General features: G+C 37.4%; 43 protein-coding genes, 13 tRNA genes, 2 pseudogenes and 1 other annotated feature. Of the genes and pseudogenes, 17 read left to right on the top strand and 41 right to left on the bottom strand.

The annotated features are described in order from the left end of the window. Positions 1-507: 507 nt before the first annotated feature. The 4 genes from HF876_RS13690 to HF876_RS13705 form a co-directional block, all read right to left on the bottom strand. Complete coding sequence (locus tag HF876_RS13690) at positions 508-1,290, bottom strand: enoyl-CoA hydratase (RefSeq protein WP_169360622.1); 783 nt, start codon at positions 1,288-1,290, stop codon at positions 508-510. 116 nt (positions 1,291-1,406) lie between these two features. Further along, complete coding sequence (locus HF876_RS13695; RefSeq protein ID WP_169360623.1) at positions 1,407-1,751, bottom strand: YlbF family regulator; 345 nt, start codon at positions 1,749-1,751, stop codon at positions 1,407-1,409. A gap of 40 nt (positions 1,752-1,791) precedes the next feature. Beyond that, positions 1,792-2,934, bottom strand: coding sequence for a DUF445 domain-containing protein (locus HF876_RS13700; protein WP_169360624.1), 1,143 nt, complete (start codon positions 2,932-2,934; stop codon positions 1,792-1,794). A gap of 65 nt (positions 2,935-2,999) precedes the next feature. Continuing rightward, entirely contained in the window at positions 3,000-3,389 is a 390-nt protein-coding gene (locus HF876_RS13705; RefSeq protein WP_169360625.1) for a ferritin-like domain-containing protein, read from the bottom strand. Positions 3,390-3,462: 73 nt separating this feature from the next. On the opposite strand from HF876_RS13705, the gene HF876_RS13710 reads away from it, so the two are divergent. Beyond that, a complete protein-coding gene (locus HF876_RS13710; protein WP_169360626.1) occupies positions 3,463-3,666 on the top strand; it encodes a YheE family protein in 204 nt (67 codons plus the stop codon). 24 nt (positions 3,667-3,690) lie between these two features. Next, the gene (locus tag HF876_RS13715) at positions 3,691-4,245 is read left to right on the top strand and encodes a lysozyme inhibitor LprI family protein (protein ID WP_169360627.1); all 555 of its coding nucleotides are present in this window, start codon (positions 3,691-3,693) and stop codon (positions 4,243-4,245) included. Positions 4,246-4,378: 133 nt separating this feature from the next. On the opposite strand, the gene HF876_RS13720 is transcribed toward HF876_RS13715, so the two are convergent. Together HF876_RS13720 and HF876_RS13725 are read right to left on the bottom strand one after the other, a co-directional pair. After that, positions 4,379-5,551 carry a M20 metallopeptidase family protein gene (locus HF876_RS13720; RefSeq protein ID WP_169360628.1) on the bottom strand — a complete coding sequence of 391 codons (1,173 nt, stop codon included), beginning with the start codon at positions 5,549-5,551 and terminating at the stop codon, positions 4,379-4,381. 28 nt (positions 5,552-5,579) lie between these two features. Then, positions 5,580-6,998, bottom strand: coding sequence for a YfcC family protein (locus tag HF876_RS13725; protein WP_169360629.1), 1,419 nt, complete (start codon positions 6,996-6,998; stop codon positions 5,580-5,582). Between the two features lie 343 nt (positions 6,999-7,341). Here HF876_RS13725 and HF876_RS13730 point away from each other — a divergent pair, with 343 nt between their 5' ends. After that, complete coding sequence (locus tag HF876_RS13730) at positions 7,342-8,091, top strand: class I SAM-dependent methyltransferase (RefSeq protein WP_169360630.1); 750 nt, start codon at positions 7,342-7,344, stop codon at positions 8,089-8,091. A gap of 43 nt (positions 8,092-8,134) precedes the next feature. Here HF876_RS13730 and HF876_RS13735 read toward each other — a convergent pair whose 3' ends face one another. From HF876_RS13735 to chrA, 5 genes are all read right to left on the bottom strand, one after another. Continuing rightward, positions 8,135-9,391: an MFS transporter gene (locus HF876_RS13735; protein ID WP_169360631.1), complete on the bottom strand. Its 1,257-nt coding sequence runs from the start codon at positions 9,389-9,391 to the stop codon at positions 8,135-8,137. 291 nt (positions 9,392-9,682) lie between these two features. Further along, complete coding sequence (locus tag HF876_RS19275) at positions 9,683-11,140, bottom strand: M1 family aminopeptidase (protein ID WP_169360632.1); 1,458 nt, start codon at positions 11,138-11,140, stop codon at positions 9,683-9,685. Positions 11,141-11,311: 171 nt separating this feature from the next. Continuing rightward, positions 11,312-13,051, bottom strand: a complete 1,740-nt coding sequence (locus tag HF876_RS13745; protein ID WP_169360633.1) for an ABC transporter ATP-binding protein — start codon at positions 13,049-13,051, stop codon at positions 11,312-11,314. Then, complete coding sequence (locus HF876_RS13750; RefSeq protein ID WP_169360634.1) at positions 13,048-14,790, bottom strand: ABC transporter ATP-binding protein; 1,743 nt, start codon at positions 14,788-14,790, stop codon at positions 13,048-13,050. The genes HF876_RS13745 and HF876_RS13750 overlap by 4 nt, the downstream gene beginning before the upstream one ends. Positions 14,791-15,363: 573 nt before the next feature. Next, complete coding sequence (gene chrA / locus HF876_RS13755; protein ID WP_169360661.1) at positions 15,364-16,521, bottom strand: chromate efflux transporter; 1,158 nt, start codon at positions 16,519-16,521, stop codon at positions 15,364-15,366. 214 nt (positions 16,522-16,735) lie between these two features. On the opposite strand from chrA, the gene HF876_RS13760 reads away from it, so the two are divergent. From HF876_RS13760 to HF876_RS13775, 4 genes and pseudogenes are all read left to right on the top strand, one after another. After that, positions 16,736-18,079, top strand: coding sequence for a hemolysin family protein (locus tag HF876_RS13760; protein WP_205964111.1), 1,344 nt, complete (start codon positions 16,736-16,738; stop codon positions 18,077-18,079). Positions 18,080-18,403: 324 nt separating this feature from the next. Next, a pseudogene (locus HF876_RS13765) lies at positions 18,404-18,685 on the top strand (transposase); the annotation flags it as partial. Positions 18,686-18,918: 233 nt separating this feature from the next. Further along, a pseudogene (locus tag HF876_RS13770) lies at positions 18,919-19,742 on the top strand (MBL fold metallo-hydrolase). Between the two features lie 80 nt (positions 19,743-19,822). Next, positions 19,823-20,371: a short-chain dehydrogenase gene (locus tag HF876_RS13775; RefSeq protein ID WP_169360635.1), complete on the top strand. Its 549-nt coding sequence runs from the start codon at positions 19,823-19,825 to the stop codon at positions 20,369-20,371. A gap of 758 nt (positions 20,372-21,129) precedes the next feature. Here the strand turns inward: HF876_RS13775 and HF876_RS13780 are convergent. Beyond that, positions 21,130-21,777, bottom strand: coding sequence for a response regulator (locus HF876_RS13780; protein WP_169360636.1), 648 nt, complete (start codon positions 21,775-21,777; stop codon positions 21,130-21,132). 11 nt (positions 21,778-21,788) lie between these two features. Continuing rightward, entirely contained in the window at positions 21,789-22,901 is a 1,113-nt protein-coding gene (locus HF876_RS13785) for a GAF domain-containing sensor histidine kinase (protein ID WP_169360637.1), read from the bottom strand. A 333-nt stretch (positions 22,902-23,234) separates the two neighbouring features. Between HF876_RS13785 and HF876_RS13790 the strand changes: the two genes are divergently transcribed. Both HF876_RS13790 and HF876_RS13795 read left to right on the top strand, forming a co-directional pair. Next, the gene (locus HF876_RS13790; RefSeq protein WP_169360638.1) at positions 23,235-23,600 is read left to right on the top strand and encodes a DUF5412 family protein; all 366 of its coding nucleotides are present in this window, start codon (positions 23,235-23,237) and stop codon (positions 23,598-23,600) included. 139 nt (positions 23,601-23,739) lie between these two features. Further along, positions 23,740-24,126, top strand: a complete 387-nt coding sequence (locus HF876_RS13795; protein WP_169360639.1) for a hypothetical protein — start codon at positions 23,740-23,742, stop codon at positions 24,124-24,126. Between the two features lie 287 nt (positions 24,127-24,413). Here HF876_RS13795 and HF876_RS13800 read toward each other — a convergent pair whose 3' ends face one another. The 3 genes from HF876_RS13800 to HF876_RS13810 all read right to left on the bottom strand — a co-directional run bounded on the left by HF876_RS13800 (position 24,414) and on the right by HF876_RS13810 (position 28,208). Continuing rightward, positions 24,414-24,701 carry a hypothetical protein gene (locus HF876_RS13800; RefSeq protein WP_169360640.1) on the bottom strand — a complete coding sequence of 96 codons (288 nt, stop codon included), beginning with the start codon at positions 24,699-24,701 and terminating at the stop codon, positions 24,414-24,416. Positions 24,702-24,929: 228 nt separating this feature from the next. Continuing rightward, a complete protein-coding gene (locus HF876_RS13805) occupies positions 24,930-26,648 on the bottom strand; it encodes a phospho-sugar mutase (protein ID WP_169360641.1) in 1,719 nt (572 codons plus the stop codon). A gap of 18 nt (positions 26,649-26,666) precedes the next feature. Further along, complete coding sequence (locus tag HF876_RS13810; RefSeq protein WP_169360642.1) at positions 26,667-28,208, bottom strand: carbon-nitrogen hydrolase family protein; 1,542 nt, start codon at positions 28,206-28,208, stop codon at positions 26,667-26,669. A gap of 130 nt (positions 28,209-28,338) precedes the next feature. Between HF876_RS13810 and HF876_RS13815 the strand changes: the two genes are divergently transcribed. Genes HF876_RS13815 through HF876_RS13830 form a run of 4 tightly spaced genes read left to right on the top strand, consistent with a single transcriptional unit; the run spans position 28,339 to position 30,534 of the window. Next, a complete protein-coding gene (locus HF876_RS13815) occupies positions 28,339-28,764 on the top strand; it encodes a disulfide oxidoreductase (RefSeq protein ID WP_169360643.1) in 426 nt (141 codons plus the stop codon). A 1-nt stretch (position 28,765) separates the two neighbouring features. Continuing rightward, on the top strand, positions 28,766-29,236 hold the full coding sequence (locus HF876_RS13820; protein WP_169360644.1) for a thioredoxin family protein: 471 nt from the start codon (positions 28,766-28,768) through the stop codon (positions 29,234-29,236). Between the two features lie 51 nt (positions 29,237-29,287). Then, positions 29,288-30,136: an RluA family pseudouridine synthase gene (locus HF876_RS13825; RefSeq protein WP_169360645.1), complete on the top strand. Its 849-nt coding sequence runs from the start codon at positions 29,288-29,290 to the stop codon at positions 30,134-30,136. Further along, positions 30,133-30,534, top strand: coding sequence for an HIT family protein (locus tag HF876_RS13830; RefSeq protein WP_169360646.1), 402 nt, complete (start codon positions 30,133-30,135; stop codon positions 30,532-30,534). The genes HF876_RS13825 and HF876_RS13830 overlap by 4 nt, the downstream gene beginning before the upstream one ends. 65 nt (positions 30,535-30,599) lie before the next feature. On the opposite strand, the gene HF876_RS13835 is transcribed toward HF876_RS13830, so the two are convergent. Both HF876_RS13835 and HF876_RS13840 read right to left on the bottom strand, forming a co-directional pair. Further along, complete coding sequence (locus tag HF876_RS13835; protein WP_169360647.1) at positions 30,600-31,019, bottom strand: hypothetical protein; 420 nt, start codon at positions 31,017-31,019, stop codon at positions 30,600-30,602. Positions 31,020-31,050: 31 nt separating this feature from the next. Continuing rightward, positions 31,051-31,749 (bottom strand): DUF2711 family protein, encoded by a 699-nt coding sequence (locus HF876_RS13840; protein WP_169360648.1) that lies wholly within the window; start codon positions 31,747-31,749, stop codon positions 31,051-31,053. A 176-nt stretch (positions 31,750-31,925) separates the two neighbouring features. On the opposite strand from HF876_RS13840, the gene HF876_RS13845 reads away from it, so the two are divergent. After that, complete coding sequence (locus tag HF876_RS13845) at positions 31,926-32,234, top strand: hypothetical protein (RefSeq protein WP_169360649.1); 309 nt, start codon at positions 31,926-31,928, stop codon at positions 32,232-32,234. A gap of 283 nt (positions 32,235-32,517) precedes the next feature. Here HF876_RS13845 and HF876_RS13850 read toward each other — a convergent pair whose 3' ends face one another. From HF876_RS13850 to queG, 4 genes are all read right to left on the bottom strand, one after another. After that, entirely contained in the window at positions 32,518-33,348 is an 831-nt protein-coding gene (locus tag HF876_RS13850) for an aldo/keto reductase (RefSeq protein WP_169360650.1), read from the bottom strand. 83 nt (positions 33,349-33,431) lie between these two features. Further along, positions 33,432-33,614, bottom strand: coding sequence for a hypothetical protein (locus HF876_RS13855; RefSeq protein ID WP_144541921.1), 183 nt, complete (start codon positions 33,612-33,614; stop codon positions 33,432-33,434). Positions 33,615-33,924: 310 nt separating this feature from the next. Beyond that, complete coding sequence (trmL, locus tag HF876_RS13860; protein ID WP_169360651.1) at positions 33,925-34,398, bottom strand: tRNA (uridine(34)/cytosine(34)/5-carboxymethylaminomethyluridine(34)-2'-O)-methyltransferase TrmL; 474 nt, start codon at positions 34,396-34,398, stop codon at positions 33,925-33,927. Between the two features lie 12 nt (positions 34,399-34,410). After that, positions 34,411-35,550 (bottom strand): tRNA epoxyqueuosine(34) reductase QueG, encoded by a 1,140-nt coding sequence (gene queG / locus HF876_RS13865; protein WP_169360652.1) that lies wholly within the window; start codon positions 35,548-35,550, stop codon positions 34,411-34,413. A 57-nt stretch (positions 35,551-35,607) separates the two neighbouring features. Between queG and HF876_RS13870 the strand changes: the two genes are divergently transcribed. Continuing rightward, on the top strand, positions 35,608-36,297 hold the full coding sequence (locus tag HF876_RS13870; protein WP_169360653.1) for a B3/B4 domain-containing protein: 690 nt from the start codon (positions 35,608-35,610) through the stop codon (positions 36,295-36,297). 3 nt (positions 36,298-36,300) lie between these two features. Further along, the gene (locus tag HF876_RS13875; protein WP_169360654.1) at positions 36,301-36,819 is read left to right on the top strand and encodes a hypothetical protein; all 519 of its coding nucleotides are present in this window, start codon (positions 36,301-36,303) and stop codon (positions 36,817-36,819) included. Positions 36,820-37,033: 214 nt separating this feature from the next. Here the strand turns inward: HF876_RS13875 and HF876_RS13880 are convergent, their stop codons facing one another. The 3 genes from HF876_RS13880 to proS form a co-directional block, all read right to left on the bottom strand. Then, positions 37,034-38,356 carry a hypothetical protein gene (locus HF876_RS13880; RefSeq protein ID WP_169360655.1) on the bottom strand — a complete coding sequence of 441 codons (1,323 nt, stop codon included), beginning with the start codon at positions 38,354-38,356 and terminating at the stop codon, positions 37,034-37,036. Then, on the bottom strand, positions 38,337-38,852 hold the full coding sequence (locus tag HF876_RS13885; protein WP_169360656.1) for an RNA polymerase sigma factor: 516 nt from the start codon (positions 38,850-38,852) through the stop codon (positions 38,337-38,339). Before HF876_RS13885 ends, HF876_RS13880 begins: the two co-directional genes overlap by 20 nt. A 125-nt stretch (positions 38,853-38,977) precedes the next feature. Continuing rightward, complete coding sequence (proS, locus tag HF876_RS13890) at positions 38,978-40,417, bottom strand: proline--tRNA ligase (protein WP_169360657.1); 1,440 nt, start codon at positions 40,415-40,417, stop codon at positions 38,978-38,980. Between the two features lie 44 nt (positions 40,418-40,461). After that, positions 40,462-40,680, bottom strand: a binding site (T-box leader). Between the two features lie 133 nt (positions 40,681-40,813). Between proS and HF876_RS13895 the strand changes: the two genes are divergently transcribed. Beyond that, a complete protein-coding gene (locus HF876_RS13895; protein WP_169360658.1) occupies positions 40,814-41,890 on the top strand; it encodes a threonine aldolase family protein in 1,077 nt (358 codons plus the stop codon). Between the two features lie 34 nt (positions 41,891-41,924). Here the strand turns inward: HF876_RS13895 and HF876_RS19170 are convergent, their stop codons facing one another. The 16 genes from HF876_RS19170 to HF876_RS13970 form a co-directional block, all read right to left on the bottom strand. Next, entirely contained in the window at positions 41,925-42,059 is a 135-nt protein-coding gene (locus tag HF876_RS19170; protein WP_277347124.1) for a hypothetical protein, read from the bottom strand. 150 nt (positions 42,060-42,209) lie between these two features. Then, positions 42,210-43,772: an alkaline phosphatase family protein gene (locus tag HF876_RS13900; protein ID WP_169360659.1), complete on the bottom strand. Its 1,563-nt coding sequence runs from the start codon at positions 43,770-43,772 to the stop codon at positions 42,210-42,212. Between the two features lie 132 nt (positions 43,773-43,904). Continuing rightward, entirely contained in the window at positions 43,905-44,375 is a 471-nt protein-coding gene (locus HF876_RS13905) for a potassium channel family protein (RefSeq protein ID WP_169360660.1), read from the bottom strand. Positions 44,376-44,732: 357 nt separating this feature from the next. Further along, positions 44,733-44,814, bottom strand: a tRNA-Leu gene (locus HF876_RS13910). Between the two features lie 31 nt (positions 44,815-44,845). Beyond that, positions 44,846-44,919 (bottom strand) — tRNA-Cys (locus HF876_RS13915). A gap of 6 nt (positions 44,920-44,925) precedes the next feature. Beyond that, positions 44,926-45,000: transfer RNA gene (locus tag HF876_RS13920), tRNA-Gly, on the bottom strand. A gap of 6 nt (positions 45,001-45,006) precedes the next feature. Continuing rightward, positions 45,007-45,078, bottom strand: a tRNA-Gln gene (locus tag HF876_RS13925). Between the two features lies 1 nt (position 45,079). Then, positions 45,080-45,155 (bottom strand) — tRNA-His (locus tag HF876_RS13930). Between the two features lie 35 nt (positions 45,156-45,190). Beyond that, positions 45,191-45,266 (bottom strand) — tRNA-His (locus HF876_RS13935). 25 nt (positions 45,267-45,291) lie between these two features. Further along, a tRNA-Trp gene (locus HF876_RS13940) sits at positions 45,292-45,365 on the bottom strand. 6 nt (positions 45,366-45,371) lie between these two features. Beyond that, positions 45,372-45,455 (bottom strand) — tRNA-Tyr (locus tag HF876_RS13945). Between the two features lie 9 nt (positions 45,456-45,464). Further along, positions 45,465-45,540: transfer RNA gene (locus tag HF876_RS13950), tRNA-Thr, on the bottom strand. A 4-nt stretch (positions 45,541-45,544) separates the two neighbouring features. Continuing rightward, positions 45,545-45,620 (bottom strand) — tRNA-Phe (locus HF876_RS13955). 22 nt (positions 45,621-45,642) lie between these two features. Next, positions 45,643-45,718: transfer RNA gene (locus HF876_RS13960), tRNA-Asp, on the bottom strand. A gap of 3 nt (positions 45,719-45,721) precedes the next feature. Then, positions 45,722-45,798: transfer RNA gene (locus HF876_RS13965), tRNA-Met, on the bottom strand. Between the two features lie 119 nt (positions 45,799-45,917). Then, a tRNA-Val gene (locus HF876_RS13970) sits at positions 45,918-45,993 on the bottom strand. Positions 45,994-46,088 lie beyond the last annotated feature (95 nt).

The following is a 46,088-nucleotide window of genomic DNA, read 5'->3' on the forward strand; positions in this document are numbered from 1 at the left end:
TATTTTCGTAATTTTGCATAATGATCATCTCCTATAGGAAAGTTATGGTCATTTACACAAAATTTTATACGTTCTCCGTTTTTCTGTTGGTTATGGGACACTTTGCATGAGGTTATGGGCGCCTGGCAAGTTTACGGGCTATTTTGATTAATTTATGGGCTATTTTCTGGTGCTTATGGGACACTCTCCTTCCCTTTATGGGACACTTTAGATGAAGTTATGGGCTCTTTCAGGATTTATGGGCGCATTCTATTGATTTACGGGCGCTTCCCGATTGGTTATGGGACATTTTGCATGAGGTTAGGTGCACTTTTCCACTTTTTATGTGACACTTCCCAAGCGTTTAGGTGAGATTTTTGAGATTTTAGGAGTGGTTTGCTGACTTAGTTGCGATTTCTATGGATTTAAGTGCACTTTCCACATTCTTAAATACACTTCCCCTTTTTTTTATAATGTGCCAAAACAAAACAGAGCCGAGGCATACAACTACCTCGGCTCTCACTATCATTACTCCCCTTTAAAGGCAGGTTTACGCTTTTGCACGAATGCTTGTATGCCTTCTTGGTGGTCTGTGGTTTTACGCATTGCTGTTTGACCTTTTGCTTCGCCTCTTAAAATGGCTTGTAGTTCATTTATTTTAGACAGATGCAAGATTTCTTTAGAAGTAATCATTGCTGCTACAGGTGATGCTAACAGCTTTTGGGCATAGGCTGCTGCTGTTGCATGTCCTGCTCCATCTGGCGCTACCTCGTCTACTAATCCTAATTTCTGTGCTTCCTTGCCGTTTAATAATTGTCCGCTCCACATAAGCTGCTTTGCCTTAGGTATGCCGACTCTTTCTTTTAAGAAGAAGTGACCCCCTCCATCAGGTATCAAGCCAATTCCGATGAAGTTCATCGCTAGCTTACTATTTTCCTCGGCGATAATAATATCGCAGCCTAATACCATACTAAAGCCAAGACCAGCTGCCGCACCATGTACGGAGGCAATCGTAATTTGAGGCAATGTATACAAGCTTGTTGCGATACGAGTTAAATAGTCCATGGCAGCTTCTATATCGAGTGGCTTTTCATCGCTGAGCATTGCTTTAATATCCCCGCCAGCTGAAAATGCACGGCCTTCTCCTTTAATGATTAAAACCTGGACAGATTTATTTCCTCTCAGCTCATCAAGAATATCTGCTAATTCCTCCATCATTGTTTCATCCATAGCGTTCATTGCATTTGGTCTGTTTAACGTTAGTGTGGCGATACGACCCTCTTGTTCAAATAGTAAAGTTTTGTACATCATAAAATCCCCTTTGTGAATAGTCATTCATTTTTATAATTCGTCATTAATTACTTTAATCCTTCTTTTTAGCCAATAAAAAAAGCTCTAAGCAAGAAGCCTAGAGCTTTAAATCCATCTTAAATTCCTTCATACAAATCTTGAACTGGTTTTAGTAACACACGATTGATCTCTTCAATCATTTGGCTAAGTGCCATTTCAGATTGTAGCATGTGAAAGATTTTCTCGTTTGTTTGCGCAAGTTGTGCCGTTTTTTGTGCGTATTCAATCTCTTCCCCAGAGATTTCTTCGCCCTTCATTTGCTTTTCTTGTAAGGCAAGCTGAATTTTGCGGAAGCTTTGGAATAATACAAGTGCCTCTTGATCTGATTTTACTGATTCTACTGCTGCTTTCACGTTTGCGAATTCATCTGTTTGGCGTAGTGATGCCTCTAGTTTGTTAATGTCGTCATAAATGTTAATCATGTTTTATATGCTCCTTTTTTAGGCTCTAACACGCCTTTTATTAGCTAGTTAGGAATACGATTAGACCTTGTATAATTCCTATAAGTCCCCCTAATACACCACCGAGAACAGTAATCATTTTGAATTCTCTTTTAGAGATTCCAAGTACGATATCCTCTAATCGTGCAACTGGGAATGAGTCAACCTGCTCTTTAACCATTTCCTCTAGCTTCATTTTACGCAATACTTCCTCTAATTTAGCCTCTGCCTCAACAAAAGCAAAATTAGTTATTTTCGGTACCATTTGGGTCTCGACCCATTCAGAGGCACCAGGGAAGTAATGGTTTAAACTATAATTTAATCTATCTTCAATTGCAAGCTGCTCTCTTAAATATGCCTTGACGTTGACTACTAGTGGATCAAAATCAAAGCCTTCCATCATCTCAGCCAATGGTCGATCCTTAAGCTTCTCCCACTCGTTTTGAACAATGTTTTCGAGCATCACTTTTGTTCCAGGTGCCCGTAGAAACTTTAAAATTTCAGGCTGTACCTTGCCCACAAGTGAGTTGGAATCTCCCATAAACATTTGTATCATATTACCAAGTGTTCCTTTAGTAGAAAGGAAATCATCAATCAGCTTCTTAACTGTACTTTTACCTTCTTCTGATTGGAAAAATTCCTCACCCTTATGAAGAATATAAGAAACAATATCCCCAACCTTGCTATTGGCCTTTTCTTGCCAATCTAGTGGAGCAATTTGACGAATTGTCTCATTCTCTAACTTTGCTAAAATACGATTGAACTGTATATCAACCTGTTCATCTATTTTTGCATTCACAAGAGATGGCACAGATTCAATTCCTGCAAGCTTCAACCAATCATGTACAGTTTTATCTGATTGTAATATATTTTTATTTAGCTGCTTTACAACAAAGTCATTAGCCTTACTCTTCATTGCATCATTAAAGTACTTCTTTTTGAAAATATCCGGAGTCAATAAATGCTTGATAACAGTTATTCCTAATTGTTTGGCAAGCTCATCCCGTCGCTTTGGTATCAAACCTGGAGTAAACGGAACTCTCCATGATCCTATATACTTTGCTTCATGTGGTCTAAATAGCATTTTAATGGCAAAATGGTTAGTAACCGCTCCAATTGCTGCTCCAACGACTGCCATGAATATGATTGTCCATAAAAAACCCATCCATCTCACCTTTTTCCTCTAGCTTCTAGATTATTATAGCAGAGGAGGGAGAAACACAAAAACAATTAGAGTGCATTGTACATCATCGAAAATCGAATGGCATGCTCTGTTTCATCATGCATAGCACAAAAAAGAGGTGCATATGCTTGTTGAATCGGTATTTGGAGCAGCATTTCCTTATAAACTTCCGCGGTTTCCAATTCATCCTTGACTGACTGCTTGACACAGGATTTTAAATCTTCACACGGGGGAACTTTCTGTAAGTTTTGAACAAAACTTCCTGTAAGCATATAATAGAGTTGTTGAAACATTTCATAATGGCTTTTTTCGTCCTCGTACACGTGCTCGATGAATTCTTGCCAGTATGGATCGTCCGTCAGCTTATACATATCCATATAATGATGATAATCCGCGTACTCATTTTTAATTGCTTGTTCCAGTTTTTCAATAAACAATTAGATGCTCCTTCACTAGTCATTTATACTAGTGTATGCGAGCAAATTCACTCACATGAAAGGTATGATTATATTGCTACAACATTTCAGCTTTAAATCACTCTATGACAACAAACAGCTGCCCGGCTGGTCAGTTTCTTTCTTTTACAAGCAACAAAGATTTGCTGCGGAATACGAACCGGATGGCACGATTAAGTGGCTTGGCGAAACTCCTCCAGACGAGGAAGCAGTCAAAAAAATGATTCATGAGCTTATGCTCTTCCATGTGTACGACTAAACAAGAAAGGTGAACACTCAGTTTATGAATAAAAAATATATAATACCAATAGTCACATTAGTGCTAGCAGCTTTATTAGCTGCTTGTGAAGAATCACCAGAAACTAGTACTGAGCTGGACAACCAGTCCCAAAATAGTGAAGTATCTCAAGACAAAAAATCAGTCTTGGATGAAAACAAAAGTACATCAAATGACACTCAAGAAAATCCAGTGCCTAAGGATTCTACCTTAAAAGAAGAGTACTCCATAAAATTAAACAACACTAAATTAGAGACAGAAAAATTGAAGGCAACTGATTCTTCGACTTATGCGCTAAAAAAAGTGGAAGATGATAGATGGGAACTATGGGATAAACTGTTGAATGAAATATATGGTGAATTAAAGGAGCAATTGTCTCCAGAAGAAATGGAGCAATTAAGAGAAAATCAACGACAATGGTTAAAAGATAGAGATGACCAAGCATTAGAAGCTTCTCTAAAATTTAAAGGCGGGACGCAGGAGCATTTAGAATATGTAGCTGTTCTAGCTAATCTTACTGAAGAAAGATGCTATGAGTTAGTTGATCGTTATATGAAATAATTCAAGAATGTGATTTGAAAGTAAACAACTAAGCCTAAGGTCAAATAAAAAGGCAAAACGTACATACATGGAATGTTTATTCTATATAAAAAAAGAGCTTGGAGGACCAAGCTCTTTTTTCTATATCCTGCAATCAATTCTGTAGCTGTTCAAAAACAGTCCCAATAAACATTTTACCAATATCCTTTATTGCGCGTTCGTCGATGTCGAACTTAGGATGATGATGTGGGTAGGTAGCTTTTAGTTCCTCGTTCCCTCCACCAATGATAAAATAAGCTCCCGGAATCTCGCGTTGATAATACGCATAATCCTCGCTTCCGTTCATCGGTTTCCCTGGAATAATGTTATCAGCCCCTAGAACCTGACTAGCCACCTTCTCTACACGCTTTGTTTCGATAGGGTCGTTAAAGATAGATGGACAATCCTTCACATATTTTAATTCGTACGTAGCGTCAGCAGCTTCGCAAGTGCTTTTAACTACTTGTTCTAGCTTCTGCTCGATTAGTGTGCGCACATCCTCGTCGTAGGTTCTCACTGTCCCTTTTATATAGGCAGTGTCAGGTATCACATTAGTAGTGCTTCCGCTTTGAAAAGAACCAACCGTAATTACTGCAGCCTTTAGTGGATCTACTCTTCTGCTAACAATTTGCTGTAGATTTAATACAACCTGGCTTCCCGTCACTAAAGCATCAATCGTTTCATGAGGAGATGCCCCGTGCCCCCCTTTACCATGAATTGTTATATAAAAATCATCCTGTGCGGAGGAAGCATAGCCTTCTATCACACTAAATGTCCCATAGGGCTGAAGAGACATCACATGTGAACCATAGATAACGTCCACACCATCTAAGCTACCGTCCTTAATCATATATTCGGCACCACCTGGAGTGGTCTCCTCGGCGAATTGATGGATGAACACTACAGTTCCTGGTACCTCGTCCTTGTGCTCACTTAGTACCTTTGCCACCCCTAAAAGTGCAGACGTATGTAAATCGTGCCCACATGCATGCATAACTCCTGGAACTTTTGATTTGTATGCTACTTCCTTCTCATCCTGAATAGGAAGTGCATCAAAGTCTGCTCGAAGTGCGATGGTTTTCCCTGGTTTCCCACCCTTTAGGTAACCTAAAACACCTCTCCCTCCAACTTCCGTTCGAACCTCTAATCCTAAGTTCCTTAAGTAAGCAGCAATTTTTTTAGGCGTCTCCACCTCGTGATGAGAAAGCTCGGGATACATATGCAAATCTCTTCGGAAATCGACTAACTCGGGGTAAATCTCTTCTAATCTATTAAATAACTTTTCCATTGTAATCCTCCTAAATAACACAACTGTATCATGCTGGCCAAAAGAATAGATGAGCAATCGTTACAAAAACTGCTCCCATTATAAATTGTATCAAAATTAATGGCCACAACCAACGAACCCATTTTCCATAAGAGATCTTAGCCATGGCAAGAGCTGCTAATATTAGCCCACTTGTAGGTGCGATAATATTTGTGATTCCGTCTCCCATTTGATAAGCCAATACTGCCGTTTGTCTGCTTACTCCTAACAAATCAGATAAAGGGGCCATAATAGGCATAGTTAAAGCTGCCTGACCACTGCCTGATGTAACAATAAGATTAAGCAATGTTTGCATAACATACATACCGATCGCCGTTAAGCTAGAAGGAAACTTCTCAACTAAATTAGTAATTCCATACAGTATGGTGTCTATTGTATTACTATCGTTTAAAATAACTAATGCCCCATAGGCAAAGCCAACTACTAATGCCCCTACAACTATTTCTTCACAGCCTCGAACAAAGGATTTTGTAATCTCATTAAATTTCAGTCGATTAACCAATCCAATAACGATTGCCATGATTAAAAATAATGCTGAAATCTCTGTTATAAACCATCCAAATTTCAATACCCCAAAAGCCATTCCAACCATTGTGACTACTAGAATCGCAATAATAACTCCTTGAGTTTTTGTGATAGTGTCCTGTTTCATCGCTTCAATATCAATATTTCTATTTTTATCTTCCTCATACATAATACTTTTGGTTGGGTCTTTCCTTATTTTATTGGCATAAATCATTACATATGCAATAGATATTGCCATGAAAGCAATCCAAAAGCCAATGCGTGGACCCATGCCTGAAAAAATTGGAACCTCCGCGATTCCTTGGGCAACTCCAATGGTAAATGGATTCATAAAGGCTGCTGTAAATCCAGCTGAAACCCCAACAATAACCATGGCGGCCCCTACGATGGAATCAAATCCCATAACTATGGCAATCGGCACTAAAATCAAGATGAAAGGTAGTGCTTCTTCAAACATTCCTACTGCTGCTCCAGCCACTCCAAAAAACATCATTACTACTGGAATAATGAGCATTTCTTTTCCTTTCATCTTAGTGGATAAGGAACCAAATGCACCTTCTATCGCCTTTGACTCTCTAAATAGATTGAATGAGCCTGCCACCATAAAAATAAAGAAAATAATTGGAGCAGCTTCGACCATTCCTTTATGTATAGCATTAAATATATCTAAGAAGCCCGCAGGACTAGAATCGATAGTTTGATAGGAGCCGTCTACTACGATTGTACGACCATCTGCATTCTCTACGCGATCATATTGTCCAGCTGGAATAATATAAGTTAATACAGCCATGATTATAACAACGGTAAATAAAATAACGAATGGATGTGGCGCTTCTCTAATCTTTTTCTTTTTTGTGGATACTTCTTTCAAGGCTGTTGTCATTCTAGCTTTCTCCTTTGCTCGTTAAAATTATGTTCCTTTTTTTATCCCACTACGTAGTTTCCCCTTTTCATCCCCTTCTCTATTGTGAACCATTAAAGTTATAGACAATTAAGAATATATAGTCTAATACTTTTAACAAACTTTACTATAAACAAAATTAACATTCAATACAGAATTGAAAAAATATTATATTTAAATATCGTTTCAGCAAAACAAATTCATAAATCTGTTTTTACAATATTCTAATTATGATAAAATTGAGATTAGTAGGAGGTGCTCTTCTTCATGGGTATTCGAAATTTAAAGTACAACCTGTAAGAAATAAAATTACAGGAGGAAAAAGATGCATTCCAATTGGCAACAGAAATTTTATGAAAAACAATTTGATTTTATAAACGATCATAACTACAATGATTCCTTATTTTATCAACAGGAAGCAGAAGCTATTCAGGAACAAGCTGGGAAACCGTTTAAAGCAGTTTTAGAATTAGGGGCAGGCTATGGGAAATTAGCAAATGCAATTGCAGCGTTAGGCAAAAATGTTACTACGATTGAGTTAGCTGACAAAATAGTTAAGTATGCGCTTCAAAACGCACACCCTAGCGTAGAAGCAATCTGTGCTGATTTTTATACTGTAAGGTTGAAAAAGAAATTTGATATTGTGCTCTATATAGATGACTTTGGTGTTGGATCTGATCAAGACCAAGTCAACATACTCAAACGTATATATGACTGGTTGAATATCGATGGAATTGCTTTAATAGATATTTATCAGCCTTTATATTGGAAGAATGTAAATGGAATAGAAATGCAGCCCACAAATGATCCAACAGTTCAACGGCAATACGGGTATATCAAGGAGACTCAATCTATGACTGACACATGGTGGAGTGTAGAGGACGCAGAAGAAAAATTCACACAAATACTAGCATGTTATGCACCCGCACAAATAGATGAGTTGTGTCATCAAGCAGGCTTACAAGTAGTAGGCTACTTTCCTGGAGGGGCAATGGACTACAACACATGGGCCTATCAGCAGGTTGCCAGCTTAGAAAACTGCTTATCTTATCGAATAAAAGTAAAAAAGAAATAATATTTAAAGCAACCTTTGTTTAATCACAAAGGTTGCTTTTATGCTACACACTGTCCAGCTTTTTCCTACCAAAGACCAAAAAGAAATACGTAGAGGCAATCAAGTACAATACTCCTGTAATTGTAAATGTATACGCATAGCCCCAATAGAACCCAAAGGTCATCACAAGACCGGTAGATATAGCTCCTGTACTTGCCCACCCAACATTAAACACCATCTGATTGACCGAATTCGCAAGCCCTTTATATTTATCCTGAACTAACTCCATGGCTATGGCACTCTGAATTGGATTACCCGCATTCATCAGCGCCTGTCGCATTAGGAAGGCAATGGATGCAATTACAAGAGAGTTCGTATAGCCAGTTATAAAAAGGAACGGGATAGATAACAGCTGAAAAATAACGAGCGCCCTCACCTTTCCTACTCGCTTAACTAAAGCAGGCCCTAATAACATCGCCACCGCTGTCATAGCGGATCCTAGTGATAAAATAAGTCCTACATATGAATTCGAAGCATCAAATCGATTAGAAAAATATAAGTTTAGATAAGGAATTACTAGCCCAGAGCCAGTACCTATTAATAAATTTGCAAAGCCAAATAGAATGATAATCTTCACATTTTTTCTGAAGCTGCTTGGCTCAGGTGTTCTTTTGTCATCTTGATTATCCTTTGATGTAGCTCTATTTCCTACCGGATTTAACTTAGTAAGCGGCAGGAGACCTAGAGTAAATATCGTAGCTCCAATTATTAATACATATTTGATGGCATCCACTACAGATAGACCACCTAATGCATGCAGTAAATCAGCTAAGACCCCACCCCCTAGGCTCCCTACTACCCCGGCTAGAGTCATAAGTGAAAAATGAATACTAAATAGATGCATCCGTTCACTGGCGGTTGAATTCTCAGCTAAAAAAGGTATCCCTGATACTTGAACAAGCGCCATAAAGAGGCCCGTAAAAAAAGCAGCATACACTAAAGACTGCTCGCTAACCATCAAACTTCTATAAAATAATGTACCTGCTGCGACCACAGCACCAATCATAATAATTTTCTTTCTTCCAAAACGGTCACTAAGAAAACCGGCAGGCACTAACATGATGGCAGAAGCCAGGGAGGTCATCGCGATAATTTTACCGTTTAACGTTTCCGGAAATCCAAGCTCCTTAATGTATAAATTGTACATTACAGAAAAAACACCCATGCCTATTTGAATCAGAACATTGGCCAGCATAAACATACGAATATTACGATTAAAGGAAACTATTTTCTTTTTCCACTCTACAAACCAAGGAATCATATACTACCTCTTCCATCTATTTCGTTACACTAAATATACGAGTTCCGACAGAAAATTACAATCGCTTAAATTAAATTTTTCGAAATTTTTATAGAAGAAAGAATTTACAAAAGAACTCTTTCTTGTTTTTTATCATTAGCTTTGTATAAAGCTCAAGGTTGCTTTAAGACACAAAAAAATGAGCTAGGATTTTTCTCCAGGCTCATTTAAATTTAATTTCGGCAGTCTCCTAACAGCATAATATGTTAAACTAACCTGCTGCTATAGTTCAATAAAAAAATATGAAGTAAATTATTCTAATAGAAGCCACTCTTTGAAAAACTCAGTATGATCTTCTTGATGGTACTCATTGAAGAATTCTACAAAGGTCTCAGTATCCACATATTGATATTTAAATTCATTAAAATAAGCGGATAAAAATTTAATTGTTTCTTCGTGTCCGCCTCTCTCTTTAAAGAAATCTCGTAAAATTGCAGGGATTTTCCCATATAGCACCGGACCATGATCCGTACCAAACTCCGTAACTGGAATATTAGCAATTTCCTGCTGAGTTTTTCTTTCAGCAAAAATATTTATTTCATTAAATCCTAATTTTTCACCCATTTCACTGGAATCATATCTTAAGGTACGGTATGTCCCCTCCAATAGTGCCGTTAAACTCTCATCTAACCAAGATTCTTCATAAGGATCACTGGAAACCATGAAATAAAACCATTGATGAGCAATTTCATGGATTAATACTCTTTCATGTCTCCCTGGATCAAACCATACTTCTACAATATTTGGGTATTCCATTCCTGAATTATTTGCAACAACATCGAACTCTTTTGTCGGATTATCCCCAATATTTTTTTCCATAAATAAAAACGCTCTTTGAGCATCCATAATCATTTGATGTAAAGTGTCTGGAACATCATAAGGATAAAAATATCTGATTGTTGTATCATTTGCTTGCAATGTCTCACTAATCCATTCTTCCGGATCTAAAAATGCTATATAAAAATCTTTAATATTTGTTCCTTGTGTCTTCCCACTAATGGTAGGCTTAGGTTCACCATCTTCTCCCGAGCTGGCAACCAAGTATTCTCTAGCTAACTCATAAGTAATCTCATAGTCTCCATACCCCGTATCATAGAATTCACCCACATGGTAATAAGGATGTAGTTCCCATTTGTTCGTATACCTACCTAGCATTGGATACCATAATGCTAAATAGAAATTGTTGTCTATTCTCGACAGTCGTTGCCCTTTAAATGGCGGCTTTAATAAATATTCTACTGTTAAAATTGTTTTTTCACCTGGTTGTACATCAGATTTTGGAGTTACATAAAGCATGGTATCGTTCAATTTATATGATAATTCTTCGCCATCTTTATTTCTAATAGAAGAAATCTCTGCTTCTCCTATAGATGAAAGCATAAAGTATTTATTCTCTAGCGTCGTAACATTCGGGATAAAATAAAAACCGATATCCTCCCATACACTTTTGGATTCATTCGTAACTTCAATCTCCGCAGATATGTGAAAACGTAAGTCCTCCGCCTGGTGGATATCTATTTTGTAATTTCCCCTAGAACCTTGGAGTACTGAAATAGATTCCTCTTTTACTTTTTTAGCAGTTGGTTTTTCTTCTGCTTTCACTTCTGGTTCTACTATATCTATTTTAGATTCTTTCTCTAATATAAAGTAACTTCCAACCCCTAAAATGACTGCAGCCGTACAAATAGCAATGAATGCTTTAGTTTTCACTATCTCATCTCCTTTTCTCTACATTCTATCTATTTCAAAAATATCCTTCCTTTATTTTGTAAATTAGTTGAGTCTTTTAACAGATGTGTGGAGAAAAATGCACACACCAACTTCGTTTTTCAAGAAAATTATCTATCTTTTATCTCTAGAAAAGGGAAAATCCCCTTATGCTTATGCATTAGGGGAAACTCCGGCTTGTAGCTTATACATTTGTTCGTAGCGACCTTGTAGCTGCAGCAACTCGTCATGTGTGCCACTCTCTACAATCTCACCCCGGTCTAGAACTAGAATACGGTCTGCATTTTTAATAGTAGAAAGTCTATGTGCAATGATGAAGGTTGTTCTACCTTTCTTTAATACATCCATCGCATGCTGGATAATTTCTTCTGTCTCGGTATCTATGTTAGATGTCGCTTCATCCAATATAAGAATGGCCGGGTCGAAGGCAAGCGCTCTTGCAAAGGATACTAGCTGTCTTTGACCAGAAGAGAGCGTGCTTCCCTTTTCAATTACTGGTTCATCTAATCCTTTTTCGAGGTTTTTTAGTACACGTTCTCCACCTACTGCTTCTAATGCGGCCTCTACTTTTTCTCGTGAAATTCTAGGATCATTTAAACTAACATTTGTTTCAATGGTTCCAGAGAAAAGATATGGATCCTGCAATACAATTCCCATATGATTACGAATGGTTTGCCTTGGAAGGGACGTGATATCTATTCCATCTATTAAAATCTTCCCCTTAGTTGGGTCATAGAATCGGAATAACAAGTTCATGATAGAGCTTTTCCCAGAGCCTGTATGCCCCACTAGGGCAACCGTTTCTCCTTTATTTGCAACAAAGTTTAAGCTCTTCAAGACAAAGTCATCACCTTTGTAGGCAAACGACACGTCTTTAAACTCCACGTTTCCTTCGTATCTTTCCATTCGTTTGTCTTCTACCTGTTCCCCTTTTTCATTCAACAATTCAAATACTCTACTTCCAGCTACCAATGAGCGTTCTAGCTGAGAGAACTGATTAACTATCCCCGTAATTGGATTGAACAATCTCGTCGTATAATCCACAAAGGCATAAAGCAATCCAGCAGAGATGATTGCTCCCGGCTCCATGGACTGACTACCAAACACTAAAATAAATAGAGCAAACATGATGGATCTTAGCACCTGTACTAAGTTAAAGGAGGTAGCAGAATCTAATTTTAAAAGCTTACGCTGATAACTGTAATGCTCTTCATTCATCTCCTCAAATTCTTGGTCCATTTGTTTTTCCCGTTTAAACGCTTGAATGATTGACATTCCTTGAATTGATTCATTTAACATGGCGTTCATATCTGCAATCTTTGTTCGCACAATATGATTATATTGAGATGCATATTTTCGATAAGCTAGCATCCATATATATACGATCGGAATGACGAATAAAGCGATTGCTGCCATTTTAACGTCTAAAATAAACATTGCTATATAGACCCCAGTAATAGAAATGATACTGGTTGCAAACTGTGAAAGTACTTGAACATATAGATTACGGATTGCTTCCGTATCATTTGTCACACGAGCAACTACCTTACCGGCAGGCAGGTTGTCAAAATACTGTATAGGCAAAGTTTGTATATGCTGAAAAACATCATTTCGGAGCTTCTGAACAACACGATTTGCTCCAACCTGTAGGTTTATAAACATAAAATATCTAAAAACCGCTGTTACAATACTTAGACCAAAGAATACTGCAAGGAGCATTAATATCGGCTCCAGATCAATGGCACCATCTGTAATGTGTTCATCAAGAATTTGTTTTGCGATAAATGGTCCTGTCAAATCGGCAATTACAGCAATCGTTAAAAAGATTAGACCAAGAATAATTGGCTTTTTATAAAATAACGCATAATGGTAGAGTCGTTTTCCAGTACTCATGACGACACCCCCTCAAGCTGTTGACGATCATATTGTTCCTTGTACCAGCCATTATGCTTTAGAAGTTCCTCATGCGTACCTTGTTCTACAATGATTCCTTCATCTAAAACGATGATTTGGTCGGCATGCTGAATGCCTGACAAGCGATGCGTCGTAATAATTGTTGTCTTCCCACTGCGTTCGTTTTGTATATTTTCGATAATTTTTGCCTCTGTTTTAGCATCTACCGCAGAAAGGGAGTCATCTAAAAGAAGAATTTCTGGATTTTTGATAAGCGCTCGAGCAATCGATACCCTTTGCTTCTGACCCCCAGATAGGGAAACCCCTTTCTCCCCTACTAACGTTTCTAATCCCATTGGTAGATTCATTAAATCCTGTTGAAAATGTGCTAAACGAAGTGCTTCCTCTAATTCTTCTTCTGTAGCATTTTCTTTTCCTAGAAGGATATTTTGGCGTATGGTTCTAGAAAACAACACATGATCCTGAGGCACATACCCAATCCATTCTAATACTTGATCCTTTGTTTGCTCTGATATTGGGATATCTCCAATCGTCAGTTGACCTGCTCCAATTGGATACTCCTTTAACAGTTGCTTAATAAAGGTCGTTTTTCCAGACCCAGTTTTACCTACAATGCCAAGCGTCTGCCCTTTTTGTAGGTTTACTCGGATATTTTCTAAATTTTTCACTTGTGATAAAGGATATTGAAATCCAACATCATCAAAACCGATGGACATTACATCCTTCAAATTCACTGGAGCAGTCGGGTCCTTCACATCTGCATCGTACTCAAGCGTTTCCTGTACACGGTCAAGCGAAGCATTCCCGCGTTGCATAACGTTGATCAGTTCCCCAATAGCGAACATTGGCCAAATAGCCATACCTAGATAAACGTTAAATGTAATTAGGTTTCCTACCGTCATCTCACCCTTAGAAACTAAAAAAGCTCCATAACCAAGTGCCACGACATAACTAATACCTGTTCCTATTTTTGTGATAGGACCAAACAAGGCGTCAATTCGTTCTACAACCATGTTTTTTTGATAAACCTCTTCACTCATATCTGCAAAGTTCTTCTCATCAGCACGTTCCTGAACGTACGCACGAATTACTCTTACACCAGCTATAGATTCTAAAACACGATCATTTAAATCCCCAAATGCATCTTGGGCTACCATATACTTTTCATGAATGATTTTACCTAAATATTGCATTATAATTGCGAGAACTGGTATAGGTAACAGTGCAAAAAAAGTAAGCTTCCATGAAATAAGAAAACCCATTGCCAGAATCAAGGCTAACATATACATAGTCGAATCTATTAAGGTCATAATCCCAAAGCCAGCAGTAGTTGCAACTGCATTCAAATCATTTGTTGCACGAGCCATTAAGTCACCAGTACGATTTTTCTCGTAAAAAGTCGGTGTCATACTTAAAAATTTTCGATTCAGCTTCGTGCGTAAAATGCGCTCAATAGAAATAGACCCACCAAATAATTGATATTGCCAAATAAAATTTAAAATATATCCCACTATAATAATTCCTACAAAATATAATACATACTCCATTAATAGGTCGCTATTCATATTTCCTAGCGTAATTGTATCGATTGCCCTTCCTACTAGCCATGGAGGAAAAATCTCAAATGCACTTGCAATAATTAGTACACCAACTGCAACAGTGTACCTTTTCCAATGATCCTTAAAAAACCACTTTAACTTAAATAATACTGAAAACATTCCATTGTCCCTCTTTTCTTTCCTTTACATTTACCAACTATCCGCCTTCAAGAGATTCCTTTATTAAAATTTGCTTAGCTCGTTGAATAATCATACCCAACTCTCCTCCTTTGTTTTTCCACCAAAATTTGGAAATAATAGAACGCAAAAAAGCGCATTACCCATGATACGGTAATGCACTTTAAAATAGACATAGTAATTCTTATGCTATTAAACAGTCATTTAGCGTCTAATGGTAGGTATGAACGAGCTATTAAATTATTTGCGATAACTTTAAAACGAATCATTATTCATACCTCCATTTCTAAATTATTTAGTGTCACTTAATATTATCTCAACAAAAGTTTAGTTGTCAATACATTTTGAAGAAATAGACAATTAAATTATTCCAAAAATTCGTGCTTTTACATTTAAGAACGAACAAATAGATGGAAATGAAGTTTAAATGCTCTTCACTCTAGTCGGACGCTTTTTCACGGGGGGAGTGATAAGCCATCACCCGCCGTATACGTGCGCAGTTATGACGTTAACATGTAGCTTTTCGAGTTTAAAACGTACATTACTATTTTAAAATTAAATTAAATGAAAAAGATAACCTAAAACTGCACTTAACAGTACAACCTTGTAAGGAGCCCATTTGAAAACAAATAATACCGTGAAAGTAATTAAAACGATGATGAAATCCGATGATTCTTTAACTGAACTTGTAAAAACTGGGTCATATAACGCGGCTAGAAGGATTCCTACTACACCTGCATTAACTCCCTTTAAGGCATTCTGAATCCCTTTTTTCGATCGTATAGCTGACCAAAATGGTAGTATTCCAATTACCATTAGAAATGAGGGCAAAAATATGGCAAAGGTAGCTACTAAAGCTCCTGGAATACCAGCTGTTGCATGACCTAAGAAGCTAGCTAACGTAAACAATGGACCTGGGACCGCTTGAGCAGCACCATACCCAGCTAAAAATACATCAGGGGAAAGTGCTACCTCTCGCTGAAGCATGGGCAGTACAACATGTCCTCCTCCAAAAACTAAAGAACCGACACGATAATAAATATCAAAAATTAAGTAGTAGGTTGAATTTATAAATGGCTTCAATAACGGTAAAAAAATAAGAAGTCCAAAAAACAAGATCCAAGCAATAATACTTGTTGTTTTTCCAAAAGGAAGCCTAATATTTGGAGCAGGTTCATTTTCATCTGAACGAAAATATATAAATCCAAACAATCCAGTTGCAATCAATATGCTAAACTGACCAGCTATTGATGGAATAAGCAACGTTAATATAGCACATGCTATTGCAATAGTAATTCTAATACGGTCTGGTGCTAGTGTCTTTTGCATCCCTAACAGAGCATGAGCAACAATGGCAACTGCAACGATTTTCAATCCCTGTAGCCACCCACTGTCAAATGAGTTGGTAGATATCAAAAACGCTGAAAACAATACAAGCAGTATAATGGAAGGAAGAGTAAACCCTAAAAATGATATGACCCCTCCAATTATTCCACCTCTTAGTATGCCGATGGCAATGCCCACTTGAGATGAGGCTGGTCCCGGTAGGAATTGACAAATTGCCACAATGTCAGCATATAACTTTTCGTCTAGCCATTTTCTTTTCTGCACATACTCTTCTCGGAAATAAGCCAAATGAGCAGCGGGTCCACCAAAAGAAGTTAACCCTAATTTCGTTGAAGCACTTGCTATTTCAATATATTTTTTCACTATTTTTCCATACCCCCTAGTTCATTAAAATTATCTAACAAATAGGAAAACTATATCTCAAGATTACAGGGGGAAATATGAAGTCGCAACCTAAAGAATAAAGATTTGTAATTTCTTTTTATATATTTTATTATTAAACCTAGAAACTATTTTTTTAGAAAACAGGAGGTGTACACTTTGTTCTACCCCCCATTTGGGTTAGGGACAAAGTAATTATTTGGACATAGCCATACGGTTGACAGCTTTTGCTGTCTTAATCGCTTTCACTGCATTTTTTGTTGCAAGTGAATTTGCAATAGTAAAAGTAAGAACAACAAGAATCGATCAGCTTTTAGCTGAAGGAAACAAAAAAGCTATTAATGCTAAGAAGGTTGTTTCCAATTTGGACGAATATCTATCTGCCTGTCAGTTAGGTATTACAATCACCGCTTTAGGATTAGGGTGGTTGGGAGAACCAACTATAGAAAGAATCTTACATCCAGCATTTGAGTATTTTGAGCTTCCAGAAAGTGTTTCTTCTTTACTTTCATTTATCATTGCGTTCTCATTAGTAACATATATACATGTAGTAGTTGGAGAATTAACCCCTAAAACATTTGCTATTCAACGATCTGAACAGATTACATTGGCAGTTGCTAAGCCACTAGTCATATTTGACAAAATTATGTATCCGGTAATCCATGGTATGAATGGATCGGCACGTTTCTTAGCGACCAAGGTGTTTGGATTAGAGCCTGTTTCAGAATCAGAAGTAGCCCATTCCGAGGAAGAATTAAGAATGATTCTTTCGGACAGTTTTAAGGGTGGAGAAATCAATCAAGCAGAGTATAAGTATGTAAACAAAATTTTCGAATTTGATGATCGTATCGCAAAAGAAATTATGGTTCCTAGAACTGAAATTACTTCCATCGATAAGGATTTAACCCTTAGTGAGGTTTTTGAGGTCGTAGGTGTCGAACAGTTTACAAGATATCCTGTAACTGATGGAGATAAAGACCATATTATAGGACTTGTTAATATGAAAAATCTTTTAACTGCCTTTATACGAGATCCTGCTAACGCCACTACTCCGGTAGCTAACTACATGCAGCCAATTATTCGAGTAATTGAAAACATGCCTATCGCTGATTTATTACTTAAAATTCAACGTGAACGTATTCACATGGCCATCTTAATGGATGAATACGGAGGAACTTCTGGTCTTGTCACGATTGAAGATATCATCGAGGAAATCGTAGGCGATATCCGCGACGAGTTTGACACAGATGAGCTGCCTGAGGTTCAAAAGGTTGCTGAAAACCATTATATTATTGACGCTAAGATGTTAATCGAAAGCTTAAATGACTTACTAAATATTAATATTGATGAAGAAGATATTGATACTATTGGTGGGTGGTTTATGACAAAAAGCTACGATGTGGTCAGTGGTGAAAAGCTCCTAGAACAAGGCTACGAATTTACTGTCAAAGAAATCGACGGTCATCACATTCAATATCTAGAAGTTGTCAAAGTTCCGGAAGATCAAGAGGATGAGGAACTAAAAGAATCCATAGATGAATAATTAATACATCATACTTAAAATAATGCATATAGAAACGGCTCTCTTTTTAGAGAGTCGTTCAGACTGTAGACAAACTCCAAAAAATATGGAGTTTGCCTACAGTCTTTTTTCTTTTTAAATAGAAGTAACGCGAGGAAGAGTTGATTTCCGCTACGAACGGACGCTTTCCGCGGGCACGGCTTCAGCCGCTTCCCTCGCTGCGCTCAGTCCAGGGTCTTCAGCTCGCGCTGTTCCCGCTGGAGACGCCGTTCTCCGCTCCAATCAAGGGGCCTCCTATAAAATGAATGAGGTGATGGATTTGATGACGAAAAATCAAACCAATGAACGCAGAGTAAGAATAAACTAAAGATGATTCTACGTCATATCTTGCAAGACTATTTGGATGTAGCTGAGGACTTACATCATAACTATGAAATGCAAGAAATTTACGGGAAGCGTAAAGAGACGATCGAGCGTGTCTTTGCCGATGCCAAAGAAAAGCATGGTATGCGATGGACAACCTTAAAGGGTCTTAAAAAATTGTCCGTGCAGGCGATGCTAACTTTTGCTGCCTTAAATCTTAAGAAGTTGGCCAGCTGGACCTGGAAAACGCCAAAAATGGCGTAAAACAAACAAAATCGAGAGCTAAATTAGCTCTTTTTTCAGAATGTAAACTGGGATAATAGCAAAAGGGTTGTCTTATCTTCTCTTTCAAAACATACTACGTTAAACTCACCAAATAATATCGAATTTTCAATCAAAAGTATTAGAATGACGCATTATTTATAGTGATACAATTCAATTACAAGAAATACCAGAACACACAAACTAAAATGAATTTTAGAGGAAGAGTGATTATTTTGGAAAGATATATTTGTAAGACATGCGGAGTTCAGTATGAAAATTCTTTTGGGAAACCAGAGGAATGTATAATTTGCGGTGAAGAAAGACAATTTATTAGTTCTAATGTCCAAAATTGGACCACATTAGAATCTATGATTAAAGAAGGCATATACAAAAATACTATTAATATCGAAGAAGAAGGACTATACAGCATAAACACTAGTCCCGTTTTGGAATTGGTCAAACAGCCTATTACATACAAGACAAGGATTTTAATTTATTGTGGGATTGTATTTCTTATATAGATGAAAAAACGATTAGCAAAATAGAAGATTTAGGTGGAATTCATGCAATTGTTTTATCTCATCCACACTACTACTCTAGTCAAGTAGAATGGGCTGAAGCCTTTAACGCTCCAATTTACATTCATGAAGACGATAAAGAATGGGTTATGAGACCAAGTGAGCGAATGGTTTTTTGGTCTGGTGAGTCACTTGAACTAAAAGAAGGAATCATCCTACATAGAATTGGTGGCCATTTTAAAGGTGGTACAGTTTTAGAATGGAAAAGTGGAGACAACCAAAGTGGGGTTTTAATGACTGGGGATATCATTCGTGTCGTAGCAGACCTTTCATGGGTCAGCTTTATGTACAGTTATCCAAAGTTTATCCCCCTTCCAGAAACTATTGTTGAAAGAATTTCAATTAGAGTAAAAGAATTGAAGTTTGCTCGGCTATACGATGCCTTTCATCGTGTCATTAAAGAAGAGGCCAAGCAAAATGTCCTAAGATCTGCCACCCGTTATATGGAAGCACTAAATGGAACCTTATTTAATACCTAGTGTGCAACTGAAATTAGACGTTTTTGCATAGGGCAGAAAAGTTTTTCTATCGAGCAATTGTATCGTAAGGAGGAAATATTATGAATCATGCCTTAGTAGTCGGTGGAACTGGGATGCTATCCAGAGTCTCCCTCTGGTTATTAAATCAGGGATATCATGTTTCAATTATCGCTAGAAATCCCAAACGCATGAAAGATCTAATAGAACAGACGGACTTAAATAATCATATAACCCCACTTCTTCTTGATTATAACAATTATGCTGAATTACAAAAGAAGGTGCATACAACAATTAATGAAAATGGTGGGATTGATATTGTGGTAGCTTGGATACACTCGACTGCTCCAGAGGCACTTAAAATAATTGCAGCGGAGGTTTCCATTAGTAAAATTAGGTGGGATTTATTTCATATTTTAGGGAGTAGCTCGGATTTAAAAAGGGTTAAACGAGAAGCTATACTGCCTAAAAATTGTTCCTATCATCAAGTTCAATTGGGATTTTTAATAGAAGGTACCCGCCCAAGGTGGTTAACACAGAAGGAAATTTCAGATGGAGTAATTGAAGCTATCAAGAAAAGAAAAAACATACTAACCATTGGTCAAATTGAATCACTGGAAAAGCACCTATAAAACATAAAAGTGAACATTCTGCAGCCTTGGAAGAAATGTACTAGGTTATCGTTTTGTTAAACAAATGGTTATGTTAAAGGCTATGGTTGGTTTTCTATGTGAAATGTTACACTTAAACTAACGCCGCAGGTTAGTTGAAGAATGTTGTTTAACTTGTAAGAAAATCTTTTGTTTAAAAAAACAGTTTTAAGAAGGTGAAAGGTCTTGGAAAGAAAAGTTGAATTAAAACACTTTTTACTAGGTGGGTATACAATTGGTTTTGTGGTAGGATGCTTAACATCTCTTCTGTCAAAGATTAGCACTACCGTTAATCTCAGTTTTTCCTTTGAAAGTATTTTTTGTATTGTAGTAGTTTTACCAATAATTTATTGGATGTATCGTTATTCAGGAATGGTTTTCGATGACCAAACAATGAAAATGAAGTTGTTATATGCTTTTATATTACTATTAGGTTTTTCTTTCGGAATATTCTTTTTTGAATTACTTTTAAGTTAATAATTTGTCTCTAATAATAGAGTATTGTAAAAGTGCTTTTAAACAGATAGAGCCCCTTTTTCTATTCAACTAACGAGGTGCTTTAATCAAAAATAATAATTAAGTAAAATGAGCCAGGAGAAAATATCCTAGCTCATTTATTATGTGTATTTAAAATCAACCTTTCCCTTTAACATAGCCAAATAAATTTATTGTTATTTTAAGGAGGAGTACGAAAATGAAAGTACTCCTTCTTCTATTTTTATAAAAATGTTAATGGATATCTATTGACCACTCGATTCCGTTAAACCATGCTTTACTGCGTATAGTGCAGCTTGAGTTCGATCCTGGACGTGTAGCTTACCGAATATATTCGAAATATGAGTTTTTACGGTCTTTTCTGTGACAAATAAAGACGATGCTATCTCTCTGTTACTTTTGCCTTTTGTAAGCTCTGACAGTACATCCTGCTCCCTAGGGGTTAATGGATATTCCTCATGTGGAAGCACTTCTTTCGGCTCGTTTTCTCTTTCCATCTGACTAGTTGCCTCAGGATGAATAGTGTTTTCTCCACGCATAATTTTTCTTATACAGTCGGCTAAGTCATCTGGCTCGATATCCTTTAGCTGATACCCTGCTGCTCCTGCCTTTAAAGCTGGGATGACATGATCCCGATCCGAGAAGCTTGTTAGCATCAGTATTTGTATATCAGGAAATTCTGCTTTTATTCTTTTGGTTGCTTGTATTCCATCCATCTCTGGCATAACTAAATCCATTAAAATAATGTCTGGCTTTAAAGCCTCAGTCAGTTCTACAGCTTCTTTTCCATTAGTTGCTTCTCCGACGATATCCATATCCTTCTGTGTTTTCAAAAAAAACATTAAACCTCTGCGAACAACATGGTGATCATCAGCTATTAATACTCTTATCATTCCAATCCCCCCTAGTAAGGTAATCTTACTAATATCTCTGTCCCTTTGTTGACTTCTGTCACCCAGTCCACTGTACCACCAATCGAGTTTGCCCGATCCTTCATGCTTTGCAGACCTATTGAAGGAAGTGATTTTAAATCCTTCATGTGAAAACCACAGCCCTCATCTTTTACAACTAAAAGCACATCGGTTGTTGTGACTGTCATATAAATTTCTGCCTTAACTACTCCAGAATGTTTGCGTATATTGTTTAGTGCCTCTTGCGTTATGCGGAACAAAGTCTCTTCTACCTTTGCCGGAAGTTGGATAACTCCTTTTACCTTTATGCTTAGGGATAATCCAAGAATATCTCCGTATCCCTTTAACCCTTCTATAATTCCAGTTTCTAGACCCTTAGGGCGCAGTTGCCAAATAAGTGCTCTCATCTCGGTTAGTGCTTCCTGAGTTAAATATTGAATCTCTTTAAAGGTATTCTTTACTTCGGCTTGGTCTGTCATTTCAACTCCACCACGAGCAGTCAAGGTCACTGAAAAAAGCAACTGATTTACAGAGTCATGTAAATCTCGAGCAAGTCTATTTCTTTCTTGAACAAGCGCCACCTGTTGCTCTTGCTTAGTCAATAATATTCTTTTAATCGCTGATCCAATTTGAAATGCAACAGATTCTAATAAGGCTAACTCACCTTCCTCAAAACGGACAGTATTCGCTGTAGCTACATTTAACAAACCAAAGCGTTCCTGCCCAGACTGTAAAGGTACTGTTGCATGATGTGTGATTCCCTCTTCATTTACATCTTTTTTATGAGCATTTTCTATTCGCTGACATTCTATTATGTTAGAAGCCTTTTGTAATTCTCCATTTCTATATCGAGACACGCACCAACAGCCACCCTTTTGCAGGTGTCGGCAATCATTTTTTTCAAGTGACTTGGGAAGGTTTTCATGCGCAATTAGCTCCTGCTTCCCTTTTTCATTAATGAAAAAAATCCATCCCGTCTCAAAAATAGTTCCCTCTAAAAGCTTACGAAGCGCTCCCTGTAGCATTTGTTCCATATCTGTTTCTTCGTTGATTAGCTCTGCTATTTCTTTCAATAGCTCTATATTGGAAAGTTCCTTCGATTGCATTATAACTCCTCCATCTAACCTACCTGTTATATTCATCTTATCATGTATAAGGTCTACATATAAATAACAGAAGCATCATACTTTTGACTGACAGTATAAAATTCGAACCCTACTTGTAATAAATAAAGCGCTATGTTAAAGAGTAGGGTTGGTTTTGCATTGTGAAATGTTACACTTAAACTAAAGTCGCAGATTAGGTGAAGAAGAAATTTTATAAACCTATTAGTATTGAAGCAAAATCGAAACTTCTCGATTGATGACAACGTCTTAGGATAAAATGGAAAATTTGTATAGATTTCAAATATGAATTGTTTTATGGAGAGGGTTTAAAAAATGAGTAAGATAATAAAACTTTTAATTATGTTTTTTGTAGTAACTATTTTGTCTGGCATAGTATTTATGTATCAGGAATTAAACCCAAAGTTAGGTAGTATACAAGTGGATGAGGATAATGAAGAAGGTATTTATGTTTCACCAGATGGAGAGAAAAGAATAACGGTTTATTTTAACGGAGGGCTAATATTCCATAACGATGTAACATATGTCGGTGTGCTTGAAGATAGTAAATCGGATTTGAAAAAGAACATTTTTTTAGTGGCTCCAAATGTTAAAGAAGTTCGATGGATAAATTATGGAACGATTGTTGTTAATGGTATAGAAATTGATATTGATGATACTTATGACTTTAGGAATGAATAAATTGTAGAAATATAATGTTCTTATTCAACTAACGGGTGCTTTACTTCAATTAGGAGTAGAGCCTTTTTACTAACGGGCAGGTCGGGTGAATAAGATAAGGGATAAGGATTAAATTTAAACAGTGTAAAGAGGGTGAAAAATGAAAAGACCTTTAGGAGTATTTTTTATTAGTTATTTTTACATTTTCGGTGCAGTTGTATTGATTTTCACAGCCGTATTTATTAATCCAGATGCAGAGGAATTTGGCATAGCAGATAGGTTTGGTTTACCAAACTTTCCAGAACAGCCATTTAGGATTATATTGGCAGTTGTTTCCCTTGTCATCATAAATGGTTATATGCGTTTAAAAAGATGGGGATTTTGGTTAATGATTTTATATTCATTTGGATTTGGTCTAATAAGCTATATTCTATTATTCTCAAATAATCAACAACCGTTTATTGGTAATTTTATTTGGTCAGTAATCGTCTTAATTTATACACTTTATGTTAGAAAGTCCTTTTTTCATGTAGAAAAGAGTTTTTAAGTCACTGAATATGCTTAACTGGTGAAAATCCATACCAATAATTCAGTACTTTGTGACGCATTGTACTTAAACTGACGGGTACTTTAGTAAAAAATAATATTAAATTAACATGGGCCGGGAGAAAATATTCTAGCTCATTTTTTTATGTGTATCTAAAATCAACCTTGACCTTTAACATAGCCTTAATAAAAAAAGTACTCAAGAGTTTCCTTGAATACGATTAAACTTTTATCATATTTAAAATTCATATAGTAAATCCTATTCTACACCTCTAGTGAATAGCTGATTTATAATTGAACATCAGATTTCATCTTTTTCTTTTTAATAATTCCAATACAACCAACTACGACCATTAGAAATGCAATTATTTCGAACAGGACGAATGCTCTTCCTGCCAATCCGCTTTCGAATATGTTCTCATACATAAATGCATACACAACAGTGAATATTGGTGCAAATATAACAGCTAAATAAATGCCCCATATTATTAAGTTAAATGTCCAAGATCGTTTAAAAGTAAGAATGAAAGTTAGTATCCCAAAAACTAGCACCAAAACGAACAAAGAAGTTAACATTTAAACAACACTCCTATAGCCAAATTTGACATTATACATAATAAGCCAAAACAAAATTTCAGCTAAACCGTCTTTGCACTTATATTATACCAATAATATACAATTATCACTTTAAATTACTGATTATAATATTACCTTAAATACAACTAAAATAATCCATAGACCATGCTCTTTTTAAATCCTTCTTTATATTATGAAAGACGCTGAAAAAATTTCAGCGCCTCTTCTCTATTCTAAATATTGATTTAAGTTTTCGGTAAAGGATTCTTTGATCGCTTCCAGCTTTTTCTGGCTTTCTTCTGCTGAATCACTTGTTACTCCAAAATAATATTTGATTTTTGGCTCTGTTCCACTAGGTCGTACACATACCCAAGAACCATCTGCCAAGAAGTATTTTAATACATTGGAAGATGGCAACAATATCTTCTCTTGCTCTCTGCCATCAGTAAATGTTCGTACAGATGATAAATAATCTTCCTGTGAAAGCACTTCGATACCTGCAACTTCTGTTATAGGATTCACTCTGATTTGCTCCAGCAGGTTAGCAATCGCCTTTGCTCCACTAACGCCTTTTTTCGTAACGGACACTAAGCCTTCTAGATAATAGCCATGTCTTTCATATAGACTGTTCAAGACATCTACTAATGTCAGCCCCTTCTGTTTATAGTAGGCAGCTGCTTCGACTAATGCCAAGACACTTTGAATTGCATCCTTATCTCTTGCAAAGTCCTTTACTAAATAGCCATAGCTTTCCTCATAACCAAAAAGAAACTCATATTCTTTTGTTTCCTCGTAGTGTTTAATTTTCTCCCCGATAAATTTAAAACCTGTTAGCACGTCCTCCGTACTTGCACCGTGGTATTCTGCTATTACTCTGCCTAAATCAGACGTGACAATTGTTTTAAACACTCGGCCTTTTGCTGGCATCGTCCCTTTTTCCTTACGCATCATCAATAGGTACTCTATTAAAATAGCCCCGGTTTGATTGCCAGTCAGGAGTTTATAGCCACTTTTTGTCTTAACTGCTGCTCCTACACGGTCACCATCTGGATCTACAGCTATTAAAATATCAGCTTCATGCTGCTCACCATATCGGATAGCATATTCAAAGGCACTTTTCTCCTCTGGGTTAGGAGACACAACCGTTGGAAAATCTCCATTTGGCTCCATTTGCTCGTCCACGAAAAAGATATGCTGATAGCCTGCTTCGGCCAAAATACGCTTTGTAGTTTTACCCGAAGCCCCATGTAATGGGGTAAATACTACCTTTAAATCTGTCTTTGATGCTAGTTTGGGATTTTCTTGTACCGTTTTTAACGCATCTATGTATGAGGAATCCATGCTCTCATCTAAATAAACGATTAGATCCTCATCAATTTCATTATTTTTAATAGATAGTGCGTCTCCCGCTTTTTTAACATATTCAATAACAGTATCTGCATCCTGTAAATTTAACTGGGCGCCGTCTTGCCCGTATACTTTATAACCATTGTATTCAGGTGGGTTATGACTAGCAGTAATAACAATCCCCATATATGCATTAAGCTTTCTCACTGAAAAAGAAAGCTGTGGAGTTGTTCTAGGCTCACGATAAATATAAGCCTTAATACCAGCAGCAGCTAGCGTGTTCGCTGCCTCTTGTGCAAACTCTGGAGAAAATCTTCGACTATCATAAGCAATAACTACACCACGATTCATTGCGTCCTTACCAGCAGCCTTGATATATTCTGCTAGACCCGTCGTTGCTTTGCGAACCGTATAATTGTTTATACGGTTCGTGCCAGCTCCTATTTCTCCTCGCATACCACCAGTTCCAAATTCCAAATCTCTGTAAAAGGCATCCTCTTGTCTTTTTTCATCTCTCGCTAAAAGCGCTAAGTCTTCCTTCCATACCGTTTCCATCTCATTTGTACTATTCCATTGTTCGAAGAGTTTTTTATAGGACATATATCTCTACTCCATCCATCATTTTTTATAATCTATACTGTATACATCATGTCGACGGTCTTTTAAATGCTTAACAGTACCATCTTGACGCTGTCTTCTTAAAATTTCTAAATCCACATCTCCGATTAATACCATTTCCACGTTAGGCTCTGTTTCTCCAACGATTCCGTCACGAGCAAATTCAAAATCAGAAGGGGCAAAGATTGCTGATTGAGCATACTGGATATCCATATTCTCAGTTTGAGGTAAATTCCCTACAGTCCCAGAGATTACCGTATAGATTTGATTTTCGACAGCGCGAGCCTGAGCACAATATCGAACTCTTAAATAGCCTTGGCGATCTTCGGTACAAAATGGAGTGAAAATAATATTTGCTCCCATATCTGTTGCAATTCTTGCAAGCTCTGGAAATTCGATGTCATAGCATATTTGGATGGCAATTTTCCCACAGTCTGTATCAAAAACTTTAACGGAATCTCCTGCACTGATCCCCCACCATTTTCTTTCATTAGGAGTTATATGAATTTTATATTGCTTATCAATAGATCCATCACGATGGAACAAGTAAGCAATATTATATATTTCCTCATTTTCTTCCTCTACGAAATGGGAACCCGCAATAATATTAATATTATATCGTACGGCTAGATCAGAGAATAGCTCCATATATTGAGGAGTGTACTCTGTTAGCTTACGTACAGCCTGGCTTGGAGATTGTTCATCTAAAAAGGACATAAGCTGTGTTGTAAAAATTTCTGGGAATACCACAAAGTCTGATTGAGCGTCTGAAGCAACGTCTACAAAGTACTCGCATTGGTTAGCAAATTCCTCAAAAGAATTAATCTTTCGCATCATATATTGAACTGCACAAATTCGTACCGGGTAGCTTGTTTTAAAGTGTCGCTTGGACAATGGAATATAATCGACGTTATTCCATTCCATTAATGTTGCATATTTTGCAGAGGCAACGTCATCTGGTAAATAATTTGGATTAATACGCATTAGCGTAAAGCCATTCATAAGCTGGAATGTTAGAACTGGATCATATATTTTATGTCGAGATACTGCAGTTACGTATTCACGTGGTGACATTTCATCGGCATGCTTGTGATAATTTGGTACACGTCCACCAATAATGATTGATTTTAAATTGAATTGGCGTGCAATGTCCTTTCTACCTTCGTAAAGTCTTTGTCCAACTTTCATTCGGCGATATTTAGGATGTACCATCACTTCAATCCCATATAGATTATATCCATCAGGATTATGATTGGTGATATACCCTTTATCAGTTACGTCAGACCAAGAATGGCGATCATCGTACTCATCAAAGTTAATAATAAGACTTGAACAGGAGCCAATTACCTTGCCGTCTAATTCGGCAACCAATTGTCCCTCTGGAAATATGGTCAAGTGACTTTTTAATTGTTCAACCTTCCAAGGATCCATACCTGGGAAACATAAACGTGAAATTTCTAAAATCGAATCTATATCTGAGAAAGTCATTTCTCTAATAATCATACTTTTTTCAAACTGTGATAAATCAAATTCTTCCGACATTATACCGCTCCTCTTTTTAGTACTAACTTTCATTATATAACTCTTTTGTTCACATATAAAATATTTTACATGCCCCCTTTTAACGCTTATAATTCTATTTGAGTTCAAAGCATTTTAAAGGAGCATAACTATGACTAAGAAAATCGAAAATATTATGTTATTCATGTGGTCCGTTGCATTTGCAGCGACTCTGGGTTCCTTGTATTTCTCTGAGATACGGCAATACGAGCCCTGCGAGTTATGCTGGTATCAGCGCATTCTCATGTATCCTCTTGTGATCATACTTGGGATAGCTATAGCACAAAAAAATGCAAAGATAGCTGTTACTACCCTCATATTTTCCACAATAGGACTATGCTTCTCTATTTATCATTATAGTCTACAAAAGCTGGCTTTTTTACAGGACGTAGCCCCTGCTTGCGGTAGAGTTCCTTGTACTGGTGAATATATAAATGTATTCGGATTTATCACTATCCCATTCTTAGCTTTAATAGCGTTTCTTTTAATCGCAATTAGTAGCTTAGTTATTTTGAAGAGTCTCAAGGAGGACAAGTAACATGAAGAAAGTTGCCATTATCGGCGGAGTAATAATATTAGTTTTTGTATTAATTTTTGTATTAAACAGTCAAAAAAATAAAAATGCTTTAGAGAATAATCCTTATGATACAGATAATCTAAAGCAATCCACTATTGACTTACTTGATGATCCAAATTACCAAAATATTATTTTACCAAAGGATCTAGATAATAAAATTAAAAAAGGGGAAACCTTTACCGTTTATTTCTTCAGTCCTGAATGCTCATATTGTAAGGAAATGACACCAAGACTAACGCCACTTGCCGAGGAAAACAATGTAGAGATTTTAAAATATAATGTTTTAGAGTATGAACAAGGGTGGGATGATTTCCAAATCGAAGGTACACCTACCTTAATTCATTTTGAAAATGGTAAAGAAGTGGCTCGTATGCATAATGCACAGCCAAATGAAAATATTCAAGCATTTTTTGATCAAGTTGTATTAAAATAAAGAAAAAGGGTCATGTCTCATTGACATGACCTTTTTTAAAGGAGAGAGATTATGCAACATATACTTACTTATACGATTCAAGAGGATGATCTGACAATCGATCAGCTGCTCCAAACTAAATGGAAGCTCGGCAAGAAACTTATACATGAGCTCCGAATGCAAAAAGCTGTGACCGATCAAGACGGGGAACTATTACAATGGAAATTACCACAGCAGAAGGGCAATGTTTTGACTTTCAAATGGGAAGGAGAATCCTCCAGCTATTTACCCTCTGACCGAATCCCTTTGTATATTGCCTATGAGGACGAGTATTTACTCATTGCCTCTAAGCCGCGAGGAGTAGCGACTCACCCGAACGAGCAAGGTCAAAACCATACATTGATGAATACAGTTACCCATTACTTGCAGAGCAAGGGACATTCCTACGGCGAGCATATTCACCGCATAGACGAAGGCACAAAAGGGCTGGTAGTAGTAGCGAAGAATCCAATCGTTAAAGGCATGCTAGACCGAATGATTGAGCAAAAAGAAATTGTCCGCACGTATGAAGCGATTGTAGAAGGTCAAATGAAGAGTAATCATGGTACCGTTCGTGCTGCTATTGGAAGCGACCGACACCATCCTACTAGAAGACGTGTATCTCCTTCTGGACAGTTGGCAATTACCCATTATGAGGTAGTCGGCCGACATGAACAATTTACAAAGGTTCATGCTATTTTAGAAACGGGTCGTACGCATCAAATTCGAGTACATTTAGCACATCTAGGTCACCCCATTGTTGGAGATGATTTATATGGTGCAAAAAGATCACCTACTAAAACATATGAATTACATGCCTTTAAAGTTCAATTCAAGCATCCGATTACTGGAGAAGTAATTATTGCTGAGGATAAGCGTTGAACGATTGTCCTTTTTGTCACCTCGACTTAATTGATAATCAAAAGGTTGTTCTTGAAAATGAAAATTGTATGTTTATTCAAGTACCACAGGAAATCCTTATAGGCTCTGGACTTATAATTCCACGGGCACATCGAGAAACAGTTTTTGAATTAACCGAACAGGAATGGACTGCAACGAAATATCTACTTAAAGAAGCAAAAGACTATATAGACAAGCTATACAATCCTGATGGCTACAACATTGGTTGGAATTGCAACTCAATTGGTGGTCAACATATTATGCACGCTCATTTACATATCATCCCTCGTTATGTAGATGAGCCATATGCTGGAAAAGGTATCCGCCATTGGCTAAAGAGTCCTGAAAATAAAAGAGCTCAAACTAAAAACATCGATTAAATCGATGTTTTTTTTGTCATAGAAAAGTAAGATTAACTGTTGCCATATAAATCGGAGTAAAAACTTCATTTTAGTGCAGTAATTACTGGCTCATATTTTGAAACGATGTCTACTCTATGTTCGATACAAGATAACGAATAATGAGTAATTGTTCCATTTGGAAAATACGAACCTAAAGATGTGTCCTCTTGTAAGAAACGAAAGAAATTAGATTTTTTATAAATTCCAAAGGATTCCCCCTCGTACTCTTCTTCATCATTCCATTTAGTATAATCATCATAAATAACGTAATAGGATATATAGTTTTTAAAATCAATCTGTAACCTTGTAACATTACTATCTGGGTGGGGATAAATAAGTAAATCAGTTGGATTGGCACTTTTATTTACTATTATTCTAAGCTGAATTCCATCTATTCGAGGTTCTGAAATACTTTCAAATGAAATATGGTATCCTTTTTCTTTTGTTAATTCCTCAAAAGACATAACACATCTCCCCTTTAAAAACATTATAAAATCAATTTATACTCCAATAGATTCTGGTACTTTCATCGCAATAAAAACCTTCTAGATTACAGGATGTAACTATTTCATTTATTGTATTTTTATCTGAACATAGCATTGAAAAATGACTATCCCAATGGGTGGTTAACAATATACTATGATCATGAGTAAAGAGGTTTATAGGATGGATAGGAAAAGTGTCGCAATTGGTAACTAAATCGTCAACATACTCTAATTTTCGTTCTGTACCAAATTCATCTCCATACCAAATCCAATCATGTCCCTGTTTTTTTATACTCTCCAATACACCTGATATTAACGTTTCTGGGAAACATCCCTCTGCTGGAGCAATAATTTCTTCTTGCTCACATACATCTAGAATAGCCTTAGCTATTTTTTCATTTTTATAGGTTTGGTTTAGCCCTGAAATAGAAGTTCTTAATCCAATATCTAATTGTTGATAGTTATCAATACTAGAAAGCTTTAAAAACTGGCTCCAAGTAAGGATCTCACAATGTTTCATAATGTCGGTTATACTTGGATATGTATCTGGCTCAAAGAGTTCATATTTAATTGTTTTTGGTTTAATAAAAGGATGAAAAAAGAGAAAAACTTCTTCAAATATTCCCTTATAAAATTCCTTAATAGGTATACCATCAGGGGAACAAACAGCATATCTATCTGGCTTCGGTAAAATTCTCTCTTTTGTCATAAAAAATCCCTCCTTCGGTCGCAGAATCATTTCCATTAAAAGCACCATACATACCTTCTATAAATAATTAAGATTCCCTTCAAAATTAAGATTAAAATTTTTAGAAAATTAGTTATATTTAGTGTAATATTACACTAAATATATTATTCTCTAAATTAACTAAGGAGGCATGAGTTTTGAAAAAATGGCACTTTCTTTTGTGGGTATTAATAATAATTGCAACCCTATTAGGCTTATTCGGACAAGCTTTAGCCTATTATGTAGATGAAAATATGGCTAATAACGTCCCACCGGTATATTACTTGACCATCATAACGGTGATTAGTATCATCCTATACTTAGCTACACCTTTATTAGTATATTTGTTAGTTAAGGTTAAAAAAATAGATAAACAGTTTAATGATGTATACATTTTAGGTGTTGCCATGATTGGCCTCATCGTATCCTTGTGGTCAGTATTTGTTTGTTTAATGTGGTGGGGCTAAAGGAAGGCTGTTTGCTTCGAAGAAAGTAAATATATTCGTTATACCTTTTGAGTTATCCTATATGAAACTTTCCTTTAATTTATAAACTTTAACAAGCAGTTTCCATGAATTTTTTGAATAAAATAATGTCTAATGGGTAATATTAGAATAAACCCCCTTTATTGACGCTGTATCCCTTTTACTTCCTATTCTTTCACTGGGAAAAATTCATACATGTTATAACAGCGAATAAAAAATGGTCGTTACTGAAATCCCCTCAGTAACGACCATTTTTTTCTATTTATTAAAAGCTAAAATTATCTGGATCTGCTCCAGTTCGCTCATTTAAATTGAGTGCATCAATATTTTTCACATCTTCGAATGATAATTCAAAGTCAAACGCATCGAAATTTCCATGGATTCTTTCCGGAGTAATAGACTTTGGAATAACAATTAAGTCATGCTGTAAATGCCAGCGGATAATCACCTGCGCGGTAGATTTCCCATACTTAGCACTGATGCGAGCCAACGTAGGCTCCTCTAATAATCTACCTCTAGCTAGCGGTGACCAAGACGTAACTGCAATGTCCTCGGACGCACAGTACTCTCGAAGATCATACTGTGTCAGTCTAGGATGGCACTCTATCTGATTGACCATAGGCTTTATATTAGCTTTAGCAGCAATTGCCTCTAAATGGTGCTGATTATGATTAGATACGCCTGTTGCTCGAATAAGCTTCTCCTCGTAAAGACGTTCAATTGCACGATATGTATCTATATAACTCTCAGCAACTGGCCAATGAGTTAAGTATAGATCTACATAATCCATACCTAATAGCTCTAAAGACTTTTCAAAGGCTCTTAACGTCTGATCATAGCCTTGATCAGTATTCCAAACCTTAGTAGTTACAAAAATCTCTTTGCGTGAGATTCCAGAAACACGAACAGCTTCCCCCACTTCTTTTTCATTTGCATATAAGGAAGCCGTATCAATATGACGATAACCTGATTCTAAAGCATGCGTAATTGCCTTACGAGCAACCTCCGGCTCTGTCATCTTATATACCCCTAATCCAATACGTGGCATCTCAACTCCATTAGCCAATCTCTTTGTTGAATTCTCAAGTAATTCCATTAAACTCATCCTTCCCTTTTATAGAAATGCGCAGGCGCCTATCACTGCCCCGACAGGCAAACTCAAAAAAAACGACTGAAGAATCAGTCGTCTTTCCGCTTCTTCATAATTGTAGCACTATCTGATTGAGCAGGGTCTGATACACGGTTATCTTCTTCTAGCTCTTGGTTATCTCTCATGCGTTCCATTTGCTTGCCTAATGTTTTTACCTCGTCCATATTTGTTGCCATTGAGCCGTTCTCTGGACCATTTTTCAAATTATCCATTTAAAAAATCACTCCTTTTTATCTATCCTAGTAGAATCACACGTTACATGCAACTTTGACACTTTCTATTTCAGACATAATTTCGTTTTATTGTATCGTTTCATTTTTTTACAAATTAGGTTATACTAAGATTTAGAATATATAGAGGAGGCGCTTAAGTATGAAACTAATCCTTATTCTTGGCGTTTGTGTTGCGTTTCTTACTGCAATTTTCACTGCAGGATACGACGACAAACCAGGTGCATCTGAGAAATAATAATTATTCAACATAAAAACGGACGAGTCTGAATAAGACTTCGTCCGTTTTTTTTTAATGTAAGTTTGGATAATCCTGTTGACGCAAAGCCTCATAAATAAGAATTGCTGCAGTGTTCGAGAGATTCAATGAACGAATATTGTCATTCATCGGTATTCTAAGTGCGCGGTCTGGATGTGCGTCGATAAATTCACGAGGAAGTCCCTTCGTCTCACGTCCAAATATAAAGAAATGATTCTTCTCTGAATCACTAAAATCAAATGTAGTATGTGGCTTCGCACCAAATTTAGTGATCAGGTAATATTCAGCTCCAGGGTGAGCTGCGAAAAATTCATCTAACCCATCATAATAGGTGATGTCCACATGCTCCCAATAATCTAATCCTGCACGCTTTAGCATTTTATCGTCTGTAGAAAAGCCTAATGGTCGGATAAGATGAAGCTTAGCGCCTGTACCTGCACACGTTCTAGCAATATTTCCTGTGTTTGCAGGAATTTCTGGTTGATATAACACGACATTAATACTCAATGATTCCACTTCCTAATTTTCAATTGTATAAAACGCAAGACCCTTGCGAATCTCTTCTAAAACCTGTTCTTCTTGCTCTGTTTTTTCTGCTTCCTTTAATGCAAGCAAGCCTTCCTCTGTATTAATTTTGCCTAATGCCCATGCTGCTGTTCCTCTTATTACAGGTCTTGCATCGTGTAGCATTAGTTCGATCAGCGTGGGAACTGCTGCCTCTTCTTTAAAATGTGCCAATGCAATGATTGCATTCCGTTGAATTGGATTTTTTCCTCTCCATGAACCAGACATATGACCATACGTTTCTTTAAAGGTCCGATTAGTCATGCCTAGTAACGGTAACAATAACGGCTTCACTAGCTCCGGGTCAGGCTTGAATGATTCCTGATGAAGATTAGCCTTGCCTTTATTTTTTGGACAGACGGTTTGGCATGTATCACAGCCATATATCCGATTCCCTATCTTCGCTCGGAACTCATCAGGCACCATCGTTTTAGTTTGGGTGATAAAGGCGATACATCGTTGTGCATTCAGCTGACCACCTTCTATTAAAGCACCAGTAGGGCAGACGTCTAAGCAAAGCCTACAATCCCCACACTGATCCTCCATTTGTTCACTTGGGGCAAAAGGAATAGAGGTAATCATTTCTCCCAAGTAAACATAAGATCCAAATTCCGGGGTGATGATTGAACAATTTTTTGCACTCCAGCCAATCCCAGAACGTTCGGCAACTGCACGGTCTGAAAGCTCACCAGTATCGACCATTGAACGCAGCCTAGCGTCTGGTATGTGCGTTAAAATATATAATTCTAGCTGAGCGAGCTTTTCTCTTAAAACTGTATGGTAATCCATTCCCCAGGATGCTCTAGCAAATATTCCTCGTCTAGCTCCCTTTACACTTTGGGGTGCATCCTTCATCTTAGAGGGATAAGCAATAGCTATCGAGATAATGCTCTGTGCCTCCTCCAGTAAAAGCTGAGGATTTGTTCTTTTATCAAGATCCGGCTCTTCAAATCCGGAAGCATACCCTAACTCCTGCTGACGAATTAATCGATTCTTCAATTCATGAAATGGAGAAACAGTGGTAAAACCAATTTTATCAATTCCAATGGATGCAGCGTATTCTATGAGGTTCTGTTGATGCTGGTTTATATTCACTAGAGTTCTCCTTTCTGTATGGTACAATGAAGAAAATATATACAAGGATGGTTTAAAATGTTTGTAAAATTAGATACTTCTCTATTACAAATAGAGCCTACTTTTAAAATTGGCCTTATTTATTATAACAAAATTATTGTATCATCTTCCCCTCAAATGCTTAAGGGACGCCTCCAATTATTTCAAGAACAGCTTTTTTTCGAATTAGAGGAAAAAGCAGTTAATGATTTTGATGGGATAAAGGAATGGCGAGGTCTTTGGAAAAAGCTTGGAGCAGACCCTAACCGTTATCGCCCTTCTATGGAAGCAATGTACAGAAGGATTGCAAAACAAAATTATATCACACCTATGCATTCTGCTGTAGATTTAAATAACTTCTTCTCTATGCGCTATGAGATTCCTCTTGGAATATATAATTTGGATGAGATTAAAGAGGATATCTTTATCACCGTAGGCAATGCAGAAACAAATTATCTTGGATTGAATGGTAGAGAAAATAATTTACACGGGATTTTAACACTTCAAGATGAAGTAGGTGCATTCGGAAGTCCATTCGTCGATTCTAAACGGACGGCAGTTACTGAAAGTACAACGAATGCTATACAAGCAGTATATCTACGTCCTTCTATGAGTCAGGAAGAAGCGGCAAAATTATTAGAATCTATGGGTCAAATGTTCACTCAAGTGCACGGTGGAGAAGCCACAAGTGTTGTATTAGACAATAACCAAGTAGAATGGAGGATATAAATTATGGCACCAATACTTCTTGCAGAGGCAGTAAAACTAAAGAGTATTTTATTGAAGAGAGTTCAGGAACTGGAAATAGAAATGATGCGTGTTGGTTTTACAGTAATTGAGAAGGGGACTACTCCTGCTCCTTCTATTAGAACTGTGAGCGCAATCGATTTAGAAATGAATGATATCCGCTCGGATATCCGAAAGCTTGATCGACTTATATACGAGGCTAACTTAAATAATACAGTTACATATAAGGAAGTTGACCTCACCATCGTGGAGGCAATTGAAATGGCTACTCAGCTACGTGCCCAGGCAAGAGTATATAAACAGTTAGGAAGCCATGAAAAGCAAAGAATCCAATTCAGCGGCTACGGCGAAGGAACCACTTATGTAGAGGTTGCCTTATATGAGCCAGAAGAATATCGAAAAAAAGCGTTAGATTTTGAAAAGGATGCAAATAAATTATCTGGGCTGATTAATGCGAAAAACTACGCTGTTACTATTGCCTTTGATGATGAAAAATATGCTTAATTTATATCCTTGGTAAGGTGAGACTCCTTGCCAAGGCATAGCAGGAGGTCATTACAATTTAACTGATGGCAAACCAATGACCATTTACTATTTACTTTGTGACTAATAACTAATGACTAACCATTGCAACGGCAATTGACAAACTTTAGTATTACCGGATCTCCTGCTATGAAAAACGCTCCTCTCCATTTTTGGAGGGAGCGTTTTTGCTTAGTTAATTTTCAAAGACCTGTGTTTGTTCTCCGTCTATTTCAAGGTACCAGGAACCTTCTTTAGGAAATTTGATTTCTCCCTCGTAATGGAATAATCTTTGTCCGTTAGCTGCGTCAATCACAGGGTTTTGGTCATTTTGAAAGCTACTCTTCTGTACAATTTCATCTCCATTTGAATTTACTAAAAGAACCTCTATACTTTCCTTTTCCCCATTAGAGCTTTCTATAATTACATTAGTAGTTTCGCCAATTTGAATCTCCTTAGGTGAATCTAGCAACACGTAATGTTCGGACTTTGGAAAAGGTGGAAGAACCTCTATCCTAAATTCCTCAAACAATTCTTCCTCCACGTAAAAGGAAACTTGCCACTCTCCCTCTGTAGTAAAGGCTGGGAAGCTTGTTAAAATATGAGCATCCTCACTATATAAACCGGCGGCTAATACTCCCTCTGACAATAAAAGCTTCTCTCCATAACTGTTTATCGCCTCTACCTTATATTCCTTCCCAACTAAAGATTCAGGATCACTCCAATAGTAGAGCATAAGTTTTGCTCCTCGACGAGTATCCTCTGCAACGAAATTGTCAGGCCCTAGTATTCCAATTTTCCCTTCTATCCCTATTACATTTTGTGGCGAATCTTGTAAAGGAAATGAAGTAGCGAAAGGTGCGTCTAATGTAACGGATTTTGGTGACTCATTATTTAAATCATATGTTTTTCCCTTATAAGCCACCGAAAAATTGATATCTTTGCTTGCCTCTAATAATTTTTGTAGTTCCGCTTCGGAATAATTTGCATATAAAGATTCAAATGTAATTGTGTAATCATATCTATCCTTATTCGGATTTGAATTATAGCTTGCCCTATTTCCAATACCGTAACTATCCTTTAAGAAAAGATATTTATTTTCCGCTCGAAACTCCATAGAATGCCAAACATCTATTGGTATAAGCTCTTTAGACGTTAAAGATAACTCCGTCCTAACTGCATGGAGCTTATCCCCTGATGCATTCATTGTAATCTCCGTGTTTTTAATGTCTTCTATTTGCAGATCAAGACTTTTTATATATTCCTGCTCCGTCAACGAGCCCATGCCTACTTCTGTTTCTTTCGTTAAATCTGGGTTGTACATGGGGCTTGCTAAATAAGCAACCATTAAAAGGCAGGCCGTTGCTATAACTACAGATAGAGGTTTTAGAAACCTTAATCGGTTTGATTTTGAAGCATTTCGAATGCTGTAAATCACTTTTCTCTTTTCTTCTTTAGCAAGAGAATGCTTCGGAAGATTTCGCAACTGTTCCTCCAGATCATCGTGTTCTCGCTTCATACTCAAATCCCTCCTTTTCCAAAATGCTCTTCAGTTTCTTTAGCGAACGGTGATAAAGAACATTCACATGGTTTTCATTGGATTCTAGGATTTCTGCTACTTGTTTAGAGGTCAATTCAAGTATCGACTTTAAAATAATTACCTCTTTGTTTTTCGCTGGCAATTTATTTATAGCTAGGTATAATTCTTGATTCATCTCACCAAGTAAAACAGTATGATCTAATCCCTCTATCTGTTTGTCATCTCGCAAAACGTATTTTATTCGATTCCAAATATTATTCTTTCTAGCCCGGTCAACCACTATATTCTTTGCGATGGTTATTAACCAGGTTTTTGGATGTGCCCCTTCCTTAAAGTAGGAAATCTTCTTCAATCCACGAAGAAAAGTTTCCTGCACCAGGTCCTGAACATCCATAGAGCCCGTATAGTAAATGAGGAAGCTGGTCACATCCCGCTCATATAACTCAAACCACTCCTCGATTAAATCCCTTTCCAAGTGATCCCCCCTATCTCCCTACTACTTCATTAGACGTTTTACTTTCCTTAATCTTACAAGACTTTGGAAAATAAAAAAATCAGCCATTGTAGAAACAATGACTGATTTATGTGTTCCATATTTAATTAGTATGATCTTGCAAACCATACCGTGTGTTTCGATTCTTTTCCACAATTAATACAAGTTGATTTTTCAGCTGGTGGATTGAATGGAATATTACGTGTTGTGAATTTTGTTTCTTCTTTAACATGCTCCTCACAAGCATCGTCTCCACACCATCCAGCAAGAATCCATCCAGGGATTTCTCCTTTTTCCGAAGAGTCCTCTAAATGCTGTTTCAGCTGATCCATGGAATCGACATGGGTATAAGAGTTTGCATCACGGAATGCACGCGCTTTTTCTAATAGACGAGTTTGCATTGTGTTTAGCTCTTCTTCCACACGCTCCACAATAACATTTATATCAACTGATTCTTTCTCATCTAAATCGCGAGCCTTCATAAGCACTTGATTGTTTTCTAAATCACGTGGTCCTAATTCAACGCGAACTGGCACACCTTTAAGCTCCCACTCATTAAATTTATAGCCAGGTGATTGATCAGAATCGTCTAAACGAACTCGGATACCTTTTGCTTTTAATGCAGCAAAGATTTCATCTAGTTTTTCCATTATTGCTGGGTTCTTTTTCCATGGCCCGACTGGTATTAAAACAACTTGTGTCGGTGCAATACGTGGTGGCAATACAAGACCTTGCTCATCACCATGAACCATGATCACAGATCCGATTAATCGAGTAGAAGTTCCCCAAGAAGTCGTATGCACATGCTGGTGCTTGTTTTCTTTATTCAAATATTTGATATCGAATGCTTCAGCGAATTTAGTTCCAAGGTAATGAGAAGTTCCAGCCTGAACCGCTTTTCCATCCTTCATCATAGCTTCGATGGAATACGTATCTACTGCCCCTGCAAAGCGTTCAGATGGAGTTTTTTGACCGTCATATACAGGAATAGCTAAAAGTCCCTCTACTACCTCTTTATAAATATTTAGCATTTGCATTGTTTCTTGACGAGCTTCCTCTTCATCCACATGAGCTGTATGACCCTCTTGCCATAAAAACTCAGAGGTACGAATGAAAGGAAGTGTTTTCTTTTCCCAACGGAATACGTTAGCCCATTGGTTGATCAGTACAGGTAGGTCACGATAGCTTTTAATCCAATCAGAATACAGATGACCAATCATCGTTTCAGAGGTTGGACGAAGCGCTAAACGCTCCTCTAGTTTTTCACCTGCAGCCTCTGTAACCCATGGAAGCTCTGGTGAGAAGCCTTCAATATGATCCTTTTCCTTTTGGAAAAATGATTCAGGAATTAGCATTGGAAAATAAGCGTTACGGTGTCCTGTCTCTTTAAAGCGTTGGTTCATCTCTGCTTGGATATGCTCCCAGATTTCGTAGCCGTCCGGTTTAAATGCAATACATCCACGTACTGGTGTATAATCCATTAAATCAGCTTTTTGGATTGTGTCGATATACCATTTAGTAAAATCGTTTTGTTGTTGGTTAGTCATTACTTTTCCTCCTTAAAATATAAAAAAGCACAAGTCTGTCCTTGTAAAAGGACGTCCTTGTGCTTGAATAGACGTGGTACCACCTTAGTTTAGCTTAAAATAAGTTTTAAGCCCTCTAAACGTTTGATAACGATAACGAATCGGTTATGTTTGCATAACATCTCCGTGGTAGGTTTCAACAAGAAGGGGTGATATAGCTCTCAGCAAACGCTATATTTTCTGTTTCACAATTCTTATTTACTTGATCACATCGTAGATTGTATATTACTAATAATATACCAAAAGGAACGTATTAATACAACGTACTTCTTTTATACCAATTAATTTAAACAATCAGAATAAAAATACATTATACTTATATTATGGTAAAGACAAAACAAGATAGGGGAAGATTACATGAATGATTTAAAAAGTTCCTTTAACGAATGTACATATTATTTATCCGGTCATAGAAATCGAGATATCTCCGTCTTAAAGGATGCATTGAAGGATGTTTCTGAGGACCAATTCAGCGATATCTATGGTAACGGGTCTATTATAGAAGACTTTCAGAAGAAAATGGCTAAACTTTTAGGTAAGGGAACGTCTGCATTTTTCCCTAGCGGTACAATGGCTCAGCAAATCGCCTTACGTATTTGGTGCGATGAGAAGCAGCTTAACCAGGTTGCCTATCACCCTTTATGTCATTTAGAAATACACGAGATGGATGGTTTAAAGGAATTACACCAGATTAAAACGATCCTGCTGGCAGACAAGAATCGAGTAATTGAGCTAGAGGACGTAAAAAACCTTAAAGAAGACATAGCATGTCTTTTATTGGAGCTACCTCAAAGAGAAATTGGTGGCCAGCTTCCTAGCTTTGAAACATTAGAACAGATTTCAGCCTATTGTCGTGTAAATGGTATAAAGCTTCATTTAGACGGAGCCCGACTTTTAGAAGTATTACCGTACTATAATAAAACAGCCTCTGAGGTTTGCGACCTATTTGACAGTGTTTATATGTCTTTTTATAAAGGAATTGGTGGTATTGCGGGAGCTATTCTAGCCGGTGACGAGGATTTCATAGAGAAATCTAAAATTTGGAGAAAGCGTTATGGTGGAACACTTATAAGCTTGTATCCTTATATTCTATCAGCAGATTATTATTTTGATAAGCGAGCACACAAAATGGAGCAATACTACCAAAATTCTGTAGAGCTGGCACAGCTATTTAATGATTGTAAGGATATTTACACTGTACCAGAAATACCTGTTTCCAATATGTTTCATGTCCATTTTAATCGTTCTCAAGAGGAAATGACAGCTATTCTTAGCAAAGCCCAGCTTGATAACCGCATAGGGATTTCTAGCTATTTAAGTGAGCTGGATGGGGATAAATGTAAAATTGAAATAAGTATTGGAGATTCTTATCTAGAAATTCCAAAAGAACAACTAGAACAATTATTTTTGAATTTAAATGAAAAAATGAAATAAAATAAAAGACTCTTAACGTCTCGTTAAGAGTCTTTTATTGCTGTTGCTGATACTGTTCACTTTTAAGTTCTTCATATATATGGTTTGCCTTGCTTTGCGCTTCTGTTTTAGAAGTTGCGTGTACCTCAATAATTTTTCCTTCGATAATAAAGTTATATGTTTTAATCATTTTAATTCCTCGCCTTTCTTTTTTTGATTCTAATTATGTTATTCCCTATTGTAGAAAAATAAAACTTCTTAATAATGGAAATTACAAATATTTATTGGAACAGTAAAAAGTTCATAATTACTGGGCTTACATAAAAAAGGCGGCTCTCCTTTATGAGCCACCCAACAACCCTATTACCCACTCCTTCACATCCACAAGTCGGTTGGATGGTGGTCTTTCTGTCTCACCCGAAACGATTAGGGGAACAACGGAATCTACCCGATGGAGGGAGCCATGTGCACCGCCACCAGCATGATCATGACTATGTTTTTCAATAAATTCGTAAGAAGGCTTTGCATCTACTATGATAACTTTTCCGGTTTGGGAGTGGAGTGCGCCGTAGAGCCGAGCTAGCGCATCAGGATATGTGTGATAGCGTAAAGTTCCTTGCTCATCTTTTATATCTAGAGTAGCCATATCTCCCTCTAATTGCCATGACTGCTTGTATTCATCTATATAAGGCCCATTTGGTGAGAAGGTGAGTTCTTTGTCGTTTGTGCTTATAACATGATTCGTTTGTTCATCGCTCCATGCAATAAAACCAATTCGTTCATCCTTTTTTAATCTTTCTACTACATCAGAAAAAGAGATTTTTTTATCATTTAAATAGATGTAGGCCATTCGTTCATTCACTGCGATGGCTAGCTGTGCATTTTCTTTTCCTCTTTCTAAGAAGGTGTAACCCTTTAACAATTCATTTAAATCAATCAAAGCCGTTTCCTTTTCTTCCTTAACTGCAGATTGACCACTATCACCCAGGACTACCCATGTTACCTCCTCTACTGCATCTTCCCAAGAGCCAAAACTATTCAACAGCTCTTGCAGTGCTTGGTCAGCCTTCTCAATCCCAGATCTATCACCAGGACCATTTTTATGTATGGAAGCATCCGCATCTGGGAAATAGGCTAGAGTAAAGGCGGGAAGCTTCCCTTGTCCAATTAGATAAGTCAGTTCATTAGAAGTAAACTCATTATTTACCCCCATCCGCTTCCAGACGTATTTATATCTGTCGTTCTCTGGATTATATTGAGATAAGCCACCGAGCGAAAAAAGCATTGGTCCTTTCACTTTTATCTCTTTTGGCAAGAGATCTGTAATAGAAAGTAGCTTAGGTACATGTAAATCCTGCTGAAAGCTACCCCGGTATAATAATCCATTAACAGAAGCAGTCTGAATTTGAGCATTTGCCAATTCTTCGTGAATTGTTAGAACTTCCTTACTTAAATGTGTTTCATTCAGACGAATAACACTATCAGCCACTACATTTTTAACTCCATTGTCCCATATCTCCCTGATCCCACTTCCATAACTGACCATGCGTTCCTCATCTTTTTTAAACCAAATTAAGCCTGGAATTTTATGCTGATTTGCATATGTTCCAGTCAACAAGGTGCTATCTATTGTCACGGACATTGTTGGATAAGAACTAATAAAATCTGGATAGAAATCACCATTATTTATTAAAAATGAGAACGCCGGTGCCTTTCCCTCTTTTATCGTCTGCTGCAATGGTTCTGCCATTAATGAATCGACAACAATAAGAACTACCGGCTTTTTAGTAGCTTCGATCTTAACTTCCTTAAGCTTTTTAGTTGGAGACATAGAAATAGCTAATATAAGTCCTCCACATACAACAAGCAATATAGCTAATATGATTAGTACTGTTTTCTTCACTTTTAGTCACCTATCTTCCATTCGTATTGTTAGTATGGTGATTTCGAAATGAATACATGCTTATTTAATGATAAAAGATATTCTTTTCAGATGACATCTTCACCAGTTGTTTTACTTTATAGGAAAGACACATCAACTACCTGTTTGCCCATCATTGTCACTGCTTTGCTCACTTTCATTTTCGTTTTTTGCATCTTCTCCACTGCTACCTCCCTTTTCACTCAAAGCACTAACAAAAAATGCGGTTGGCAGCAGAAGACCGATCGCTGATTGTATAAGCGCAAAGAACCGCGCCTTTCCTACAGGCACCAAGTCACCATAGCCTACTGATAAAATGGTGACTCCACTGAAATAGAGATAATCTAAAAAATTTTCTCCTCCATTTTTCCCCTCTTCAGTGCTGACTCTTACTACATCTCCTTCCATAGACAATAAGTAATAAAGAACAGCAAATCCAAAAGTAAAGCCAAGCATAGCGAAAAATAGCTTTTGGAATAAAGTTGACTGAAAATAGCTTTTCTTATATTTATGACCTGAAAAGAAATAGTATAAGGTTGTTACCAAAAATAAGATTGTCAATCCCATTAGTATCGTAGAAAACATGCGTCTTTTCCTCTCTGTCTCTCGTGTCCATCCAGTTTAAAAATATACAAAGTAACTAATATGAAAACGAAAATATAGATACCCTTTTATTTCATCAATTAAGACGTAGTATGCATGGGAATGTACGTATTTATTACTAAAGGACAAAAAGACATGGAAACGATTCTTAAGAGCCTTCTAATGCAATGATTATTTTCGTTAATAACAGCCTGAACTCTTTTGGTGATTAACAATTACTTTATCTAGACATTCATTACTCTTATACATGGGATTACGCCCTTTTAGGAAACAACAAAAAAGACCTCTAACATAGTTGTTAGAGATCTTGATATGTATGACGTTAAGTCACGAATATGATACCGGTGGTCGGGGTCGAACCGACACATCCGAAGATACGGGATTTTGAGTCCCGCGCGTCTGCCAATTCCGCCACACCGGCATATTGAAGGCAGTAAATACTTTTTTAAAATTGGAGGCGGCAACCGGATTTGAACCGGTGATAAAGGTGTTGCAGACCTGTGCCTTACCACTTGGCTATGCCGCCTTAATTTGGAGCGGAAGACGAGGTTCGAACTCGCGACCCCCACCTTGGCAAGGTGGTGTTCTACCACTGAACTACTTCCGCAAATAACTGGGGTACCTGGATTCGAACCAGGGCATGACGGAATCAAAATCCGTTGCCTTACCGCTTGGCTATACCCCAATGGGGCGACCGATGGGAATTGAACCCACGAATGCCGGAATCACAATCCGGTGCGTTAACCACTTCGCCACGACCGCCACAGAATAAAAAAAAGAGCTAACCAGATAGAATATGGGGCGACTGATGGGAATTGAACCCACGAATGCCGGAATCACAATCCGGTGCGTTAACCACTTCGCCACAACCGCCATTATTCAAAGTTAACTTATTATTTGGCAGGGGCAGTAGGAATCGAACCCACATCAAAGGTTTTGGAGACCTCTATTCTACCGTTAAACTATGCCCCTAATAACTGGTGGAGGGGGACGGATTCGAACCGCCGAACCCTAAGGAGCGGATTTACAGTCCGCCGCGTTTAGCCACTTCGCTACCCCTCCACTAGACAGTGGTGCCGGAAAGAGGACTTGAACCCCCAACCTACTGATTACAAGTCAGTTGCTCTACCAATTGAGCTATTCCGGCGTAATGGTGGCTCAGGACGGAATCGAACCGCCGACACAAGGATTTTCAGTCCTTTGCTCTACCGACTGAGCTACTGAGCCACATACGTACATTAAAGATAAATGGCGGTCCCGACCGGGATCGAACCGGCGATCTCCTGCGTGACAGGCAGGCATGTTAACCGCTACACCACGGGACCATTTGGTTGCGGGGACAGGATTTGAACCTGTGACCTTCGGGTTATGAGCCCGACGAGCTACCGAACTGCTCCACCCCGCGATAATATAAGTGTTGAAATTTAAATCAACTACGCATTTAGTGAGTTTTACGTCTTCCACGCTTTGCTTTCTTCGTGAAGCGATTTGCTCCACCCGCGACAATGCTAAGTGTGATTAAAATGGTGGAGGATGACGGGCTCGAACCGCCGACCCTCTGCTTGTAAGGCAGATGCTCTCCCAGCTGAGCTAATCCTCCGTAATGCTGGTTTAAAAATAAATGGTGACCCCTACGGGATTCGAACCCGTGTTACCGCCGTGAAAGGGCGGTGTCTTAACCGCTTGACCAAGGGG

The organism is Psychrobacillus sp. BL-248-WT-3 (genome assembly GCF_012843435.1).
Lineage (GTDB): Bacteria > Bacillota > Bacilli > Bacillales_A > Planococcaceae > Psychrobacillus.

Bases quoted from the DNA above. Each gene is read 5' to 3' on its own strand.
- HF876_RS13870 (WP_169360653.1), top strand. From the start codon at position 35,608: ATGTTTGTAAAATTAGATACTTCTCTATTACAAATAGAGCCTACTTTT.
- HF876_RS13800 (WP_169360640.1), bottom strand. From the start codon at position 24,701: ATGTTAACTTCTTTGTTCGTTTTGGTGCTAGTTTTTGGGATACTAACT.
- HF876_RS13810 (WP_169360642.1), bottom strand. From the start codon at position 28,208: ATGTCGGAAGAATTTGATTTATCACAGTTTGAAAAAAGTATGATTATT.
- HF876_RS13695 (WP_169360623.1), bottom strand. From the start codon at position 1,751: ATGATTAACATTTATGACGACATTAACAAACTAGAGGCATCACTACGC.
- HF876_RS13780 (WP_169360636.1), bottom strand. From the start codon at position 21,777: ATGATAAGAGTATTAATAGCTGATGATCACCATGTTGTTCGCAGAGGT.
- HF876_RS13825 (WP_169360645.1), top strand. From the start codon at position 29,288: ATGCAACATATACTTACTTATACGATTCAAGAGGATGATCTGACAATC.
- HF876_RS13775 (WP_169360635.1), top strand. From the start codon at position 19,823: ATGAATCATGCCTTAGTAGTCGGTGGAACTGGGATGCTATCCAGAGTC.
- HF876_RS19170 (WP_277347124.1), bottom strand. From the start codon at position 42,059: ATGATTAAAACATATAACTTTATTATCGAAGGAAAAATTATTGAGGTA.
- HF876_RS13700 (WP_169360624.1), bottom strand. From the start codon at position 2,934: ATGGGTTTTTTATGGACAATCATATTCATGGCAGTCGTTGGAGCAGCA.
- HF876_RS13720 (WP_169360628.1), bottom strand. From the start codon at position 5,551: ATGGAAAAGTTATTTAATAGATTAGAAGAGATTTACCCCGAGTTAGTC.
- HF876_RS13805 (WP_169360641.1), bottom strand. From the start codon at position 26,648: ATGTCCTATAAAAAACTCTTCGAACAATGGAATAGTACAAATGAGATG.
- HF876_RS13895 (WP_169360658.1), top strand. From the start codon at position 40,814: ATGAATGATTTAAAAAGTTCCTTTAACGAATGTACATATTATTTATCC.
- HF876_RS13690 (WP_169360622.1), bottom strand. From the start codon at position 1,290: ATGATGTACAAAACTTTACTATTTGAACAAGAGGGTCGTATCGCCACA.
- HF876_RS13875 (WP_169360654.1), top strand. From the start codon at position 36,301: ATGGCACCAATACTTCTTGCAGAGGCAGTAAAACTAAAGAGTATTTTA.
- HF876_RS13745 (WP_169360633.1), bottom strand. From the start codon at position 13,051: ATGAGTACTGGAAAACGACTCTACCATTATGCGTTATTTTATAAAAAG.
- proS (WP_169360657.1), bottom strand. From the start codon at position 40,417: ATGACTAACCAACAACAAAACGATTTTACTAAATGGTATATCGACACA.
- HF876_RS13880 (WP_169360655.1), bottom strand. From the start codon at position 38,356: ATGAAGCGAGAACACGATGATCTGGAGGAACAGTTGCGAAATCTTCCG.
- HF876_RS13730 (WP_169360630.1), top strand. From the start codon at position 7,342: ATGCATTCCAATTGGCAACAGAAATTTTATGAAAAACAATTTGATTTT.
- HF876_RS13750 (WP_169360634.1), bottom strand. From the start codon at position 14,790: ATGTTTTCAGTATTATTTAAGTTAAAGTGGTTTTTTAAGGATCATTGG.
- HF876_RS13835 (WP_169360647.1), bottom strand. From the start codon at position 31,019: ATGTCTTTTGAGGAATTAACAAAAGAAAAAGGATACCATATTTCATTT.
- HF876_RS13820 (WP_169360644.1), top strand. From the start codon at position 28,766: ATGAAGAAAGTTGCCATTATCGGCGGAGTAATAATATTAGTTTTTGTA.
- HF876_RS13815 (WP_169360643.1), top strand. From the start codon at position 28,339: ATGACTAAGAAAATCGAAAATATTATGTTATTCATGTGGTCCGTTGCA.
- HF876_RS13785 (WP_169360637.1), bottom strand. From the start codon at position 22,901: ATGCAATCGAAGGAACTTTCCAATATAGAGCTATTGAAAGAAATAGCA.
- HF876_RS13725 (WP_169360629.1), bottom strand. From the start codon at position 6,998: ATGACAACAGCCTTGAAAGAAGTATCCACAAAAAAGAAAAAGATTAGA.
- HF876_RS13735 (WP_169360631.1), bottom strand. From the start codon at position 9,391: ATGATTCCTTGGTTTGTAGAGTGGAAAAAGAAAATAGTTTCCTTTAAT.
- HF876_RS13795 (WP_169360639.1), top strand. From the start codon at position 23,740: ATGAAAAGACCTTTAGGAGTATTTTTTATTAGTTATTTTTACATTTTC.
- HF876_RS13850 (WP_169360650.1), bottom strand. From the start codon at position 33,348: ATGGAATTACTTGAGAATTCAACAAAGAGATTGGCTAATGGAGTTGAG.
- HF876_RS13840 (WP_169360648.1), bottom strand. From the start codon at position 31,749: ATGACAAAAGAGAGAATTTTACCGAAGCCAGATAGATATGCTGTTTGT.
- HF876_RS13855 (WP_144541921.1), bottom strand. From the start codon at position 33,614: ATGGATAATTTGAAAAATGGTCCAGAGAACGGCTCAATGGCAACAAAT.
- HF876_RS13715 (WP_169360627.1), top strand. From the start codon at position 3,691: ATGAATAAAAAATATATAATACCAATAGTCACATTAGTGCTAGCAGCT.
- HF876_RS13790 (WP_169360638.1), top strand. From the start codon at position 23,235: ATGAGTAAGATAATAAAACTTTTAATTATGTTTTTTGTAGTAACTATT.
- HF876_RS13905 (WP_169360660.1), bottom strand. From the start codon at position 44,375: ATGTTTTCTACGATACTAATGGGATTGACAATCTTATTTTTGGTAACA.